Consider the following 57,671-nt stretch of genomic DNA (forward strand, 5'->3'; position numbering starts at 1 on the left):
CACTTATTTGGCTATTTTGACGCAATAAATGCATGATTTTTAATCATTAATGATGTGCGGGAATAAAAATTATATCTCTGGGAGTTTAACTGTGTATCTGTCGGTTTGGCAAAGTTGTTTATATGTATTGCAAGATGAATTGCCTTCGCAGCAGTTCAGTATGTGGGTAAGACCACTTCAAGCAGAAAGTACCGAAGATACCTTGACGATTTATGCACCTAATCGCTTTGTGCTTGATTGGGTGAGAGAAAAGTACCTCAATAGAATTAACGAACTATTAGTAGAAATTTGTGGTGTTGAAGCACCAGAGCTGCGTTTTGATGTAGGAAGTAAACCTTTATTGAACGCTCAAGCTGCACCGGTTGCAGAAACACAATCTGCGCCAAGCGCACACGCTTCAACAAAACAGCAACCTCGTGAGCAAAAGCCGGTGGTTGAGCCTGCACCTAAGTCAGGTTACAAATCTAATATTAAAGAGAACTATACCTTTGATAGCTTTGTTGAAGGTAAATCAAACCAATTAGCAAAAGCTGCGGCCACACAGGTTGCCGACAATCCTGGTTCTGCTTTTAACCCTGTATTTATATACGGTGGTACTGGTTTAGGTAAAACTCACTTATTACATGCAGTAGGCAATGGCATTATGGCAAATAAGCCAGACGCTAAAATTGTTTATATGCATTCAGAACGCTTTGTTCAAGACATGGTAAAAGCACTACAAAATAACGCAATTGAAGAGTTCAAACGTTATTATCGCAGTGTTGATGCATTAATGATTGATGACATTCAATTTTTTGCTAACAAAGAGCGCTCCCAAGAAGAGTTTTTTCATACCTTTAATGCATTACTTGAAGGTAACCAACAAATTATTTTAACCTCTGACCGTTATCCAAAAGAGATTGAAGGGGTCGAAGACCGTCTTAAATCACGCTTTGGTTGGGGATTAACAATCGCGATTGAGCCACCAGAGCTTGAAACTCGCGTTGCTATTTTGATGAAAAAAGCACAGCAAAGTAAAATTAATTTACCACACGAAGTTGCTTTTTTTATTGCTAAAAAGTTACGCTCAAATGTGCGTGAATTAGAAGGTGCACTTAACCGTGTAATCGCCAATGCTAACTTTACCGGTCGTCCAATTTCGATCGATTTTGTAAAAGAAGCACTGCGCGATTTACTTGCTTTGCAAGACAAACTGGTTACGATTGATAATATTCAGCGCACCGTAGCAGAGTACTATCGAATTCGTGTATCAGATCTGTTGTCTAAGCGCCGCAGTCGCTCTATAGCAAGGCCTCGCCAAGTTGCTATGGCATTATCTAAAGAATTAACTAATCACAGCTTACCTGAGATTGGTGACGCATTTGGTGGACGCGATCATACGACCGTATTGCACGCATGTCGTAAGATAAAATCACTACGTGACGAAAGCCACGAAATTAAAGAAGATTATCAAAACTTAATAAGAACATTGTCATCTTAGGGCTGACTTTATTATGCAAATAACAATATCAAGACAACAATTTTTAAAGCCATTGGTGCAAGTGTCAGGTGCAATAGAGCGCAAACACACACTACCAATTTTATCTAACGTTTTGTTAGTGGTAGAAAACGGACAACTTTCAATGACAGGTACAGACCTTGAAATTGAATTAGTTTCTGGCGTATTTGTAGGTGACGATATTGCCGATACAAAACTAACGTTACCCGCTAAAAAGTTACTCGATATTTGTAAAAGTCTACCAGACGGTTCAGACATTACTTTAAGCTTGCAAGAGCATCAATTACTTTTAACCAGTGGTAAAAGCCGTTTTTCATTAACGACATTATCTGCTGATGATTTTCCTAATCTAGAAGAGTGGGACGGAGAGGTTGAATTTCAACTAACTCGTTTAGAGCTTCGTAAGTTACTCGAAAGCACGCATTTCTCGATGGCGAATCAAGACGTACGTTATTATTTAAATGGTATGTCGTTTGAAGTAGACAATACTGATATAAAAACAGTCGCAACAGATGGCCACCGTTTAGCGATTGCGCAAAAACAGCTAACGCAATCGCTTAATACTCAGCGTCAGTTAATTATACCTCGTAAAGGTGTGCAAGAAATAATGCGCCTTATGGTCGCTGATGACGAGTTAGTAACAATTCAGTTTGGCGCTAATCATATCCGTATTATCGATTTAGAGTTTACATTTACAAGTAAGCTAGTTGATGGGCGTTTTCCAGATTACCGTCGTGTATTACCGCGTGGTGGCGACAAAGTTATTACAGCTAACCGTGAATGGCTACGTAATGCATTTCAACGTGTGTCTATTTTATCTAATGAAAAGTTTCGTGGTGTACGCTTAAACTTATCAAACGGTTTATTAAAAATTACGGCTAATAATCCAGAGCAAGAACAAGCGGAAGAGGTTGTTGAAGTAAGTTACCAAGGCGCGGATCTAGAAATAGGCTTTAACGTGTCTTACGTATTAGATGTACTAAACACATTAAAAACAGAAGACGTACTATTTACATTAGCCGACTCAAACAGCAGTGCATTAATTGAAGGTGCAGGCGATGAAGAAGCAATGTACGTTGTTATGCCTATGCGTTTATAAGACTATAAATACACAATGAGCTTAAGTCATTTGAGCCTCAAATATTTTCGTAATATTGAGGCGCTGACGCTAGAACCAGTTAACGGCGTTAATATAATATATGGTGAAAATGGCAGCGGAAAAACCAGCCTTTTAGAGGCTATTTATTACCTTTCTCACGGCAAATCTTTTCGTACTCCAAAACACAAAAGTATTATCGCGCATCAGCAAGATCAGTTTGTAATTCACGGGCGCAAAACAATACACGACTTATCTATTCCAATTGGTATTAGTAAAACCCAAACGGGTGAAACTAATTTAAAAATTCAAGGTAAGGCGAGCCGTAAAATATCAGAACTTGCTCAACTTATGCCGGTACAAATTATTACACCAGAGAGCTATTCTTTATTTTTTGGCGGGCCAAAAGAGCGCAGAAAGTTTTTAGATTTAGGTTTGTTCCACGTGGAACATGAGTTCTTTTTTTTGTGGCAATCGTTTAATAAAGTACTTAAACAGCGTAATGCATTGTTAAAAACTAAGCCAAAGAATTATTTTGACCAAATTAAGTTTTGGGACAAAGAATTTGTTAGACTGGCTGAAGAAATAAATAAATTAAGATTGGCGTATATAAGTAGGTTTAAGCAGCAGTTTTTTGATAAAATGTGTGCAGAATTAACGCTTGTACGCGATTTAGAAATGACCTTTAATGCAGGTTGGAAAGAGACTGAATCTCTTGCAGATGCGTTAGAGCAAAACTTTGAGCGAGATGCTCGCCAAGGGTTTACAAGTAAAGGGCCTCATAAGGCCGACTTTAGTTTTAGTGTCGCTGGCAACAGTGTGGAGAATACATTCTCACGCGGTCAATTGAAGTTATTACTATATGCGTTAAAAGTTACGCAAAATAGCTTAATTGAGTCAGAGACAGATAAGCAATCTATATTGCTAATAGATGATCTACCTTCAGAGTTAGGCGAAGATACAAAAGAGAAAGTGGGACAATTACTTGCTCACTGCAGTTCTCAAATTTTTATCTCTTCAATTTTATCTGAAAGTATTTCTGCTGTGGTGGAACCCATGCAACGAGAACTACAAATGTTCCACGTGAAACATGGCAACCTAATAACAAGATAAGTGGGATTAACCATGTCTGAGAATTATGACTCGTCGAGTATTAAAGTACTTAAAGGATTAGACGCAGTAAGAAAGCGTCCTGGAATGTATATTGGGGACACCGATGATGGCACAGGCTTACACCACATGGTGTTTGAGGTCGTTGATAACTCTATCGATGAAGCCCTAGCAGGTCATTGTGATGATATTTATGTAACTATTCACTTAGACGGTTCTGTCTCAGTACGAGATAACGGCCGTGGTATCCCAACTTCTATCCATGAAGAAGAAGGCGTATCAGCAGCCGAAGTTATTATGACGGTACTTCATGCTGGTGGTAAGTTTGATGATAACTCTTATAAAGTATCGGGTGGCTTACACGGTGTTGGTGTTTCTGTTGTAAATGCACTTTCAGAAAAACTAAAACTTACCGTTCGCCGTGAAGGTAAACTACACGAGCAGTTTTACACTATGGGTGTTCCAGATGCACCTTTAGCTGTTATTGGTGACTCAGAAACGACTGGTACAGAACTGCGTTTTTGGCCAAGTGGTGAAACATTCACAAACTTAGATTTTCATTACGAAATTTTAGCTAAGCGTTTACGCGAGCTTTCATTCCTAAATTCAGGTGTGAGCATCATTTTAAATGATGAACGTGAAGAAAATAAATCTGACCACTTTAAATACGAAGGCGGTATTCAAGCTTTCGTAGAATACTTAAACCGTAATAAAACACCTATACATAAAGGTGTATTCCATTTTACTCATGAACGTGAAGAAGATGGTATTAGCGTTGAAGTATCAATGCAGTGGAATGATGCATACCAAGAAAACATTTACTGTTTTACAAATAATATTCCACAACGTGATGGTGGTACTCATTTAGCCGGTTTTAGATCTGCGCTAACACGTACGCTTAACAACTACATGGAAAAAGAAGGCTTTAACAAAAAAGCTAAAACAACCAGTAATGCGACCGGTGATGATGCCCGCGAAGGTTTAACGGCTGTTGTTAGTGTTAAAGTTCCTGATCCTAAGTTCTCATCGCAAACAAAAGATAAGCTCGTTTCAAGCGAAGTTAAATCTGCGGTTGAGCAAGCAATGGCTGAAAAGTTCACTGAGTTTTTATTAGAAAACCCAGTAGATGCCAAAATTGTTGTTGGTAAAATCATTGATGCATCTCGTGCACGTGAAGCGGCGCGTAAAGCCCGTGAAATGACACGACGTAAAGGTGCAATGGACTTAGCAGGCTTGCCGGGTAAGCTAGCTGATTGCCAAGAAAAAGACCCAGCCCAATCTGAACTATATATAGTGGAAGGGGACTCTGCTGGCGGATCAGCCAAGCAGGGACGTAACCGTAAAAACCAAGCTATTCTTCCGCTTAAGGGTAAAATCTTAAACGTAGAAAAAGCACGTTTTGACAAGATGTTATCTTCGCAAGAAGTAGCAACGCTAATTACTGCATTAGGTTGTGGTATTGGACGTGACGAATATAACCCTGAAAAATTACGTTACCATCGTATCATTATCATGACCGATGCGGACGTGGATGGTTCTCACATTCGTACGTTACTACTAACATTCTTCTATCGTCAAATGCCTGAAATTGTAGAACGCGGCTATATTTATATTGCTCAGCCACCACTTTACAAAGTGAAAAAGGGTAAGCAAGAGCGTTATATTAAAGATGATCCAGCATTAGTTGAATACTTAACATCGCTTGCGCTTAATAATGCGGCTTTATATACAAGTGCAGATGCGTCGGCGCTTGAAGGTGAAGCACTAGAGACAATAGTTCATGATTACCAAAACACAGTTAAAGTAATCGAACGCTTAAAACGTAAATACCCAAGTACGGTAATGGAGCGTTTAATTTATCAAAGCGAACTGAAAAAAGAAGACCTTTCAGATGAAGCTAAAGTAATTGAGTGGACTAAAGAGCTAGTAGACGACCTAATAGCACGAGATGAAGATGCGACTATTTTTGATGCTGCAACAGAGCATGATACAGAGCGTAATTTATATTATCCGGTTGTGAATATTCGTCAGCATGGTGTTGATAAATCGCATGTGTTGAGCTATGACTTTATTACCTCACGCGATTACCAACGTATTGCTGTGACTGGTGTTAACATCGCAAATATCATTACAGAAGGCGCTTATATTCAACGTGGAGAGAAAACACTTCCTGTTGATAACTTTGTGGATGCTTTAGAATGGTTGATCACAGAATCTAAACGTGGTCTATATATTCAGCGTTATAAAGGATTGGGCGAAATGAACCCAAGCCAGCTTTGGGAAACCACAATGGATCCTAGTGCTCGTCGTATGTTACAAGTGACGATCGAAGATGCCGTAGGCGCGGATCAATTATTCGCTACCTTAATGGGTGACCAAGTAGAGCCTCGTCGTGAGTTTATTGAAACTAACGCACTGCGCGTAGTTAACTTAGACGTATAAAAAGAATATTTACACCAAAAAAGGAGCCTGATGGCTCCTTTTTTATTTTCTTCAATTACACAAACTGCTTAAAACCTGAGTGTACACACGGTATACTAAAGGTAATTTTCACGCTACTTCTTAGATAGTAAAAAGCCAAATATGCAAAAATATGACGTAAAAACCTTTCAAGGTTTGATCCTGGCTTTACAGGATTATTGGGCGCAGCAAGGCTGTGTCATTATTCAACCACTTGATATGGAAGTGGGCGCCGGGACATTTCACCCGCAAACATTTTTAAAGTCTATTGGTCCAGAACCAATGTCGAGTGCTTACGTTCAACCGTGTCGTCGTCCTACAGATGGTCGCTACGGTGAAAACCCAAATCGCTTGCAACACTATTACCAATTTCAGGTGGTTTTAAAGCCATCACCAGATAACATCCAAGAGCTTTACTTAGGCTCGTTAGCGGCTATGGGTATCGATACGCTAACTCACGAAGTTCGCTTTGTAGAAGATAACTGGGAATCACCTACGTTAGGTGCGTGGGGCCTAGGTTGGGAAATTTGGTTAAACGGCATGGAAGTAACGCAGTTTACCTACTTTCAACAAGTTGGTGGTATTGAGTGTTCACCTGTAACGGGTGAGATCACTTACGGCCTAGAGCGTTTGGCAATGTACATTCAAGGCGTAGATAGTATTTACGACTTAGTATGGGCAGACGGTCCACTAGGACGCGTAACCTACGGCGACGTGTTCCATCAAAATGAAGTAGAGCAGTCTACTTACAACTTTGAACATGCAAACGTAGAAGACTTATTTGCACAGTTTGATAAATGTGAAGCAGAGAGCCAAAAGTTAATTGAAGCAAACTTACCACTACCTGCTTACGAGCAAGTAATGAAAGCATCGCATGCATTTAACTTACTAGACGCACGCCACGCAATTTCGGTAACCGAACGCCAACGTTATATTTTACGCGTTCGTGCGTTATCAAAAGCGTGTGCACAAAGTTACTATGACAAACGCGAAGCGCTTGGTTTCCCGCTGTGTAAGGATAAGTAGTATGTCAGCACAAAATTTATTAGTAGAAATTGGCACAGAAGAGTTGCCACCAAAAGCACTGCGTAAATTAGCAGAAGCCTTTGCTGCAAACTTAACTGCAGAGCTAGAAACACTAGAATTAGCACACCAAGGCGTAAGCTGGTATGCATCGCCTCGTCGTTTAGGTTTACAAGTAAAAGCGCTTGAAGCTAAGCAACAAGACAAAGAAGTTGAAAAGCGCGGTCCAGCTACTAAAGCTGCATTTGACGGTGACGGTAACCCAACAAAAGCAGCAATGGGTTGGGCACGTGGTTGTGGTATTGAAGTAAAAGACGCACAAACACTCGAAACTGACAAAGGCGCTTGGTTATTGCACATTGCTAAAGTAGCAGGGCAAGAAACTAAAACGCTAATGACAGGTGCAATTACTAAAGCATTGGCTAAACTACCGATTCCTAAACCAATGCGTTGGGGCGCGAATAAAACACAATTTATTCGACCAGTGCACACAGTAACTATCTTGTTTGGTGATGAGTTACTTGAAGGCGAAATTCTTGGTAAGAAAATAACTAACCAGCTTCAGGGTCATCGTTTTCATCACCCAGAAAAAATTAGCATAAACCATGCGGACGACGTTTTTGACGTACTTAAATCTGCTTACGTTATTGCTGATTACGGACAACGTAAAGCGCAAATTCGTGCACAAATAGAAGAGGCTGCAAGCGCAGTTAACGCTGTTGTTGCAATGGATGAAGATTTACTAGAAGAAGTAACATCACTTGTAGAGTGGCCAGTGACTTTAACGGCAACATTTGAAGAAGCATTTTTAGATGTACCGGCCGAAGCGTTAATTTACACCATGAAAGACGATCAAAAATACTTCCCGTTATTAGATCAAAACGGCAAACTTTTAAATAAGTTTTTGTTTGTATCTAACATCGAAAGTAAAGATCCAAGTGTGGTTATATCTGGTAACGAAAAAGTAGTGCGCCCGCGTTTAGCCGATGCACAGTTCTTCTTTGAAACAGATAAAAAGAAAACCCTAGAAAGCCGATTAGAATCGCTTGATAGCGTATTGTTCCAAAAGCAACTTGGTACGCTTAAAGATAAGTCTGAGCGTATTAGTGAGCTTGCAGGTTATATCGCTGAGCAATTAGGTGCTGATAAAGTGTTAGCGCAGCGTGCGGGCTTATTAAGTAAAACAGATCTAATGACTGAAATGGTAATGGAATTTACCGACGTGCAAGGTGTAATGGGAATGCATTACGCTCGCCACGATGGTGAAGCCGAAGATGTAGCCTTAGCGCAAAACGAGCAGTACATGCCACGCTTTGCAGGCGACAACTTACCTACAAATTTAATTAGCTGCGCAGTAGCGATTGCTGATAAGTTTGATACGCTGGTGGGTATTTTTGGTATAGGCCAAGCACCTAAGGGTGACAAAGACCCATTTGCTCTTCGTCGTGCTGCTATTGGTGCACTTCGCATTATGGTAGAAAAAGAACTACCACTTGATATTTTAGACCTAGTAGCTAAATCGCAAACATTGTTTGGCGACAAGTTAACTAACTTAAATGTATCAACTGACGTATTTGAATTTATGCTAGGACGCTTCCGTGCTTGGTATCAAGACGAAGGTATTGAAGTAGACGTAATTCAAGCAGTGCTTGCACGTCGTCCGACTAAACCTGTTGATTTTGATCGCCGTGTTAAAGCCGTAAGCCACTTCCGTACATTAGACGCAGCAGAAGCGCTTGCAGCAGCTAATAAGCGTGTAGGTAACATTCTGGCTAAAAACGACATTACCAGCCAAGGTAGTGTTGATGAGAGCTTATTAAGCGACGACGCTGAAAAAGTATTAGCATCACAAGTAGCAAAATTTGCCACTGACCTTGCACCACTTTACGCAGATGGAAACTACCAAGAAGCATTAAGCCAATTGGCAGGTATTCGCGAAAGTGTTGATAACTTTTTTGACAACGTAATGGTTATGGCCGACGATGAAGCTGTTAAGCAAAATCGTCTTGCGCTGCTAAGCCAGTTAAGCGGATTGTTTTTAGGTATTGCAGATATTTCTGTTTTACAAAAATAACACCGATTAACAATTTTAAAAGCCAGCGTTTTGCTGGCTTTTTAGTTTTCACTGTATGCAAAGGAAACCCCATTGATGATTTCTATGAAACGAATTTTAACCTTAGCAATTGCTGGTTTACTTACTGCCTGTACAAGCCAAATTTCGATTAACGATGTATTACCTCAGCAAGAGCTTGACCGCACAATTTACTTACGTGGCGACTTTACACTATGGGATGCAGAACCCCAGTATCAGTTTGCGCCAGTTGGCCCTGCGCTTTATCAAGCACAAGTGAAATTTTCGACGCCTGGTAAAGTGTACGAATTTAAAATAGCCGATGCCGACTTTAGTGAAGGCTACAACTGTGGTTACAGCGACTCACAACCAGCAGGGCAAAGCCTAACACTCGGCCAACCAGCTATCGCAGACTGTAATACTATTTATAACTACTTTAGTTTCACACCAGCAATAAAAGGCACATACATAGTAAGTATTGATTACAGTGACTACGACAAGCCACAAGTGACGATAACGAAGAAGTGATAGCTGTATTTTTAAAGCTGCCCGAGTGAATTAATGGATTTTTGACAAGGACGTTGTATGAAAACTAAAGAATGGAACGAAGAAATAAAAATTGATGATATTACTTATCCTGCTGATCAACTAAATAGAAAGCAAGATGCAGAACTGCTTACTAAGATCCTTGTTCGTCGCTCAAATTCGAATAGGGAGAAGCCCAATAAATCCTCTTATGTAATTAACGTAAATGCGGAATGGGGGGCAGGTAAAACTTATTTCGTAAAACGTTGGGCTGAAGATTTAAAGCATGAACACCCAGTTATTTATATAGATGCTTGGTCGAATGACTTTATGGATTCCCCCATAATTACTGTACTAGCTGAAATTCAAGAGCAGCTTCTAAAAACAGTTAATCAAAGTTACTTAAGTAAAGAAAAGAAAAAGCGTTTTGAAAATATAGGTATATCTGTATTACCAAAAATTTTAGCAGCATTGGTTAAGCGATATGGTGGCTTTGATATTGAAGACCTATTTGTAGACGAAAACTCTGACACAGATACTTCGTCATCAACACAAAACAATAAACCATTAGATTTGTCAGCTGCTATGGAAGCAATGACTACGCAAGCGTTTAAAGAGCATAGTGACTATAAGAAGGGAGTAAAAGAGCTAAAGGACACTATTAAAGAGTTAGTAAAATACTCGATTGAAAAGCCAAAAGGAGGCTTGCAAGCAATAACTCGAAGTTATCCTGCGTTTATATTTATAGATGAGTTAGATCGATGTCGACCAACTTATGCCGTAGAAATGCTTGAAGCGATAAAACATATTTTCGATATTGAAGGGCTAGTGATTGTAGTATCAACTCATACGGAAGAGTTACAGCATACGATAAAAGCTTTGTATGGAAATGACTTTAATGCTGATAATTATTTAAGGAGGTTCTTCGATACAAAATACCATCTAGATGTTGGGATTTCCGCGAGTTTACTAGAAGCAAACTGCGATTTTACTGTATTAGATAATCAATATCTTGAACAAAAAAGCATTTTACTGTTTCCGCTTTTATCTCAAGGGGATGATATAAAAAAACAACTATCTTCGTTTATCGCTGAAATTTCTAATTGGCAAAATTTAGCACCTAGATCAGCTATACAATTAGCAGATAGATTACTTACAAGTATAGAGTTAATTGGCGAAGAGAAAACAGTAGATATTCTGGTTCTACTAATCTTACTTTGCTTATATATGTTCAATAAACCTCAATATGACTATGTGTGTTTGATCTTCAAAGATAACCCGTTTGTTATTAACAATAAAGTTACTGACTTAAAGCTTTCAGCTAAAGAGTTAAATTTGTCTGGATACTTGAAGGAAATGATCAACTCTGCCAAGCTCTTAGGCAGGAGCAAACAGTCACCTATTTCAGATGGCTATGAGCGACAAACACTTATGAAGCATTTTTCAGAGTTTTCAAAGATGGATCTTTTTACTTATCTTCGTAGCTTTCAAAATGTATTAAAAAGAGGTGACAATATAAAAAAGACTAACTACTTAAATACGTTTGGTTATGATGGGAGAGGCGTTATCAGTGAATCTCAGCTATTAGAAGCTCACATGACATTCTCCGGAGTAAATAGTTTTACTGCAAATGATTACTTGAATCTAATTGGCTTAACAAGTAAATTTGCTGACAATTAATAACTTTAAAGCCCTTTCTTCACCACATACCTATACGGTGCTTCTTCTGCATCTTTAGCCACCAGCGTGTGATCCATAAACGTACAAAAGCTCGGAATGTCGCGAGTGGTTGATGGGTCATCAGCGGTTATTAATAACGTTTCACCGTCATTCATTTTACGAATAGCAGCACGTACCATCATTACTGGCTCTGGGCAGCGAAGGCCTATGGCATCTAATTGGTGATCGGGATTATCAAAGCTCATAATAAATTGGCCTGTTTAATTAAAGTGATTGTTGTGTACGCCAGTGCTTAGGTATAGCAATTAATAAGTTTGGCAGTTTAACGCAATTTTAAGTGTAATTTAACTATTTTACTTAATGCTTTTAGCAGCTTCAAAAGACTTTATCTAATAATACGCCCGATCACATAATTACGTAGTTACATACTTGCTTCATAAAGGGTTGTCTTCACTTAATTGAAGCTAATAAAAAAGGCGAACTGAATAAAATCAGTTCGCCTTTTTAATCACCAAGATGGTTTTACATGTTCAAACTAATTAGTCTTGAACACGTTCAAATACAGTGGCAATGCCTTGGCCTAAACCAATACACATGGTTGCTAAACCGTATCGTACATTTTTGTCTTCCATTAAGTGAATAAGCGATGTGCTAATACGCGAACCCGAACAACCCAGAGGGTGACCAAGTGCGATTGCGCCGCCATTTAAATTCACTTTTTCGTCAACAACATCCATTAACCCTAAATCTTTCATTACAGGTAATGATTGTGCTGCAAAGGCTTCGTTAAGTTCTACTACGCCTAGGTCATCAATTGTAATACCGGCTTGTGCAAGTGCTTTTTTACTTGCTGGTACTGGGCCGTAACCCATAATTGATGGGTCGCAACCAGCGACTGCCATTGCTTTAATGCGCGCACGAATTGGTAAACCAAGTTCTTTTGCTTTTTCTTCGCTCATTACTAACATTGCAGATGCGCCGTCAGAAAGTGCTGAAGAAGTACCGGCTGTTACCGTACCCGATGCAGGATTAAATACAGGGCGAAGCTTTGATAGGCCTTCTACAGTTGTTTCTGGGCGAATTACTTCGTCGTCTTCAACTAAGATAAGCGAACCATCTGCTGCGTGACCTTCCATTGCTAAAATTTCGCGACGGAAACGGCCTTCAACAGTTGCAGCTTGTGCACGTTGATGTGAACGGTAAGCAAATTCATCTTGTTGCTCACGGCTAATGCCATGAAGCGTAGCAAGGTATTCTGCTGTTAAGCCCATAGAGCCAGACGCTTGTGCAATTGATGTTGCAAGGCCTGGGTGAAAGTCGTTGCCGTGAGTCATAGGTACGTGACCCATGTGCTCAACACCACCAATTAGGTAAGTGTCGCCAGCGCCTGTCATTATTGCGCGTGCTGCGTCATGCAATGCTTGCATAGAAGAGCCACATAAACGGTTAACCGTAACAGCAGGAACGCTGTGCGGAATACCGGCAAGCAATGATGCGTTACGTGCTACGTTAAAGCCTTGCTCTAATGTTTGCTGTACACAACCCCAATAAATATCGTCAATTGATGCTGGATCAACTGCTGGGTTGCGATCTAGTAAGCCTTTCATTAAATGTGCGCTTAAATCTTCTGCACGTTTATGTTTGAATACACCACTTTTAGAGCGACCCATTGGTGTGCGGATACAATCTACAATTACTGGATTATTCATGATATTAACCTTCCACCTTATAGAAAACACGACCTTCTTCGGCCCACTTGCGAGTTTGCTCAGATACTTGGTAAATCGCACCTAGGTGAGCGTATTTGTCTGCTGCTGCAACAAAGTTAGCTAAACCAGTTTGATCTAAGTAACGGAACGCGCCGCCTCTAAATGGAGGGAAACCAACACCGTAAACTAATGCCATATCTGCTTCTTGCGGCGAGGCAACAATGCCTTCTTGCAAACACAGTAGCACTTCGTTAATCATTGGAATCATACAACGGTCGATGATTTCTTGTTTATCAAATTCTTTTGGTGCGTCTGTAATTGGGCTTAATAGCTCAATTGCTGTCTCGTCATGAGACTTTTTAAGACGACCGCGACGATCTGTTTCGTATTTGTAAAAACCGGCTTTGTTCTTTTGACCAAAACGTTTTTCGTTGGCAAAAATAGTCACAGGGTCTTTATCAGCACGCGCCATACGCTCAGGGAAACCGTCAGCCATTACGCCAGTACAATGGAACGCTGTATCAATACCTACAACATCAAGTAGGTAAGCCGGACCCATAGGCCAGCCAAATACGTTTTCCATTACTTTATCTACTTTTGCAAAGTTAGCGCCTTCAACCACTAATTTGCTAAAACCTGCAAAGTAAGGGAATAAAACACGGTTTACAAAAAAGCCTGGGCAATCGTTAACAACAATTGGTGATTTACCTAATTTAAGCGCGTAATCAACTACTGCATTAATTGTTTTATCTGAGGTTTTTGCACCACGGATAATTTCTACTAATGGCATTTTTGGCACTGGATTGAAAAAGTGCATACCACAGAAATTTTCTGGCTTATCTAGCGCTTGTGCTAGTAAATCAATACAAATAGTTGATGTGTTTGAAGTAAGTACAGTGCCTTCTGGCATGGTCTTTTCAAGATCAGCGAGTACTGCTTGCTTAACTTTAGGGTTTTCTACAACGGCTTCAACAATAATATTGGCACTTTGTAGGTCTGACGCGTTAAGTGTTGGCTTAATTTTGCTAAGTGTTGCCAACATTTTTTCCATTGGCATGTGGCCACGCTTAACTTTTGCACCTAATAACTTAGACGCTTCACCCATACCTAAATCAAGCGCATCTTGTTGGATGTCTTTCATTATAATAGGTGTGCCTTTATAAGCAGACTGGTATGCAATACCGCCACCCATAATACCAGCCCCTAATACAGCGGCTTGTTTAATTTCTACATCGCTTTGTTTAGCAAATTTACGTGCTTTACCTTTAATGTATTGGTCAGCTAGGAATATACCTGTTTGTGCAGCTGCTTCTGGTGTACGTGCTAATTTAGCAAAGTTGGCATTTTCGATTGCCATTGCTTCATCGCGAGTACAGTTTGCCGCTGCTTTAATAGTACGTACAGCCATAACCGGTGCAGGATAGTGGCCTTTGGTTTTACCCATTACCATACCTTCTGCCATAGCGAAGCTCATGCCTTGCTCAACACGGTTTAATTTAAGTGGCTGTAGTTTTACGTTGCGTTTTGCTTGCCAATCTAGCTTGCCTGCAATCGCCAGTTCAAGTGTTGATACACTTGACTCTAGAAGTTTGTCAGCACTAACTACCGCGTCAAACGCACCTACTTTAAGGGCATCTGCTGCGCGGTTTTCTGCGCCTGAGGTAATCCACATCATCGCGTTATCGGCGCCAATGATACGTGGTAAGCGCACTGTGCCACCAAACCCTGGCATTATGCCAAGTTTAACTTCTGGTAGGCCCATTTTAGCTGTTTCGCTTGCCACACGATAATCGGTAGCAAGTGCCCACTCACAACCACCGCCAAGTGCCATACCGTTTATAGCGCTTAGAGTTGGGAATGGTAAATCTTCAATTGCATCAAAAACGTCGGTTGCGTTTTTGATCCACACTACTAATTCTTCTTCAGGTTTAGTAAATGTAGGTAAAAATTCGAAGATATCGGCACCAATAATAAAGTGCTCTTTATCACTGGTAAAAATCATGCCTTTGATATCAGTATTGGCGGCTAATTCTTTTAATGCTGCTGCGCAATCTGAAAGAGTTTTTTGAGATAATGTGTTTACAGAACCTGCAACACAAAACTTAAACTCGGCGATGTTTTCCTTTAGGAAGCTAACTTCAAAGGAATCGCTTTTATATAACATTATTATTCTCCCTAGTTGACGAACTAAGACTGGTACGATGAGTTTGCATTTCAATCAGTGTGCTTGCTTTAAATTAAAAATGCAACGAAAAATTTAACTCGGTTACAATCGACTGGTTAAAATATAGCTGGTTTGGTGCTAAGGTGGTTGAAAAGTTTTTATTCACTACTTTAATTTTTTATTAAAGGACATTATGAAAAAATATTTATTAAGCATTGCGGCAGCTGCATTCATTTTCCCTCTTCATTCTGCCGAGGCAAGTATTGATAACGATGCATTTTTAGATGCTGAAAAAAAAGTCCGTCATGGAAGTTATCAAGATTTTAAACAAGCGGTTAGTAACCTTAACCATCCGTTAAAGCCGTATGTTGAAAAAACGTATTGGCAACGACATCCTAATATTAAATATCAGTCAGAAATAGAAAACTACTTAACTATTTATCAGCATACGCCCCTTGAATGGCCGGTGCGTAAAGCATGGTTAGCGTATTTAAAAAAGAAAAATAAAAAAGCGGCATATATTAATAATTACCGTGAAACATCAAATACAGAGCTTACGTGCACTTATTTGGATTTTCAGCTTGATTTAGGTGCACCTGAAAAAGCAATACTAAATCAAGTAACCGATCTATGGACTGTTGGAAAGTCGCAACCGCAAGAGTGCGACGGGCTTTTTTCAGTGTGGCGTAAAAAAGGTTACATGGATAAAGAAACTGTTTGGCAGCGAATTACGCTTGCAGCCGAAGGTGGCAAGCAAAGTTTATTACCTTACTTAAAAACGTTATTACCTAAAAATGAGCGCTACTTGGCTGATTTATATCTAAAGGTGCGTCGAGACCCTAGTGCTTCTGCTGGTTTATATCGATACAAAAAAAAATCAGCTAAAGAAGGGCAAATAGCAATTTATGGTGTTAAGCGTTTGGTTTGGCGCGATAAAGCACTCGCTTTAAAAGCATGGGAAAAGATAGAAAAAATATTTAAGTACAGCGACGAAGAAAAAGCGGATGTCTATTACACCTTTGCGTTGTCACTTGCTTCAAGTGGGCATAAACAAGCGAGTTTTTGGCTAAATAAAGTGCCAAAAGAGCGACTAGACAGCAAGCTTATTCAATGGCAATTGGGCAATATGCTCAAAACCCAAGATTGGGAGGGGATTGCTGCATTTTTTACAGGGAAAGAAAATTTAAGCCTCGGCCAGCAATATTGGTTAGCTTATAGCTATGCACAACGTGGCGAGCAGCAAAAAGCAGACGATATTTGGAAAAAAGTAGCGACTAATCGTGATTATTATGGCTTTTTAGCTGCCGCACGCTTGGGGTTGCCAGTTGATTTAAATAATGAGCCTTTAATCGTTGATAAGGTACTGGTAGATAACGTTAGTAATGCCCCCGGCTTTAAACGAGCAAAAGCGCTTTATGATCTTGAGCGCTTCACGTCGGCTCGCCGTGAGTGGAATTACTTAACTGATACCTCTAGTGATGAAGAAAAGCTAGCTGCATCACAACTATCTACAGATTTAGGCTGGCACGACAGTACCATTTTTACTTTAGCAAAAATTAAAGCGTGGGATAACGTAGAGCAACGTTTTCCGTTTGCGTTTCAAGATGTATTTGAACGCTACAGTAAACGCAGCAAAATAGATGTGGCCTGGAGTATTGCTATTGCAAGGCGTGAAAGCTCTTTTGCCCCTGATGCACGCTCTCACGCTAATGCACGTGGTTTAATGCAATTATTGCCAAGTACGGCCAAATATGTAAATAAAGGCAGTGTGTCGAGTAATCGATTATATCAGCCTAAAACAAATATTAGGTTAGGTACCAGTTATCTACAGTATTTAAAAAAGAAGAACCATGGCAACGAAATACTAGCAACGGCTTCATATAATGCAGGGTATCACCGTGTTAAACGCTGGCTACCTGATGAAGCTATTCCGGCTGAATTATGGGTGGAGCTTATTCCGTATCGTGAAACCCGTGATTATGTAAAAAATGTGTTTGCGTATCGTCAGGTTTACCATACTAGAATGGGCCGAGAAGGAAATGTTCTCGCGCCATTGCTTCAAATGAAAATGGGCGGTTAGTAAATATAAGTTTAAAGTGGGGGGGATATTTACATGCTAGATACCCCCTTTTTTGAGCGCTTTGCGGATAATACCAATTTTATTAAAACATGATCATTCTAGCGCATTAAATAACTCAATAACTACGTTAAAAATTATTTATATAGAACAACTATGTATCATAATTTTAGCCTTGTTATTAAGCTATTTTCTTATCGCTATAATAGATCATTAATTTAATGCAATTGGTATAAGTGGTAGACTCAGAGCAAGTTAAATTTAACAGATGGATTAACAATGGATAAATTAGCCGTTTTATACGCCGAACATATTGCAACACTGCAACAGCGTACTCGTACAATTTGTAATAGCGAAGGGTTAGAAGGATTAGTAATTCATTCAGGCCAAGCTAAGCGCCAGTTTTTAGATGATATGTATTATCCATTTAAAGTTAATCCACAGTTTAAAGCATGGTTACCGGTTATTGATAATCCTCATTGCTGGATTGTGGTAAATGGCAGCGACAAGCCAAAACTCATATTTTACCGTCCAGTAGATTTTTGGCATAAAGTGCCAGACGAGCCTCGCGACTTTTGGGCCGAGTACTTTGATATAGAGCTACTACTTCAGCCTGATCAAGTAGAAAAGTTATTACCATACGATAAAGCTAAATATGCTTACATGGGTGAATACATTGAAGTAGCGCAAGCCCTTGGTTTTAGTATTATGAACCCTGAGCCTGTACTTAACTATTTTCATTACCACCGCGCTTATAAAACGCAGTACGAACTTGAATGTTTACGCAACGCTAACCGCATTGCAGTAGATGGGCATAAAGCTGCACGCGATACATTTTTTAATGGTGGTAGCGAGTTCGACATTCAGCAAGCGTATTTAATGGCGACACGCCAAAGCGAAAATGAAATGCCGTACGGCAACATTGTTGCGCTTAACGAAAACTGCGCTATTTTGCATTACACGCACTTTGATCCAAAAGCGCCACACACTCATAACTCATTTTTAATTGATGCCGGTGCAAACTTTAATGGTTATGCCGCTGATATTACTCGTACGTATGATTTCAAAAAGCAAGGTGAGTTTGCTGAGCTTGTACAAGCGATGACAGTTCAACAAATCGAGTTAGGTAAAGGTTTAAAGCCGGGTATGCTTTATGGTGATTTACACGTTGAATGCCATAACCGTATCGCACAAATACTCAGTGACTTTAAAATTGTTAACCTACCCGCGACAGAAATTGTTGAGCGTAAAATTACCTCTACTTTCTTCCCGCATGGACTAGGGCATCACCTTGGTTTACAAGTGCATGATATGGGCGGTTTTATGAGTGACGAAAAGGGCACACATCAACCATCGCCTGAAGGGCATCCGTTCTTGCGTTGTACTCGCCTGATCGAAAAAAACCAAGTGTTTACTATTGAGCCTGGTTTATACTTTATTGATTCACTGCTTGGTGATTTAGCACAAACCGATAATAAGCAGTTTATTAACTGGGAAAAGGTAGAGTCATTTAAACCATTTGGCGGCATTCGTATTGAAGATAACATTATTGTTCACGAAGATAGCCTAGAAAATATGACACGAGATTTAGCGCTCGATTAATTCTAGTTAACACCAATTAGTTTATACACGTTAAAATACGTACATTATTTAAAGGGGCCTTTTGGCCCCCTTTTTACAAGTTTAAAATATGTCTGAATATAAATACCCTGCTGCTGACGTTTTTCATCAAGAAGAAATTAAAAAAAGTACGTTTATAGTTCACATTGCACACACCCCCGATTTAAATTCAGCTAAAGCATTTATTAAAAGCATTGAAGAAAAGTATAGCGATGCGCGTCATAACTGTTGGGCACATGTGGCAGGCAACCCCGGTGGCAGCCATGTTTATGGTTTTTCGGACGATGGTGAACCAAATGGCACTGCAGGAAAGCCTATGTTAAATGTGCTGGTGGGTTCAGGCCTTGGCGAAATCACAGCTGTCGTCACACGTTACTTTGGCGGCATAAAATTAGGCACTGGCGGACTAGTACGTGCTTATGGTGGCTCACTAAACAATGCGTTAGTGAAGTTGCAAACAGTGCTTAAAGTTCCCAGTGTTGAAATTACAGGGAGTAGCGAGTACAGCATGCAAGGCGCGATTGAGCAGTTATTAAAAACAAAGTATCAAGTGCTTAATATTGATAAGCAATTTACTGCTAATATTGAATGGGTGATTACAATAGATAGCCGCGAAGCGCAGCAAGCAATCAAAGATATTTTTGATTTAAGTCACGGCGCAGTTGAGTTAACGATTAAAGAGTAATAACCTACACAAATTGCATGTAATGCATATTCACTCTATTTAATTTGGTTGATACTACTCAACCTGAATTTACTAATAATAAAAGCGATAAGCTAAATGCAATTTCGTACCATCATAAAAATTCTTGGCCAACTCGTTGCGCTGTTTAGTATTACCATGGTGCCCCCAGCACTGGTGTCTTTAATATATAAAGACGGTGGTGGTGTTCCTTTTGTTTTAGCATTTATCTTTAGTGTTGTTATTGGCATGATGGCTTATTACCCAAACCGTCATGAAAATGGTGACTTAAAAGCACGTGAAGGCTTTTTAATTGTTGTTTTGTTTTGGTTGGTACTTGGGGCATTTGCATCGTTACCGCTTATATTTTTACAAGAACCGAATTTATCGCTCGCTGATGCGGTATTTGAAGCATTTTCTGGCTTAACAACCACAGGCGCTACAGTGCTTACCGGTATTGAGTATTTACCCAAATCGGTGTTGTTTTATCGCCAGCAACTCCAGTGGTTTGGCGGTATGGGTATAATCGTACTCGCCGTCGCTATACTGCCTATGTTAGGCGTGGGTGGTATGCAGTTGTACCGCGCTGAAATTCCAGGCCCGGTAAAAGATTCAAAAATGACTCCACGGATTGCTGATACAGCTAAGCATCTTTGGTACATTTATGTGTCGCTTACGCTGACATGTATGCTCGCTTATTGGGCGGCAGGAATGAGCTGGTTTGATGCTATCTGCCATGCATTTTCTACAGTGGCGATAGGCGGCTTTTCTACTTATGACGCATCGATAGGTCACTTTGATAGCCCTGTCATTAACTTTATTTGTGTATTCTTTTTAATTATTGCTGCAATTAATTTTTCGCTACATTATGCCGCTGTATCGAGCCGAAACGTAAGAGTTTATTTACGTGACCCTGAATTTAAAGTTTTCCTATGCATTCAGCTTGCACTTGTAGTTATTTGTTTTACGGTGCTTTCGTCAAATGAAATATATGCTAATGGCGACGAAACCCTCGATCAGGCTTTATTCCAAGCAGTATCAATGAGTACAACGGCAGGCTTTGCTACTGATAACTTTTCAACATGGCCTTTGTTTTTACCTATTTTACTTATATTTTCGAGCTTTATTGGTGGCTGTGCAGGCTCTACCGGTGGTGGTATGAAGGTCGTTCGCGTATTTTTACTTTATTTGCAGGGCGTGCGTGAGCTTAATCGTTTGGTGCATCCTCGTGCTATATATTCAATTAAGTTGGGTCGAAAGGCGTTGCCAGATAAAGTAGTAGAAGCTGTGTGGGGCTTTTTCTCTGCTTATGCGCTGGTGTTTATTATTATTATGCTAGCGCTTATGGGCACGGGTATGGATAACATAACGGCGTTCTCTGCCACTGCTGCTTGTTTAAATAATTTAGGTCCAGGTTTGGGTGATGTAGCATCGCATTATGGCGCGATAACTGATGGCGCTAAATGGTTGCTTACTATTGCGATGGTGTTTGGCCGGTTAGAAATATTTACTTTACTTGTGTTATTTACGCCAACGTTTTGGCGTGGATAAAGCCAACTGTTTTATTTAAAAAATACATTACAAGGGAGAGAATATGCCAATAAGCAATCTTAATAATATAATTATTGGCAGCTTGGTCGACCTAGAAATTTTAACGCCTACCAGTAGTAAACGCATTAAGACTGAGATGGTGGGATTACTTGATGATAAATTTATCATTTTAAATTATCCAAGCTCAAAACGCTTACCTGCGGCAAGTGATTATTTACGTGACGGTATAACCGTTGTCGTGAGGGCTTTAATAGAAGGCAGCGGTGGGAAAGTAATTGCGTTTCGTCAGAAAATTATGTCTATTTCTTCTCATCCGGCTCGGCTTATTTTTATAAACTTTCCTGAACAGGTTCAGTTATTTAGTTTGCGTTCGCAAACGCGTATCCCTACTTTATTACCTGCAAAGCTAAAACTAAGTGACGACAGAGTACTCGAAGGTGTTATTAAAGATATCTCATTAACGGGAGTTATGTTTGATGTTAGAAGTAATAAAGAGCTTGAAAGTATAAAAGATATGCAATGTACTATTATGCTAGATAGCAGTGCGCAAAATTTTGAAGGCGAGGTGTGTAGTGTTAAAGAGCATGATGCGGGGATCAGATGTGGTATTAAACTATTAGCCAGTGAAGATGAAATGAATACCTTTATGAAAGAGCACTTTATTGATCCCTCCATGCTCGAATTCGAAGTCGGTTAAAAGAGATTTCGCTATTTTGCAACAAAATAGCGATTGCCTGCTTTATAGATGAAAATTATTTGGTTATTATTTTTAATAATTAAATAAATAATATAAAACAGTAGCTTAAAATAATAAAAGATTACCATAATCTAATTTCATGTAATAAACCCAACCCAAATAAAGCTGAATTTTTGCTTTAAACCTCATCTAAAATATCTAAATTCATAATTTGTGGTTTTTTAATCTAAATTAACCTCTTGTTTTTATTCTCTATTTTGTTTTTTCATATCGCTGTGTTGCTAAAAAGCAACAGGAAAGCACTTGAAATTTATCCATATCACGATTTTATACTGTTAACCACATGAAAAATAATAACTTTTAAAAGTTGGCACCTAAGTTGTAATAGTCATGGTGTACTGAACTTAAGCGTGATTTAAAGTGAGACACCTTAATCGCACACACATAAATTTGAAGGATACATATTATGAAACGCATTAATAAAACACTAGCACTTATTGCATTAGCATCTTCTTCAGCCGCTTTTGCCGCAACAGATTTTGATACACTTGATGTAGATGGCAGTGGCACAATTAGCCAAGCAGAAGCATCAGTAGATGCAAAGTTAATGAGCATGTTCTCAGAACTTGATACTGACCAAAATGGTGAGTTATCAAAAGAAGAATTTTCAGAAGCTTAATTAACAAGTATTTATCCTGAGTTGCCAAAGACAACCTAAGTAGGCAAGGAGCTTACGAAAGAGGGTAACAAGGAAGTGAAAAATTACGTTTAAGCTAAACGAAGCAATTTTTTTGATAGAACATTGAAGGATTAAACTATGAAACATTTAAATAAAGCACTGGCACTTATAGCTATAGCGTCTTCTTCAGTTGTATTTGCAGCATCAGACTTTAATAGCCTTGATATAGATGGTAGCGGCACAATTAGCCCAAGTGAAGCGGCAGTCGACACCGATTTAATGGCTGAATTTATCGAGCTAGATACCGACGGTAGCGGTGAGCTTTCTAAAGAAGAGTTCGCTAATTACTAGTTAACCAGAGTTCAGGTTAATTAATCTTTTTTCAGATTAAACATTTTTCACAGTCAGGGATCTTTGAAAAGGACTTCCTCTTTATTATTTAGGAAATTATTATGAAAACATTAAACACAACACTGGCCGTCATCATTTTAGCATCGTCGTCAGCTGCGTATGCCGCCGTTGATTTTGCCTCTTTTGATATCGATAGTGACGGGGTTATCACCAAGCAAGAAGCGCAAGTTAACGCGCAGTTAGTGAAATTATTTGATGACTTAGACACTGACGGGAATGGTGAGCTTTCTAAAGAAGAGTTTGCAAAAGTACAGTAACTCTAAAATGATAATTAACACGCGATTATCAGCGATTAAAGCCGCCTTCGCCAGCGGCTTTTTCTACGTCATAAGACTACAAAAATATAGCACTTACCTGAAATAGTTTTTCTACCACATTAATGTGTTTTTTATCGATTAAAAACATAATAACGTGATCGCCTGACATAATAATGGTGTCGTCATGAGCAATGAGTACGTCGTCATTTCGTACAATTGCCCCAATCGTTGTGCCTGCAGGAAGTTTTATATCTGCAATAGCACGGCCAACCACCTTTGATGTATTCTCATCACCATGGGCTACCGCTTCAATCGCCTCTGCTGCACCTTTGCGTAATGAGTAGACGTTAACAATGTCGCCACGACGTACATGTGTTAGTAATGCCGAAATGGTGGCTTGTTGAGGAGATATGGCAATGTCTATTTCTCCCCCTTGTACTAAATCAACATAAGCACCACGCTGAATAAGTACCATTGTTTTTTGTGCGCCCATACGTTTTGCAAGCATGGCTGACATAATATTTGCTTCATCGTCATTGGTTACGGCAATAAATACATCAACTTGATCAATATGCTCTTCTGAGAGTAATTCTTGATCTGATGCGTCACCACAAAATACAACTGTGTTATCTAGCATTTCTGAGAGCTGCTCAGCACGCTCTTTGCTACGCTCAATTAATTTAACTGTGTGGTTTTTTTCAAGTGAGCGGGCAAGGCCCGCGCCAATATTACCGCCACCCGCTATCATGATTTTTTTGTAAGAACGTTCAAGTTTTTGTAGTTCGTTCATTACTGCGCGTATATGTTTTGTAGCGGCAATAAAAAATACTTCGTCATCGGCTTCAATGACCGTTGTACCTAGTGGTTTGATTGCCTTACCTTGGCGGTAAATAGCGGCAACACGGGTTTCTACATTAGGGATGTGTTCTTTAAGTGCAGACAATGCATAACCGACGAGTAAACCGCCATAATAGGCTTTCACTGCAACTAACGAGAGCATGCCATCGGCAAACTGCAATACCTGTAATGCGCCAGGGTAGTCGATTAAGCGACGAATGTACTTGGTTACGAGTGCTTCTGGGGCAATATAATGATCGATTGGCAAGTCGTCGTTCTGAAAAAGTTTCTCGCGGTATTTTAAATATTGCTCTGAGCGAATACGGGCAATTTTAGTGGGCGTTTTAAAAATACTGTACGCCACTTGGCATGCAACCATGTTTACTTCATCTGAACTGGTTACTGCAATAACCATATCGGCGTCTTCAGCTCCAGCTTGACGTAATACATCAGGATGCGCACTGTGTCCTACTACACCTTGTAAGTCGTACTTATCTTGAAGTTCACGTAATCGGTTACCATCTATATCAACGACTGTAATTTCATTCTGTTCGCCTACTAAATTCTCAGCGAGTGTTGCGCCTACTTGGCCAGCACCGAGTATGATTATTTTCATTATTTACCCGTGTTATAAGTAGCAATTAAGAGCCATTTTTAAATTATAAAAATGGCTAATTTACAGTTCATTAATTTTAGATTTTTTTAACTAGCTTAGCGTAATAAAATCCATCGCTTTCGCCTGGTAGTAGCTGTAACCCTGGCATTGTAACGGTGTCTTTGTCATGCAGAGGAATGTGCTCTGCATCGTCATTATTAGCTAAAAACTTAGCTACTTGTTGCTGATTTTCTTGTGGAAGAACCGAACATGTAGCGTATACCAATGTACCACCTGGTTTTAAAAGTGGCCAAATACTATTGAGTATATCACCTTGTAACTTAGCTAAATCTTCGATGTCTGATGCGCGACGTAACCATTTTATGTCAGGGTGGCGGCGAATTACACCAGTGGCCGAACAAGGCACATCAAGCAAAATACGATCAAATAATTTTTCGTCCCACCAAGTATGTGGTTGCGAGGCATCACCACATTGCAAGTCTGCACCTAAGCCAATACGGGTAAGGTTTTGCTTAACACGTTCAAGTCGAGTTGAGTCGCTATCGAGTGCAAGTACGTCTGCGTCAGCAAGTTCTAATATGTGACAGGTTTTTCCGCCAGGTGCTGCACAGGCATCTAAAATAGTGTCATCTGCTTTAGGCTCTAAAAAGCGTGCTGCAAGTTGTGCTGCGGCATCTTGTACTGAACATGCACCTGTATCAAACTCTGGTAAGGAAAATACATCGCGTGGTTTAGCGAGCTTAATTCCGTCTATAAAGTCAGGATTTAAGGTATGTTCAATATCGTTCGCCGTTAGCATATCGCTGTATTCTTGCGTGCTATATTGTGCTTGATTTACACGTAACCACATAGGTGCTTGTTGTTGGTTTTCTGCAAGTATGTCTTCCCAACTATCTGGGTAGGCCTCTTTTACTTGTTTGATAAACCAATTAGGGTGGTTGTATAAACACACAGGGATAAGCTTCGCTTTTTCTTCAAGCTCAATTTGCTGGCGTTGAAAACTACGTAATATAGCGTTAATAAGCCCTTTTAAACCTAAAGCACGTAATTGAGCAAGTGCATTTACAGTTTCAGATATTGCTGCGTGCGGCGGTACACGCATGTGTTGTAGTTGATAAATACCTACATATAATAAAAATTGAAATATTCTGCGTTTACCTTTTAGTGGATCTTCCACTAAATGTTGGCAGTAGTTTTCAAGGCTAGGTAAGTAGCGTAAAACGCCATAACAAATTTGTTGTAGTAGCGCTTTGTCTTTTGGTGGTAAGCCTTGGCTAGCAAATGGCAGTTCTTGATTAAGCGAAGCGCCTTTATCAACTACGTTATATAAAGTTTCAGCGGCAAGCGCTCGTACGTTTTGAACATTACTCATTGTTTTCGCCTAATACTGTGCCAGGTGTAACCCAGTCACTACGACCATTTAAAAAGTCGTTAATTGCCATTGGTTTTTTACCTTGCGGTTGTAATTGCGTAATACATAAAGCATGTTCACCACACGCCACTACTACGCCATTTTTGTCGCTTGATAAAATTTGCCCAGGATTACCTGATTGCGAGGTAACCTGCGCTTGATAAATCTTTACTGTTTGTCCACTCATTTGAGTAAAGCACACAGGCCATGGGTTAAAAGAGCGAATGTTTCGCTCAATTTGCAGCGCACTCATGGACCAGTCTATATTAGCTTCCTCTTTAGAAAGCTTTTTAGCGTAGTTAGCAAGTTCATCGTTTTGAGGTTCAGGCGTGAGCTCACCATTAGCTAATTTATTAATGGTTTCAATTAACGCATCTGGACCTAGTTCAGCAAGCTTGGTATATAAACTAGCGCTAGTTTCTGTCGTGCTAATAGGGCAGCGGCTTATATGTAGCATATCACCGGTATCTAGCCCTTCATCCATTTGCATTATTGTTACGCCGGTTTGTTCATCACCTGCCCAAATTGCGCGTTGAATAGGTGCAGCACCGCGCCAGCGCGGTAATATAGAACCATGCACATTTAAACAACCTAAACGTGGAGCTTCTAAAATAGCTTTAGGTAAAATTAAGCCATACGCTACAACAATCATAATGTCGGCATTTAAGCTTGTTAGCTCTGCTAGTGCTTCATCACTTTTTAATGACTGTGGCTGAAAAACCGGTAAGTTGTGCTCAAGCGCTAGCGCTTTTACTTCACTGGCTTTTAATTTTTTACCACGACCGGCAGGGCGGTCTGGCTGGCTATATACACCTACTATTTGATGTTCGCTTTGTATTAGCGCTTGTAAATGACGTGCGGCAAAATCCGGCGTACCGGCAAATATAATGCGTAATGGTTGAGTCACTGAGTTTTCCTAAGGTGCTTATTACTGTTCTGCAAACTTGGCTTCTTTTTCAAGCTTTTTACGAATACGTTGGCGCTTTAATGGAGATAAGTAATCAATGAATAGCTTACCTTGAAGGTGATCTAGTTCATGTTGAATACAAATGGCCAGCAGTTCGTCTGCATCTAGTACAAACTCTTCACCGTTTTCGTTAAGTGCAGAGACTGTTACTGTTTCTGCGCGGTCAACTTTTGCATACGAGTTAGGTACTGATAAACAGCCTTCTTCGCTAATAGTTGAGCCATCTTTTTTGATGATTTGTGGATTAATTAATACCAGTGGTTCATCACGCTCTTCTGATACGTCAATAACAACAATTCGTTGATGAATATCTACTTGTGTAGCAGCAAGCCCTATACCATTTTCATCATACATAGTTTCCAGCATATCTTTAACAATTTGGCGTACTGTATCGTCAACTTGAGCAACTTCTTTTGCTATTGTACGTAAACGTTCATCTGGAAATCTTAAAACTTCTAACCTAGCCATAGTTACCTTTTTCACTTGTGCTTAATTTAGGGTATTGTATGCTCTTATTTTAGCCATTCACGTTCACCTTTAACAGGTTTTGGGCAATAATAATGAAAAAACAATACAAGGAAGCTCAATGAGATCCCCGTTAGTTGCAATCATGCTTGCATTAAGTGCTGCTTTTCCGGCAGTTGCAGATGTGTTGGAAATAAAAAAAGACGCGCCAAAACAGTATGTTGTAAAAAAAGGAGACACGCTCTGGGATATCTCTGGTATTTATTTAAATAAACCTTGGCTATGGCCAGAATTATGGCAAATGAATCCTCAAATAAACAACCCAAATCTTATTTACCCAGGGGATGCGCTAACATTAGTTTACGATGCAGACGGAAAACCTCGTTTAGTGATAAATAAAGCATACAGAAAGCTTTCTCCGCAGGGGCGTATTACCCCTAAAGGTAAAAATGCAGTTACAACATTGCCACTTGAACTAATTAAACCTTACTTGACGTATGAGCAAGCAATTAATAGCGACGAGATAGATAATAAGCCATATGTTTTGGGCGCAAATCAAAATACTAAAACACAGACACTGGGTCATATTTTATATATAAATGGTGATTTAAAATTAAATCAGGCTTACGCCATTTACCATAAAGGCGAACCTTATGTTGATCCTAAAACAAATACTGCACTAGCTAATAAAGCAAGCTTTGTTGGGGTGGTACGTGTATTTAGGCGAGGGGATATCACCAACGGTGTGCCAGCTTCAGTAAGGGTTGAGTCGGTTAAGCGTGAAATTAAACAAGGCGATTTTTTATTACCTCTAATGCAGGGACAAATGTTGCCAGCATACTTTAATATGCACCGACCTAAACAGCCTGTTGAAGGTGCGGTCATTGCTTCAGCTAATCACAGTCGGGAATTCAGCACGATGGACATTGTGGTGCTAAACTTAGGTTCAGAACAACAAGTAGAACCAGGTCACATATTAGATATTGAACGTCAATCACCAGGTGTAATTGATGGACGGCGAGGGCCTCGTTATCCTGAAGACTCCAGTAGCTTTGAAAAACTGGTATCAGACACCAGTGAGTTTTTAGGCTTAGAAGCAGACGAAAACAGTACCGTTTGGACTATGCCTAAAGAAAAAGTTGGTGAGCTAATTGTCTTTAAAGTGTATGACAAAGTAAGTTATGCATTAATAACTAAAAACCAGCACCCAATTCGCATTGGAGATATTGCAGTTATTCATTAAGAAGTAGCGAGTCGGTGCTCTAGGAGAGAGCATGGATCAGTCATCTGGCAAGCTAGCCCACTGGCTTGCCTTTTATATGTGTAAAGGGTTGGGTATAAAAACCCTTTTAGCACTATCTACAAACTATTCCCTTGGGTCGTTATTTGACTTATCTCATGACAAGCTTTTACAGCTTGGGTTAACCGCTAATCAAGCGAGTAATTTACTCAACACCAATTGGCAACAAGTCAGTCATTATGAGCAATTAATAGCGCTGAACAACATTACTGTTGTCTGTATTTTTGATGCGCTTTACCCAGAAGATCTCCGGCAGATTGCCAGTGCGCCTTTATTACTCTTTTGCAGGGGAGATGTCTCGTTATTATCAACTCCACAAATTGCAATTGTTGGCAGTCGTAATGCTACCCCTACCGGGCTTGAAATAGCATCAGAATTTGCATACGAGTTAACTTTGGCGGGTATTACAGTTACTTCAGGTATGGCGCGGGGAATAGATGGTGCCGCACATAAAGGCTCTCTTGCTGGTACGGGGAAAACCATAGCGGTGCTTGGTACTGGGGTTGATATTTACTATCCCAAACGCCATAAACTATTAACAGACCAAGTTTTAGAAAGCGGTTTGCTGGTGAGTGAGTTTTTACCAGGCACAGCTGCTCATGCGCATAACTTTCCGCGTCGTAATCGTATTATTTCTGGGTTATCGTTAGGAGTGCTTATTGTTGAGGCTGAAATTAAAAGTGGTTCGTTAATTACAGTACGCTATGCGCTTGAACAAAATAAAGAGGTATTTGCAATACCGGGTTCTATTAAAAACCCGTTAGCGCAGGCAAGTCACTTTTTAATAAAGCAAGGTGCTAAGCTGGTAGAAAACGTGGCTGACATTCTTGATGAGGTGAGTTTCACTTACGACAATAATGTATGTAATAAAGAGCAGCCGATTCAAGCCAATTCTCAATGTGAGGTTTTAAATAGTATTGGCTTTGAAGTAACCAGTGTAGATGACATTGTGCGTCGTGCGCAGTGGCCAATAGATAAAGTACTTAGTAGGTTGCTCGATTTAGAGCTAGACGATCAGATTGAGCGAGTGTTAGATGGTTACATCAAGTTAAGCGCAGGAAGGTAATATGTTTGATATTCTTTTGTATCTTTTTGAAAATTACATTCATAGCGAAGCGGATATATTTGCAGAGCAAAATGAGTTAACCGATGAGCTACTGCGTGCGGGCTTTCATAAGCCCGAGATATTTAAAGCACTCGATTGGCTAGAGCAATTAGCCGATTTACAACACAGCGACGAGTCTCCTTATCTTATTACTAACCCTAAAGATGCTGTGCGTATATTTACCGATAGTGAATGCCAAAGGCTCAGTGCTGAATGCCGTGGCTTTTTAATGTTTATTGAGCAAATAGGCGTAATCAATAATGTAACTCGTGAAATGGTAATGGACTGTTTAGCCTCTCTCGATAAAGCAACTATAAGCCTAGAGGATTTAAAATGGATTGTACTTATGATCTTATTTAATGTTCCTGGCTCTGAAGAGGCATATGAGCAAATGGAAGATTTGATTTTTGATGAACCCAGCGAACTTCTTCATTAGAGATAATTATCTTGATTGTACTCAAATTACTTAAACGGATAAGCACGGCATTGCTTGTATCTTTAAGTGGTTTGGGTATATTAGGCGAAAATTCACCAACCTATTAGGATCACCATGAGTAAAATCGACCATTCGCTTTTCTCGGCGAACAAGCACGCCCTCGAAAAAGAATACGAGATATGCCCACAGTGTGGTTCAGAGTTAGTGATCCGCAATAGTAAATCAGGCCCTTTTTTAGGATGCGCAAGTTATCCCAAATGCGACTTTATTAGGCCACTGGCACATCACGACAGCAACGAAATAAAAATATTAGAAGATTCAGCATGTCCTGAGTGTAGCAAACCGCTGGTGGTTAAAAATGGCCGCTATGGTATGTTTATTGGGTGTACGGGTTATCCAGAGTGTCATTACATTGCTAACGAAAATGAAGAAAAGCAAAGCGAAGATACTTTGCCTAGTTGCCCTAAATGCAAAAAAGGTCATTTAGTCGCGCGCAGTAATAAGTTTGGTAAAGTATTTTATTCTTGTGATTGCTACCCGAGTTGTAAATACACGCTTAATAATAAACCGGTTGAACATCCGTGTCCTGAATGTGACTGGCCTATCGTCATAGAAAGAAATATGGCAAACGGCATATTATTGCAATGCCCACAAAAAAGCTGCATGCATAAGCTCACCTCAACTGAATAACGTTTAATTATATCTGGAGACTACTTTGTCAGACCTTTCAAATACGCCCACTGCAATAACATGCTTAACGCAAGGCGAAGTTATTTTATACCCAACAGAAGCTGTATATGGTTTAGGTTGTGATCCAGATAATCAACAAGCCGTTGAGGCACTATTAGCTATTAAGCAGCGCCCGGTTGAAAAAGGGCTTATTTTAATCGCTGATAACTACGGACAATTATTAAAATACGTAGATGATGCAAAAATACCAATGGATAAACGCGCTGATATTTTTTCGAGTTGGCCTGCTGCAATTACATGGGTGATGCCTGCATCTAAAAATACGCCTAAATGGCTCACAGGGCAGTTTGATACCATTGCAGTAAGAGTAACAAACCATCCAACAGTAAAACGCTTGTGCCAAGAGTTTGGTAAGCCACTAGTATCAACCAGTGCAAACTTAACCGGTCAAGAAACGGTAATTAGTATTGAGCAAGCTAAAGCGCAATTTGCAGAACAAGTTGGCTTTTACGTTGATGAGGCGTTAGGTGGCAATACTCAACCAAGCACAATAAAAGACGCCATGACGGGCAAAATATTTAGAGGTTAATATGCAAAGCGAATTATTAGATCAAGTAAAAGCATACTTTATGGCTTTGCAAGACACTATTTGCAAAGGTTTGGAGGCTGCAGATGGCAGTGCTAAATTTATAGAAGATAACTGGCAGCGTGCAGAAGGCGGTGGTGGTCGTACACGTGTAACCACAAATGGCACTGTAATAGAGCAAGGTGGAGTTAATTACTCTCATGTATTTGGCGCTTCAATGCCAGGCTCTGCAACAGCACACAGACCAGAGCTTGCAGGACGCAGCTTTCATGCGTGTGGTGTGTCGTTAGTTATTCATCCTAAAAACCCTCATGTACCAACAAGTCATGCCAATGTGCGCTTTTTTATAGCCGAAAAAGAAGGCGAAGAGCCAATCTGGTGGTTTGGTGGCGGGTTTGATCTCACTCCTTTTTATCCAGTATTAGAAGACGTACAGCATTGGCATCAAGTTGCTCACGACATTTGTGCGCCATTTGGTAGTGAAGTTTATCCAAAATATAAAACATGGTGCGACGAGTATTTTTATTTAAAGCACAGAGACGAGACGCGCGGAGTAGGCGGTTTGTTTTTTGACGATTTAAACGAACTAGGGTTTGAGCAAAGCTTTGCGTTTATGCAATCGGTGGGTAATGGATTTTTAGATGCCTATTTACCTATTATCGAACGTCGTAAAAATGATGAATACACAGAGCAACAACGTGATTTTCAGCTTTATCGTCGCGGGCGTTACGTAGAGTTTAATTTAGTATGGGACAGGGGCACTTTATTTGGATTGCAAAGTGGCGGGCGCACTGAGTCTATATTAATGTCTATGCCACCACTTGCACGCTGGGAATATAATTATAAACCAGAACCAAGTAGCCCAGAAGCTAACCTATATCAGTATTACTTACGCCCGCAAGAGTGGTTAACTAGCCAGTCTAATGAATTAATCGCCAGAGAATGGCAATTATAACAATTACACAGTAATCAAAAAGGCGCTAATTAGCGCCTTTTTGCATTATGCTAAATATAAATTTAATGCTGATTGATCATGTGCGTTGCTAGTTGAGAGAATGATTGTTTTAATCCTTCACGTAACAACGGATTGTCTATTTCTATATCCAACGTCTTATTCATGCAATACATCCATTGATCGCGCAATGCTTTATCTACAGTAAAAGGCATATGGCGTTTACGTAGCATTGGCTGACCATGTTTTTCTGTAAATAGGTTTGGCCCGCCTAACCAACCAGATAAAAATTCAAAAAATACTTGGCGAATTCGATCTAATGGCAGAGGATGCATATCATATAACGGTTTAGCGTATTCATCTGACTCCATTATGTCGTAGAATCGATTAGAAATAGCACGCGCACCTTTCTCTCCACCTATTATTTCATACGGTGTTTTTTCAGGAGTAGGAGCCTGTTGCTCAGGAGCTGGCTTAGATTTAGAAAAAAGTCGTTTAATCATATTACTTATCATCGTTAATAGGCAGTATATAACTGCAAAGAGGTTGCTTTAAAATGGACAAATATGCGGTTTTTGGAAATCCAATTAAACATTCAAAATCCCCCACGATACATAAACAATTTGCTGTATCACTGGGTGAGCAAATCGACTATCGCGCAATATTAGCACCTATCGATAACTTTGAAAAAACAGTATTGTCTTTTTTTGAGCAAGGTGGTGTGGGTGCTAACGTTACAATGCCATTTAAAGAGCAAGCCTATGCAATGGCCGATGAGCTTACGCCATTAGCTAAAATTGTAGGGGCTGTTAATACATTAAAAAAACGAGATGATGGCACATTACTCGGAGATAACACCGATGGTGTGGGCTTTGTAAATGATTTACTTGCTAATAAAGTAGCCATAACTGATAAACGTATTTTAATTATTGGCGCGGGCGGTGCAGCTCGAGGCGTTATTTTACCTTTGCTAGAGCATAACCCTCAGGAAATAATAATCGTTAATCGCACAGCACAAAAAGCCAAAGAACTCGCAAAACTGTTTATTCAATATGGAGCTGTATCTGGTTTTGGTTTTGATGATTTACCAGTAAGCGATTACTCACTAATTATAAACTCTACCTCTAGCAGTATGAATAACGAACTTCCAGCTCTTGATGAAAAACACATAACTAACTGTGAAGTCGCTTATGACATGTTTTATTCACTGCAAAATACCATTTTTATGAATTGGATTGCACAGCATAATATTAACGCTAAGCTTTTAGATGGCAGCGGTATGTTAGTTGGTCAAGCTGCTCAAGCATATTATGTATGGCGTAATAAAATGCCAGAAATACTTCCCGTAGTGGATGCGCTCAAACAAGGAACGCTTAAATGAATCAGGCAATACAGTTTATAGATAGGCTCGAATTTAGAGAGCCCGATCATCAGCTAGTCTTTTTTGCACAAGTTAGTGGCATGCTGGTGGAATGCATAATAGAAGTAAATACACTTAAATTAACAGACGAAAGTCACGCAACAGAATATTTTGAACAGTATCGTTTTGATTATGAAGAACGTGCCGAGGAGCTTATCGAAGAAGAAAGCTATAACTCGGCAGGCCAAATTGAAGTAAGTTTATTAACTTAAGTTAGCTATTTCAGCTAAGTATTCATCTTTAAGTGACACATAGTTATCGGCAGATATTTTTAAAAAGGCAAGTTCTTGCTCTGTAAGAGGGCGGGCTTGCTTAGCCGGACTTCCTACATATAAGTAACCAGACTCTAAACGTTTGTTTGGTGGTACTAAAGAGCCGCCACCTATAATTACATCGTCTTCAACAACCACGTTATCCATAATAATAGCGCCCATACCTACTAGTATACGGTTTCCTAATACACATCCGTGCAGCATTACCTTATGACCAACAGTTACATCGTCACCTATAATAAGTGGATAACCATCAGGGTTGCTTTTAGTTGCACGAGATAAATGCAATACACTGCCATCTTGTATATTGGAGCGCTTACCAATACGTATATAGTTAACATCACCACGTGCAGCTACTAAAGGCCAAACACTACTATTATCACCTAAAGTAATATCACCAACCAAAACTGAAGACTCATCAATATAAACAGACGAATTAAACGAAGGTGTTATACCTTTATAAGAACGGATTGCCATATTTAGTACCTTTTAGATAATAGTTATTAGCTTTGAGTGTATCAGCAAGGTGATTTTTGTACCATACAGTGCACTGTTTGGTTACAAAACTATCAGTTTCAGGGTGTTTAGTTCAGATACTGACCGAACAGCATCTTTTTTTACTTTTTCTTTAAAAAAGTGCTTGCGTAAAAATCTGTTCTCCCTATAATGCGACCCCACTGAGACGGGAAACGCCAACGCATAGCAAGGCACGAACTACTCAAAGAGTTAAATAAAACTTCGGTTTTAAATCTTCCAAAAGAAAATTTAAAACAAAGTATTGACTAGAAAAATAAAGGGTGTATTATTCGCATTCCTTGAGACGCTAAAGCGGCTCAAAACGTTCTTTAACAATATAAAGCAATCATCTGTGTGGGCACTCGTACAGATTGAGTTCTAACAGCCAAACTACTTCGTTCTTTATTGAGCAAGTAACGAGGCAAACAAATTAGAGTCTCAATTGAAAACTGAGTGACCAACAGAATAGTTATTTAGGTAATTATTCGGCACAGTCAATTCAATATCGAAAGATATTAAAAAATTCAGAATTCATTGAGCTGTCGAAAGACATAAAACTTTTTAATTGAAGAGTTTGATCATGGCTCAGATTGAACGCTGGCGGCAGGCCTAACACATGCAAGTCGAGCGGTAACAGAAAGTAGCTTGCTACTTTGCTGACGAGCGGCGGACGGGTGAGTAATGCTTGGGAACATGCCTTGAGGTGGGGGACAACAGTTGGAAACGACTGCTAATACCGCATAATGTCTACGGACCAAAGGGGGCTTCGGCTCTCGCCTTTAGATTGGCCCAAGTGGGATTAGCTAGTTGGTGAGGTAATGGCTCACCAAGGCGACGATCCCTAGCTGGTTTGAGAGGATGATCAGCCACACTGGGACTGAGACACGGCCCAGACTCCTACGGGAGGCAGCAGTGGGGAATATTGCACAATGGGCGCAAGCCTGATGCAGCCATGCCGCGTGTGTGAAGAAGGCCTTCGGGTTGTAAAGCACTTTCAGTCAGGAGGAAAGGTTAACGGTTAATACCCGTTAGCTGTGACGTTACTGACAGAAGAAGCACCGGCTAACTCCGTGCCAGCAGCCGCGGTAATACGGAGGGTGCGAGCGTTAATCGGAATTACTGGGCGTAAAGCGTACGCAGGCGGTTTGTTAAGCGAGATGTGAAAGCCCCGGGCTCAACCTGGGAACTGCATTTCGAACTGGCAAACTAGAGTGTGATAGAGGGTGGTAGAATTTCAGGTGTAGCGGTGAAATGCGTAGAGATCTGAAGGAATACCGATGGCGAAGGCAGCCACCTGGGTCAACACTGACGCTCATGTACGAAAGCGTGGGGAGCAAACGGGATTAGATACCCCGGTAGTCCACGCCGTAAACGATGTCTACTAGAAGCTCGGAGCCTCGGTTCTGTTTTTCAAAGCTAACGCATTAAGTAGACCGCCTGGGGAGTACGGCCGCAAGGTTAAAACTCAAATGAATTGACGGGGGCCCGCACAAGCGGTGGAGCATGTGGTTTAATTCGATGCAACGCGAAGAACCTTACCTACACTTGACATACAGAGAACTTACCAGAGATGGTTTGGTGCCTTCGGGAGCTCTGATACAGGTGCTGCATGGCTGTCGTCAGCTCGTGTTGTGAGATGTTGGGTTAAGTCCCGCAACGAGCGCAACCCCTATCCTTAGTTGCTAGCAGGTAATGCTGAGAACTCTAAGGAGACTGCCGGTGATAAACCGGAGGAAGGTGGGGACGACGTCAAGTCATCATGGCCCTTACGTGTAGGGCTACACACGTGCTACAATGGCGCATACAGAGTGCTGCGAACCTGCGAAGGTAAGCGAATCACTTAAAGTGCGTCGTAGTCCGGATTGGAGTCTGCAACTCGACTCCATGAAGTCGGAATCGCTAGTAATCGCGTATCAGAATGACGCGGTGAATACGTTCCCGGGCCTTGTACACACCGCCCGTCACACCATGGGAGTGGGTTGCTCCAGAAGTAGATAGTCTAACCCTCGGGAGGACGTTTACCACGGAGTGATTCATGACTGGGGTGAAGTCGTAACAAGGTAGCCCTAGGGGAACCTGGGGCTGGATCACCTCCTTATACGATTTAGAACTTATTTGTTCGTAGTGTCCACACAGATGATTGTTATTGTAAAGAGAACAAAACTTATTGTTTTGGGTCTGTAGCTCAGCTGGTTAGAGCGCACCCCTGATAAGGGTGAGGTCGGTAGTTCAAATCTACTCAGACCCACCACTTCTTGTCTAATCAAGAAGATGGTTAAAACAGTAAGTACCAGCATATGTGGGGCTATAGCTCAGCTGGGAGAGCGCCTGCCTTGCACGCAGGAGGTCAGCAGTTCGATCCTGCTTAGCTCCACCACTTTTACTTCTTAAAAATAAATATTCTTTATCGGGCCATTAAAAGCCTGAGAATAGAGTGTGTTTAATTTTGAGAGGTTTTCGTATCTCTTGCTCTTTAAAAATTTGGAAAAGCTGATAATAAAATTCTGATAGATACATTGTATTTATCAAGAGTTTTCAAAAGTAAAAAAACAATGGTAGCAGTACCATTCAGTGCCATTTGATTAACGTTTTACGTTGATTGATTGGTATCTACTTTAGTATTCAATATTGACTTCTGGCGAAGTTAAACTGTCACACAACAAAGACCCGTTTGGGTTGTATGGTTAAGTGACTAAGCGTACACGGTGGATGCCTTGGCAGTTGGAGGCGATGAAGGACGTATTAACTTGCGATAAGCCTAGTCAAGCTAGTAAAAAGCGCTTGAGACTAGGATTTCCGAATGGGGAAACCCACCTGCTTGCAGGTATCGTTAACTGAATACATAGGTTAACGAGGCGAACGCGGAGAACTGAAACATCTAAGTACCCGTAGGAAAAGAAATCAACCGAGATTCCGAAAGTAGCGGCGAGCGAAATCGGAACAGCCCTTAAGCTTATTATGTGTTAATGGAAGGCTGCTGGAAAGCGCCACGATACAGGGTGATAGTCCCGTACATGAAAAGACATTTTAAGTGAAATCGAGTAGGTCGGAGCACGTGAAACTTTGACTGAATATAGGTGGACCATCATCTAAGGCTAAATACTCCCAACTGACCGATAGTGAACCAGTACCGTGAGGGAAAGGCGAAAAGAACCCCTGTGAGGGGAGTGAAATAGAACCTGAAACCGTGTACGTACAAGCAGTAGGAGCCCACTTGTTGGGTGACTGCGTACCTTTTGTATAATGGGTCAGCGACTTATATTTTGTAGCGAGGTTAACCGAATAGGGTAGCCGTAGGGAAACCGAGTCTTAACTGGGCGACTAGTTGCAAGGTATAGACCCGAAACCCGGTGATCTAGCCATGGGCAGGTTGAAGGTTGAGTAACATCAACTGGAGGACCGAACCCACTAACGTTGAAAAGTTAGGGGATGACCTGTGGCTAGGAGTGAAAGGCTAATCAAACCGGGAGATAGCTGGTTCTCCCCGAAATCTATTTAGGTAGAGCCTCGGACGAATACTTACGGGGGTAGAGCACTGTTAAGGCTAGGGGGTCATCCCGACTTACCAACCCTTTGCAAACTCCGAATACCGTAAAGTAATATCCGGGAGACACACGGCGGGTGCTAACGTCCGTCGTGAAGAGGGAAACAACCCAGACCGCCAGCTAAGGTCCCAAAGTCATAGTTAAGTGGGAAACGATGTGGAAAGGCCCAGACAGCCAGGAGGTTGGCTTAGAAGCAGCCATCCTTTAAAGAAAGCGTAATAGCTCACTGGTCGAGTCGGTCTGCGCGGAAGATGTAACGGGGCTAAACTATGCACCGAAGCTGCGGATTCAGAATTTATTCTGAGTGGTAGGGGAGCGTTCTGTAAGCGGTTGAAGGTGTACCGGGAGGTATGCTGGACGTATCAGAAGTGCGAATGCTGACATGAGTAACGATAATGGGAGTGAAAAACTCCCACGCCGGAAGACCAAGGGTTCCTATCCCATGTTAATCAGGGTAGGGTAAGTCGACCCCTAAGGCGAGGCCGAAAGGCGTAGTCGATGGGAAACAGATTAATATTTCTGTACTCGATATAATTGCGATGGGGGGACGGAGCAGGCTAAGCAAGCATAGCGTTGGTAGTCTATGTGAAAGTGAGTAGGGCGTTTGTTTAGGTAAATCCGGACGAACACTAAACCTGAGACACGAGACGAGTCACTACGGTGATGAAGTTGCTGATGCCATACTTCCAGGAAAAGCCTCTAAGCTTCAGATTATATGGAATCGTACCCCAAACCGACACAGGTGGTCAGGTAGAGAATACTAAGGCGCTTGAGAGAACTCGGGTGAAGGAACTAGGCAAAATCGTACCGTAACTTCGGGAGAAGGTACGCTCCTATCTGTGATGAGACTTGCTCTCTAAGCGGACGGGAGCCGCAGTGACCAGGTGGCTGGGACTGTTTATTAAAAACACAGCACTGTGCAAAATCGCAAGATGACGTATACGGTGTGACACCTGCCCGGTGCCGGAAGGTTAATTGATGGGGTTATCCTTAGGGAGAAGCTCTTGATCGAAGCCCCGGTAAACGGCGGCCGTAACTATAACGGTCCTAAGGTAGCGAAATTCCTTGTCGGGTAAGTTCCGACCTGCACGAATGGTGTAACCATGGCCACGCTGTCTCCACCCGAGACTCAGTGAAATTGAAATCGCAGTGAAGATGCTGTGTACCCGCGGCTAGACGGAAAGACCCCGTGAACCTTTACTACAGCTTGGCACTGAACATTGAACCTACATGTGTAGGATAGGTGGGAGACTTTGAAGCAGCGACGCTAGTTGTTGTGGAGTCAACCTTGAAATACCACCCTTGTAGTTTTGATGTTCTAACGTTGGCCCCTGAATCGGGGTTACGGACAGTGCCTGGTGGGTAGTTTGACTGGGGCGGTCTCCTCCTAAAGAGTAACGGAGGAGCACGAAGGTTGGCTAAGTACGGTCGGACATCGTACGGTTAGTGTAATGGTAGAAGCCAGCTTAACTGCGAGACAGACACGTCGAGCAGGTACGAAAGTAGGTCATAGTGATCCGGTGGTTCTGAATGGAAGGGCCATCGCTCAACGGATAAAAGGTACTCCGGGGATAACAGGCTGATACCGCCCAAGAGTTCATATCGACGGCGGTGTTTGGCACCTCGATGTCGGCTCATCACATCCTGGGGCTGAAGTCGGTCCCAAGGGTATGGCTGTTCGCCATTTAAAGTGGTACGCGAGCTGGGTTTAGAACGTCGTGAGACAGTTCGGTCCCTATCTGCCGTGGGCGTTTGAGAATTGAGAGGGGTTGCTCCTAGTACGAGAGGACCGGAGTGAACGAACCGCTGGTGTTCGGGTTGTCATGCCAATGGCATTGCCCGGTAGCTACGTTCGGAACTGATAAGCGCTGAAAGCATCTAAGCGCGAAGCAGGCCTCGAGATGAGTTCTCACTAGACTTTTAAAGTCTCTGAAGGGCCGTTGAAGACTACAACGTTGATAGGCAAGATGTGGAAGTGGTGTGAGCCATTAAGCTAACTTGTACTAATTACCCGTGAGGCTTAACCATACAACGCCAAACGCGTTTTATGTGATAGTGAAACACGCGAAGAAGTTAATATAACTAAAGTAGATATTACTTAAAGAAAGACTTAAAAAATATTATCAGATATTTTCCAAATTCAGTTAGTGCGCAGAAATACGTATTAACGCCCAAATTTGCTTGGTGACAATAGCGTTTTGGACCCACCTGATTCCATGCCGAACTCAGTAGTGAAACGAAACAGCGCCGATGATAGTGTAGCATTTGCTATGTGAAAGTAGGACATTACCAGGCTTCAAATTGTAGAGAGCCCGACTAGAAATAGTCGGGCTTTTTTACGTCTGCAGAAAATTTAAATATAAGGGAGTAGCGAACATTACTCACTCGAGGTCCTGCAGTCACAACTTATGTATTGTGTGGGGCAAGTATGTAGAGCATTAAATGTGTTTTGCTCAAATGTTGCAGTTTTGGATGTATGTATTTTAAAAATGGATAAATCTAATCACTTAATAAATGGTATTGGTATGATTGATAAATAATCAAACCATTTTTTGAAGGGTATATGGGCTGATAAAATCATCAGCCCATATATTTAATAATCAGCCAAGTAGTTAGCTATTAGATAAGAATACAGTAAGTTTTTTACCTATTTTTAAATGGTCACTTGAAAGGTTATTCCATTGTTTTAGTTTATTAATACTGACTTTGTAATACTTAGCTATTTTCCATAAGCTTTCGCCTGATTTAACTTTATGCTCGATTTCTTGATCTGCAAGTATAGGGAGTATCAGCTTTTTCCCTGCGCGAATACGATTGCTTTTTAGATTGTTAAAGGCCTTTAACTGATTAACTGTTATTGCATGGCGTTTAGCTATGACACTGAGGCTGTCGCCAGATTGAATGGTGTAGTGTTGCCATTGACTGTAATCACTACTTTTTTGATTTGCGAGCATTGCTTTAAACTCTATTTTCTCATCGGCAAGAACAACGATATGAGGCGCATCAATAACTGCTGGAAAGCGGATCACACCGTAATTTAATGACTCGAGTTGTTGCCACTTCTCTTTGTTATCTATGATAACGGATCCCGAAACTGGTATTACCGCAATGGTATTTTTGTTTGCTATCGCAGGAAATACCATTTTTTGGCTTTTGAGTAGTTGGGCTGCAGCAAGTAACTTAGGGACATATTGACTTGTTTGTTTAGGTAGTTTCAAGCTGAAGAAATCGGTTGGCTTACCCTGCCTTTTATTGTTTTTAATTGATCTTAAAACGCGGCCTTCACCTAAATTATAAGCCGCAATAGCATGATACCAATCGCCATCGAAACGTTTGTATAAATACTCCATAAAATCCAATGCTGCACGGGTACTGTCGATCACGTCTTGTCTACCGTCATACCAAGGTGAAATTTTTACTTTAAAATACTTAGCAATAGAGGGCGTTAACTGCCATAGACCAGACGCATGTTTATGAGAATAGGCGCTTGCATCAAAATCGCTTTCAATAAGTGGCATTAATGCCAGCTCTATTGGTAAATCTCGTTTTTCTATTTCAGTCACTATATGATAAAGATAGGGTGTCGCGCGGCGGCTAATTTCATCCATATAATTAGGGTGAGATAAGTACCAAGCAATACGCTTGTTCACAGCGGGGTGACTTGAATTAGTAAAACTTAGCTGTGCGCGAATACGTTGCCAAACATCGTCCAGCTCTTTAGGATTTAAAGGCGCGATTTGTTCAATTGCTTTACTTTGTTGATTAATAACAGGCTTAGCTTTAATAATTGTTTTAGGGGCTGGTTGCTCTGGTGTTGTCTCACAGCCAGATAAAATAAAAATCAGTGGCAAAATGCCGATATATCGATTTAAAAACACGTAAAAACTACTCCGTAATATAAATGCAGCTAGCTAAAAGCCGGTTAGCTTAACATAGGGAATGTTAAATGTGAGATGGGCTAAATTTAAGCATGCTTTAAACTGCTCATTATAGCGACGAGTTAAGGTAACGTGATGATTATAAAGTTTTTAATTTAGCTGCTATTTCGTCTGACTGAGCGTGTAGGTGTTTGGCTGAGGTTAAGTTACCTAATTGTTGTTCTATTTCTGCCACCTTATTTAAGGATATAGTGAGATCTCTAAGCACAGTTACAGTATCCCCCAAATTAACCTGAAGTTGCCTGTCGAGTTGTAAGCTTTGCACATACGCGGCTTTGGCGGCGGGTAAATCTCCAAGTTGCTGCTCAATATTACCCACCTTATCAAACGAGACAGACAGGTCCCGTAATACTTGTGGTGAGTCACCTAGGCTTGTTTGCAGTTGTTGGCGAATCGCTAAGCTTTGCATACAGGCTGCTTTGGCGGCGGGTAAATCTCCAAGTTGCTGCTCAATGTTGCCAAGATTATCAAACGAGACAGACAGGTCCCGTAATACTTGTGGTGAGTCACCAAGGCTCGTTTGCAGTTGTTGGCGAATTGCTAAGCTTTGCGCATACGCGGCTTTGGCGGCGGGTACATCCCCGAGTTGCAGCTCAATGTTGCCCACCTTATCAAACGAGACAGAGAGGTCCCGTAATACTTGTGGTGAGTCACCAAGGCTCGTTTGCAGTTGTTGGCGAATTGCTAAGCTTTGCATAGAGGCAGTTTTGGCGGCGGGTACATCCCCGAGTTGCAGCTCAATGTTGCCCACCTTATCAAACGAGACAGAGAGGTCCCGTAATACTTGTGGTGAGTCACCAAGGCTTGTTTGCAGTTGTTGGCGAATTGCTAAGCTTTGCATATACGCTGCTTTGGCGGCGGGTACATCCCCGAGTTGCAGCTCAATGTCGCCCACATTATTAAACGAGACAGACAGGTCTCGTAATACTTGTGGTGAGTCACCAAGGCTTGTTTGCAGTTGTTGGCAAATTGCTAAGCTTTGCATATACGCGGCTTTGGCGGCGGGTACATCCCCGAGTTGCAGCTCAATGTTGCCCACCTTATCAAACGAGACAGAGAGGTCCCGTAATACTTGTGGTGAGTCACCAAGGCTCGTTTGCAGTTGTTGGCGAATTGCTAAGCTTTGCATAGAGGCGGTTTTGGCGGCGGGTACATCCCCGAGTTGCAGCTCAATGTTGCCCACCTTATCAAACGAGACAGAGAGGTCCCGTAATACTTGTGGTGAGTCACCAAGGCTTGTTTGCAGTTGTTGGCGAATCGCTAAGCTTTGCGCATACGCGGCTTTGGCGGCGGGTAAATCCCCGAGTTGTAGCTCAATATTACCCACCTTATTAAACGAGACAGACAGGTCCCGTAATACTTGTGGTGAGTCACCAAGGCTTGTTTGCAGTTGTTGGCAAATTGCTAAGCTTTGCGCATACGCGGCTTTGGCGGCGGGTAAATCCCCGAGTTGCTGCTCAATATTACCCACCTTATCAAACGAGACAGACAGATCCCGTAATACTTGTGGTGAGTCACCAAGGCTTGTTTGCAGTTGTTGGCGAATCGCTAAGCTTTGCATACAGGCTGCTTTGGCGGCGGGTAGATCCCCGAGTTGCAGCTCAATATTACCCACCTTATTAAACGAGACAGACAGGTCCCGTAATACTTGTGGTGAGTCACCAAGGCTTATTTGCAGTTGTTGGCAAATTGCTAAGCTTTGCGCATACGCGGCTTTGGCTTCAGGTAATTGGCCAATATTACTTAGTAAGTCACCTAATCTATCTAAGGCGATACTCAAATGCCTTTTTCCTTGGTTTGTAACCGTACTTTGCAATTGTTCTATCTTGGCCCTAGTTTGGTAGATAGCTTCATCAAGTTGTAAAGATGACAATAGTGGTTCATTTGAAGTTTCTGCTTCAGTTTGTGGCAGCTTGGTATTTAACTTAATATTAGAAGGTAGTTCAATTATTTGTTGGCGAACACTCCAGATATCAGGCGCCCAAGTGACAACACTAGCTGCACACGTATAAGGTAGCTCAATAAAAATGGGGCTTTTTACAATATCTTCCAACTGCGAACGGCGTTTATTTAAAGTGGCTAAGGTTTTGGCTCTTAGCGTATCCCAAATCCCTTCTTGATCTACCTGTGTTAGCGCTAACCAAACGGGAGAGTGGCCTGCGTTAGCGTCAAAAATTTCATCAATAACTTTATTTGGTAAATCTGTTTGAGTTATTGGTTTTATACGGCGTAACGGTTTACTGTGACTGCGCATAAAGTCATCTAGCCGCTGCTTAAGGGCAAAACTCGCTTGAGTATTTTCAACAAATACAAAAAAAAGAGAGAAGTCTTCGTGCCACTCAAGTGTGAGTTTTAATTCTGACCAGATGGCCTCAAAATCATGATTGTGCATCAAAGTAGTCGTTCATAATTGGAGGAACTTGGTACCAAATACTACCATTTTGATAATTTAAAACTAATGAATGATCAAATAAACGAATAATTGGTGGTAAGTCGCTGGCAAGGTCATTTATATATTGTGCTAGGTTACCGCTGTGCTCTCTGCAATGAATTAACCATTTTCTATCTTGTGCATTTAACCATTGAACATTTTTAGTTTCTTCTAAAATTGCCTGCTTAACAGGAGTGCTATTAACTCTATTTACAGGAAAATTGACTTTACCAAGTACTGCTTTTTTAGTGGTATGGCGTATTAAAGCAAACATCCGACGAACGTTACCACCGCATAGCCATGCAAACTCCTCTATCACGGGCTTTGAAATATAGTTTTCCCACTCAGGAAAGCGTTTTTCTACGACACACACCATTTTTGCTATACCTTCTGGGTTTTTCTCAATTGGCTTTTCTTTTTTAGGTGTTTGCATAACTTTAAAATTAGGCAACGAAAAGCTCCCAGAATAAAATTGATCAATGCTAGGAAGTACAGCATGGATATACGGGGGAACAGTATAAATGACGGTAATATTTTCAAAAGATAATCGGGCAGGAGAGTTAAAAAATAAGTCTTTAAGGGATTCAAATAATACGTTTTCTTGACCGTTAGGTGCAGACAGTCTTTCTAATGAATCAACAACAAGAACAACTTTATCTTGATTGGTATATTGTTTAACTGATGCAGCGACATCGTTTGCAAACTTTATGGCCTCTTGAAAAAACTTATTTGAGCTATTAGCAAATTTTATTAATTCTTGTTTAAAAGTTACATTTTCCTCTAGAGAGAACTCAACCTCAGCCCCTGCTGCTTTTAGTTTAGGTTTTAGCTCTACTTTTGAGTCCATTGCTTTTTTTGTGCGCTCCCAAATTGTTTCAGTAAGGAAGTCATCACCATATGCTTTTTTAACGGCGTGAGATAAGCCTGCTAATGCAGTGAAAATTAATTCAGTTTGAGTAATTGCAGGCTCATTTAAATCTAAAAAAGAGTCTGCACTACAGTAAAAAGCCGGTATGTTTTTTACTTTGAGATCAGCTAATAAACGCTGGAGTTCAGTGGTTTTACCTGCACCTCTAAGTCCAGAGAATAAGTAACAGCCAGGTGTATCTTCCCATTCGATAGCCTGTTTCATATCTTCAACACTGTCGTGAGCATCATCAGGAGCACGATTAACATAGTAATTTAATATATCATCGCGTTTAGCTGTATCTAAAAATGAATTATGAAAATCTCTAGGAGTACTCATCAAATGTCTCATTCGTTTGTGTTCGATCTTAATTAAGGTAAAGATAACACGCAAGATAAATTAGTGTCACTAGATTACTACTGTATATTGATGTGTGTTACCCAAACACACACCTAAAACATGCCCCTTGTGGTTTTTGTACATAAACCAAATCACCGCCGTGGTTGAGCATAATTTGCCGCGACAAGCTCAAACCAATACCCGAGCCTTGTTGTTTGGTAGTAAAAAAGGGCACGAATACCATATCGATAACATGTTCAGCAATACCAGGTCCGTTATCGCTGACTTCAATGTAAAGCTGTTGTACGTGATTTTGCGCGAGGGTGAGTTGAATCGTTGGTGCTTTATTAGGATTTTTCGCGTTATGTTGGTGGCTTGTGGCGAGTACTTCAAGTGCATTTTTTACTAAGTTAACCAGTACTTGTTCTATTTGGCTGTTGTCGAGCATCACTAATTGTTGGGTATTAATATTAAGCTCAAAAGTAGTGCCTTGGCTAAATGCTTGCTGCTGATGTAATGCAACTATTTGTGTGAGCACACTAGCTAAATTATAAGGCGCTAATTTAGGTGTAGGTAAGCTACTAACTTGACGAAAGCGTGCTATAAAATCGCCTAAATGCTCAGTGCGAGACGCAAGTGTAGTGAGTGCGAGCTGTAAATCTTGCTTATCTTCAAGCTCATTAAAGCACAGTGTTTGCGGTAATAAAGTGGTGCACGTGTTAGCGAGTGATGAAAGTGGCGTTATAGAATTCGCTATTTCGTGAGTTAGCACTTTAGTTAAGCGCTTATAGGCCTGCTGCTCTTTTAACTGCAATTGGTCGTGAATAGACTGTATGCTGACAACGCGGCGAACTTTACCTTGAATTTCGGCGATACTGAGTGCAATTGACAATGTATCTTGCTGTTCACCTGTTTGCCAATGCAGGGTATTACGTACGTTTCGCTCGGCTTTTAAAAGAAGATCACCCACAGCGCCCAATTCACTCAAGTGCTTAATGTTTTTACCTAAAAGCTTACTTACAGCGGGGTTTGATTCAATCACTTGGCCACTGTTATCAGACACCAATACAGCCAAATCGACATGAATTAGTAATGCTTGTAAAAACTGAGCTTGTTGCTCGGCATTAAAGCGTGCGGTTTGCATTTGTGCTTTTACTTGATCGAACTGCTGGCGCATTGGGTGATACTGGCTAAGGCCTAACGTACTATCGCCATTAGCGAGTGCGCGAATAACTATTTCAGCTTGTTTTTGTTGGCGAGTAAATAGTGTGAAAATATGGGCACTCAACGCAATACTAACCAAGACGATTAACAATAATGTTGCCGAGAAACCTTTATTAATAAGTAAGTAGCACAGTAATGCACTGCAGCTGCTTAATGCGACTAGGTTAAATCCGAGGGAAAAGTAAGGTCGCATGTTTATAATCCATACTTTTCAATGCGACGATACATAGCACCGCGAGTTAAACCAAGCGCTTTGGCAGCGTGGCTTACATTACCTTGATGATGAGTAAGGGCAGCTCGAACTGTGCGTTGTTCAAGAATTTCTAAATCAAAAGTGTCGTATGAATTATTGCTATTAACGGCTGTATTATTCGCATTATTATTGTTGTTAGCGGTAGCGCCAATTACTGAACTCACATCAAGATTTTCGCCTTCACTTAATATTACCGCGCGCTCTATGGCGTGGGCTAGCTCACGCACATTACCCGGCCATGTGTATTGGCAAAGTGAAACCATATCATGATCGCTAATAGCTAAATTACGCTTATATTTTTTTGAAAAGTGTTTGAGATAGTAATCAACTAATAATGGAATATCATCACTGCGTTCACGTAATGCAGGCAGGCGAATTTCAACAGTGTTTATTCTGTATAATAAATCTTGACGAAAACGCCCTTTACTCACCGCGTTATCTAGGTTGTCGTTTGTGGCGCAAATGAGGCGAATATCAATATCAATTGTTTTACTGCCGCCGATCGGAGTTACTTGGCGGTTTTGCAATGCGGCGAGTAACTTAGCTTGATGTTCAAGAGGTAGGTTACCTAGCTCATCTAAAAATAAACTGCCGCCTTGGGCAAGTTCAAATTTACCAATTCGATCAGCTTTAGCGTCAGTAAACGCGCCTTTTTTATGGCCGAATAACTCACTTTCAAACAGGTTTTGCGCTATTGCGCCCATATCTACACTCATAAAGGTTTGTTCGCTGCGCATACTTGCTTGATGAATTGCGTGAGCGGTGAGCTCTTTACCTGTGCCACTTTCGCCAGTGACCAATATATTAGCGTCGGTTTGCGCGGCTTTTTCGATAGTATTAAATACTTGCTGCATTGCTGCGCTTTGCCCTAAAAACTCAAATGATGGCGTGTTTAATGCCTGATTAAGTCCCTGCTTTTGGCGAGTAAGTTTACCAACTTGTTGCTTGTCTTTTGCGTGCGAGAATGCAGCAGCAACCGCGCCAAGTAATTGCTCATTTTGCCAAGGTTTAGCAATGAAATCAGACGCACCTGCTTTAATGGCATCCACCGCAATCTGAATATCACTGTAAGCGGTCATCAGTAGCACCACAATATTAGCGTCTTGCTCAATGATTTTTTTGAGCCAATAAAACCCTTCTTTGCCGCTAATCGAATCTTGGCTAAAGTTCATATCAAGCAATATAACGTCGACGGGTTGCTCAACTTTGCGTTGCTCGTTAATGATACCTTCAATATCAAAGGGGTTGTCGGTGGTTTTAACACTTTGATAATGCTGTTTTAGTAATAACCGTGCAGCAATGAGAATATCGGGATTGTCGTCAACAATTAAAATTGAGCCTGTGTGTTTCATGGTTTTTATTTTTATAGAGTTTTATTTAGCCTAAAACAAAAAAGGAACAGTGTCCATAAATGGACGCTTATTAAAATAAAAAGTGTTCTATAAACGGACATTTAAAGTATCTATCTGTATAAGTAATTATTCAAGTTGTTGTAATTAAAGAATAATTAAAGTTGGCATACGCTTTGTAATAGCAATAGGTAACTAGTTAAATTAAACCTGTATCAAGGCGGCAACATGGATAAGAAAATAGAACGCTCATTTACTCAAAAGTATTTTAAAAAATTCATCTTTGCAACGATGGCCTTTGGTGTTGCGGCGGCTGCGTATGGCTTTACGCAAACTAGCGATACAGGTCGTAGCCAACATGTTGAGCGCAGTAGCCTCACCGTTAGCACAGTTAAACAAGGTGGATTTAAAGATGCGTTGAGCTTACGTGGTCAAGTGGTGCCAAAAACCAGTATTTATCTTGATACTATCGCCGGTGGCCAAGTTGAGGAGCGTTTGGTAGAGCAAGGCGAATTTGTAGAAGCAGGCCAGCCCTTGGTGCGCTTGAGTAATACTAACTTGCAACTTGATGTTATGGGCCGTGAGGCTCAAGTAACAGAGCAGCTAAATTTTTTACGTAATACGCAAATGAATATGGAAACTAGCCGCTTAAATTTACGCCGCGACTTATTAGAAATAGAGTTAAAGATTACGCATTTAACGCGCCGTTTAAAACAAACTAAACCATTAGTTAAAAGTGGGGTGTTGGCGCAAGATAAATTAGCAGAGCTTGAGGAAGATTTAAGTTATTACCATGCTCGCAAGGAGCTAACGCTTGAGCGTCAAAAGCAAGAAAAATCAATACGTGAAGTGCAAGTCGCACAGCTTTCAGATAGCGCTAAAATGCTCGAGAAAAACCTTCAATTTGCTCGTCGAAACCTCGATAACTTATTAGTAAAAGCACCGGTATCCGGTTATTTAAGCGAGCTTGATGTAGAAATTGGTGAATCAAAAAGCAGCGGCGCACGCCTTGGACAAATAGATATTCCTAACGAGTATAAATTAGTGGTGCGTCTTGATGAGTTTTATTTAAATCAAGTTCAGCGCGATATGGCCGTGATGATTGAACTTGATAATGACGCGATTACTGCCAAAGTGAGCAAAATTGATAGCCGCGTACAGCAGTCTCAATTTCAAATTGAAGTGGACTTACCAAGTAACACCAAAAGTATAAAGCGCGGCCAAAGTATTGATATTGAGTTAATGCTAGGAGATGAAAAAAACAATGCCTTACTACTTAAGCGTGGTGCCTTTTTTACCAGCTCTAGCGGTAATTGGGTGTATGTTATTGAGCAAGGTGACAACAAAGCACTGCGCCGTGATATTCGTTTAGGTAAAAAAAATCAACATTATTTTGAAGTGCTCGAAGGGCTAAAAGCAGGGGATCAAGTAATTACCTCTAGCTACAGCAACTTCGATAAAGCACAGCAATTACAATTTTAAGGATAATAACAATGATCAAACTAACTAATTTAAGCCGTGTATTTCGTACTCAAGATGTTGAAACAGCTGCACTAAGCAATATTACTCTAACCGTAAAAGAAGGTGATTTTTTAGCAATTATGGGCCCATCTGGCTGTGGTAAATCAACCTTATTATCTATTTTAGGCATGTTAGATTCGCCAACAAGTGGAAGCTTTGAGTTTGCAGGTACTGACATTGCAGGTTATAGCGAAAAACAATTAGCAGAGTTACGTAAAGCCTCGATTGGTTTTGTATTTCAGAGCTTTAACTTAATTGATGAATTGACAGTTTATCAAAATGTAGAGCTGCCTTTGCAATATCAAAAAATTTCAAAAAGTGAGCGTAAAGAGCGTGTTGAAACCATTTTAAAGCGAGTGGGTATTGATCATCGAGGCGATCATTTACCGCAACAGTTATCGGGTGGTCAGCAGCAGCGAGTGGCAGTAGCGCGAGCTTTGGTGATTAACCCTAAGCTAATTTTAGCTGATGAGCCAACGGGTAATTTAGACTCAAAAAATGGTGATGAAGTAATGGCAATGCTCCGCGAATTAAATAAAGAAGGCACCACGGTAATTATGGTTACGCACTCTGATAAAGAGGGTAATTACGCAGATCGTTTAGTACGCCTACTTGATGGCCAAGTGATGCTTGATAAAGCAAATAACGTACAACAAACGGTGGAGGTTGCATAGTATGTTTGTAAGTTACTTTATTACAGCGCTGCGTTCGTTCAAACAGCAAAAACAACATTTTATTTTAAATGTATTAGGTTTAAGTATTGGCTTAGCTTCAGCTATTTTAGTGGCGTTGTTCGCACAAAATGAGCTGTCTTACGATAGTCAGCAGCCACATGCTGAACGTGTTTACCGCGTAGGCCAAGACTTCTCGAAGTTGGGCTTATTTGTGATCCCAATCTTCAATTATTCACAAGGAGCGAAGGCAGTCGAGTATAGCCAAGTGGAAGAAGTCTTTGGTTTGACTATGGTGTCGATGACTAGAGAGGCGATGGTTGACGTACAGTATCGCGATCAGGGTTTTAAGCTCAGCGATTTATATGGAGCAACTCCAAATATTGAGAATTTTATCAATATGAACACATTGGCTGGCGATTTAAAAAATGCTATGAGTACACCTGGTAGCCTAGCATTGAGTGAGTCTGAAGCACTGCGTATTTTTGGTTCTGTGAATGTTATTGGTAATACGCTACAGCACGAACAAGGGCAATATACTGTACGGGCGGTGTTTGCGGATTTACCAAGCAATACTCACTTTGCATTTAAAAACCTAGTGTATGTAAAACATGACCCGAGCAACCTTATGATGAATAGTAGCTACGTTTATATGCGTTTAGCGCCACAGGCCGATCCAATCGCACTTGCGGATACACTTTCTAAACAATACTTTAATGGGCAAATGGCGGGGCAAATTGCCATTGAATTTCACCCACTATTAGACTTACATTTAATAGCCAAATCACCATTTGAAATGAAAGCGGGTGGCGCAAAGCAAGTCGTGATGATTTGTGCGGGTTTGAGTGTGTTGCTTATTTTAATTGCGGGCTTTAACTTTATCAATATGACGGTGGCGCAGTCCACAAGGCGTGCTAAAGAAGTTGGGGTGCGTAAAGCACTTGGCGCAAGTAAAGGGCAGTTAGTAACGCAATTTTTAGCTGAGTCTATGTTGGTTGCGTTATTGTCGATGATTACTGCATGTGTATTAGTAGAGCTGTTATTACCGAGCTTTAATCAGTTAGTCGATCGTGAGCTAGTCGTAATTTATTTTTCAGCCTTTGGTTTGGGTATTATGAGCGTGGTGATTGCTGTAGGCATACTTGCCGGTTTGTACCCTGCATTGTTTATCTCATCATTTAGCGCTAAACGAGTATTAAGTGGCGATTTACAACGAGGCAGTACAGCTACTTGGGTGCGTAAAAGTTTATTAACCCTACAAGCTTCATTGGCAATAGGCCTGATCATTGCCTCGATTACGTTATTAAACCAATTATCTCACTTACAAAGTCTTCCTTTGGGCTATCAAACACAGCAACGCTTAGTGGTTTCAGAGTTGCCAGTGCAATCGGTATTTACGCAGCAGCCTAGCGCACTCATTAATCGCTTGACGGCTATTGATGGCGTAGAGCAAGCAACGATTATTGATACCCGTTTAACCGTTTCAATTAATAATACATTACAGCCAACTTGGCCCAATGGAGAATCATCAGGTGGAATAACCCCTGTGATAGGTTCTGGTTTTGATGTCGTAAAAGGGCTAGGCCTTACGCTCATTGCTGGTAGAGACTTTAGCCGTGAGTTTTCCTCAGACTGGGCGACGCGAGCAAACGGGGTTACAACGGTGGGTACAATTATTACAGAAACCGTTGCCAAGCAGGCTGGTTATAGCAATGTGGCTGATATTGTTGGACAAACAATTAAAGACACAGGGCGTAATGTGGATATGCGGGTTGTCGGTGTTGTAAAAGATGTAAAAATTGGTAATGCACAAGATGCAAATTCTAACATTATGTTTTTATGTGGCTTTAACTATTTAGCACCGGTATCTGAAGTGATTTTAACAGTTAATCTGCAAAAGCTCCCAGCTATAAAGCAAGAAGTGATCGCAGCCTTGGCTGAGGTGTCTAATATTTATGAGCCAAAAATAAACCTACTAGCTGAAAACTATAAAGCGGTTTTAAAAGCTGATGAGCGTGTTTCTTTTGTAGTACTTATTTTTACGGGCCTTGCGGTATTCTTAACCTGCTTAGGTACATTTGGTTTAGCTTCGTTTGCCACAATTCGTCGCCAAAAAGAAGTGGCGGTACGCAAAGTACTTGGCGCATCACGTATTAGTATTATGAACCTACTGGCAAAAGAGTTTTTAATTTTAGTATTGGTGAGTGTAGCCATTGCATACCCAATAACCTATTGGCTGGTGGGTGATTGGCTCGCTAATTTTAATGAGCGTGTTGATCAAGCGCTGTGGGTTTATTTAATTGCAGCTCTTAGTGTTGCAGTAATTACTTGGCTCACGGTTGCAAGCCTTGCATTTAAGGCTGCAAGCACACGGCCATCGCTTACTTTACGTTATGAGTAAATAAAGCTCAGTGAATTAAAAAAGGGTTAGTGAACACACTAACCCTTTTTTGTATCGTAAATTTTATTGATACGAAATGTAATACCCAGGTACATGCGCTTGGGTATAAAAATGCCCGTCAATGTATGAATCTTGTATTAAAGTTCCAATATTTGCAGCGTTAATACGCATACGAGCCACCATTTCATGGACTGCTTCAGCGGTGAAAACGTCTTCGACTGGAGGGTCGCCAACAAAATTAGTAAACCACGGAAACCAGCTATTATCATTGCCACTTACGCTTTGGTCGGGGTGGTAGATACCGCCCTGCCAGCGATCAAATTTCAGACTTTCTAAACTAAATAGGCCAAAGTTTGCTTGCGTCATACATGCATCAGCGGCTTGGTATTCAGGGTAGCCAGAACTAGCAGCAAACTGATTGCACACATTGTGTGGGAGGTTGCTGGTATTTGCTGCAGAATATTCTACAGCTCTAAACATAACAGGACGAGAAGAGCTACCTGCGGGGAAAATAATATTTGCCGCGACAGGTGAATGCCAACGTTGATGATACATCGCAATTGATAGGCCTAAGTCCTCTTTGTTTATTGCAACGTTATCTGCATGTGTCCATGAGCCGCCAGGGTCAACAGGAGCGCCGCTATTATCGAATATTATTCCATGTTGGTTTGCCTCCAGATGGTTAAGTAGGTTTGGCGTTGTATTGTCGACAACCGTTACTGGGATCATGCTACTAGCTGCACTAGGTGTATAATTTATAGCTGGGTTGTTTAATGCTTTCCAGCATAATAAGCCATAACCATAACCGTTATTTATCATCGGGCAGTTTGCCATATTTGCAGATGACTGGTTGCTTTGATAAGTGTGATTAACCGATGCAGCAGCGGCTTCACCTGTGCCTACCAATACTCCCCACGACTGAAGTGTTATTTGTGCATACGGTAGTTCACTTTCAGGCAAATAGAGTGTGGTGCTAGATATTAAGTTAAGCGCTAAATCGAACTCATAGAGTACTACCGGACGCATTTTACTTTGTTTTTGCTTGGGGTATTGGGCTATCACGGTTTGCTTTGCAGGTGGGGTTTGATATTGCTCATTTACTTGGGCTAACAAATAAACACGATGCTTTGATATATAGCTATTTAGCAATTTTTTTATATGCCAAGTTGATAGTTTGCGAGATTTTAAAATGCTAGCGTGGTTATCGGTTAATTGCAGTGTATTGCCTTGCTGCAAAACCCATGTGTGCCCACTTAAACCAATTACTTTTGTTTGCTCAAAAATATATTGGTTTTGTTGATCATGACTCTGTGTATTTATAAGTGCTTTGCCATTTATTTGATAGCTTGAAAACGACACTTCCTCGTTGTGATACTGATGTAAGGGCGCCGAATATTGACCAAATAAAGCGGTTAATTCAATTCTAATAGTGTTATCTAATTCTTTAACAACCCACTGATCTTGCGCCTGCTGGTGGAAAGTTATTGGAGTGTATTGACCCTCCTTATCTACGCTGAATGCCTGCCATGTTGTTTCACACTTTGATATACATAACTTAGATGAGCGAATAAGCGCTTGTTGATTTTCTGAGGTGAAAGAGTCCTGTTCGTCTTCAAATTTAAATTGAAGTGGAGTGCCTCTTTCAGTGATCTCAAAAGAAAAAAGAATACGCCGCTGGTTACCGCTAACATGCAACGTATTGTGATTACTTTGGCCTAACTTAAGCTTTGAGTAAGTGTTTGAAGTGTGTGTTTTATCGGCGTTACCTAAAAAAGCGGAGCCATTATTATGTTGATGGCTTTGATCGCCTTCTTGGAGTTCTAAAAATTGTAAACGTTGAACACACGCTTCTTCTTTACAAGTTTGTAGTTGTATTTTGCGTTGCTGATACGCAAAATTAAACCAAGGTGTTTGAGCTAAATAGCTCTCTTGGTTTGCATAAAATAGTACGGGTAGTGTGCTTGTATCAAATTGTTTTGCTATAGCAACACAATGCATACTTGCTGTTATTGTAAGTGCAGTGATAAAAAGTGTAAGTAGTTTTTTCATGATGATTCCTTTGCTTTAAACATACAAAAGAGGGTAGGAAACACCTACCCTTTATAAGTTCGATTGCAGTGCTTAATATACAACCCCCTGCTGCTGCGAAGCATTAACACCCTGATTGAGCTGAATAGATAGCCAATTTTCTACATCACTACGAAGAGAAGCGGTGTTATCAGGACCTGACTGGCTGGCATAAAACCATAAACCGGTAGGCATGGGGGCGGTAACATTTGTGCCACAAGTAAAGTGATTAGCGGCATACATTACAGCGCCAGAGCTACCAAACTCAAAATGACTATCAGAATAACCGCCATAACCTCGTGCTTTAACATGGGCTTCTGAGTCGAGCGTGAAGTGGTAAACTTCGTTGGGTTGCAACAAAAATGGACTTACGTCAGATGAATCAAATCGAGCTCGCATTGTCGAATTTACGCTCGCTTCGTTACCTGAACGGGTAATTATGCCTGCAATATTAGTAATTAAATCACTGGCAAGTTGTGCATCGAGTAAGCTACCCGCATTGTCATTCACTATTGCAGCAGTAATACCTAAAGCTGCTTTTATAGTGCCCAGCACCGAGTTAATATCCCATCCAGTGTTAAAGCTCATTGCTGCACCACCGGCTTTATTAAACAATACAATCTCAGGAGCAGAACCAGGTAAATCAACGGCAAACTTTGCGCCATCGGCAGAGTGTGCATTAGTGGCTTTTGACCAAATTTGCTTTGCGGTCCCTTTTACATGGAAGCGCGAGGCATAAGTGCCTCTAACTTCTAAGTTTCCTGAACATGAATTACTTTGATTACAATCAAAACCCGCTTTATCGGCACACAGCATTTTTACCGAAAACTCAGTAGAGTTATGACTTATTGTGTTGTCGTAGCCATACGCTTTATGTTTTGACCAACGCTCACCATCGCCTGAATGAAATGCGCCGTAAGCAGTACTGGTAAAGTTAAGTCCGTGTTTAGACATTCCTTTATTGTCACTAGACGTTTCAGGTGCAGGTGATGATGGGGTTGAAGGGTAATTTGTTACCACAGTACCAGAGCCTGTATTTGGCACTACCATTTGGCAGGCACAGGCTGACTTTGGACCACCCTTTGCATCTTTATTTAATAACTCTTTAATTTCATTATAAGTAGTTGGATCCATTTCCTTGTTATAGCTTAAAACAGAGAGCCCTTTTTTCTTAGGCGCTGCGTAATTTTCAAACCACGCTTCAAATAATCGTGGATTGTTTATTTCGACAAACTCAGCTAACGAAACCATTTTTTGCATTGTTAACCATTGCTTAAAAAGAGCCGGCTTATATTGTATAAGGTAGCGTGCAAGGTAATAGCTGTCCTCTGGTGAGTGATCAGCAAGCACCGTAGACCATAAATCAAGCGCATTTACGTCTATCTCTTTTATTTGGCTTAAGATTTCTTCGGCCTGATAAGTTGCTGTTAGTTTTTCAATATAATGATTGAGTACCGCTTCTTCATCGTTTTCAGCCATAAAATCAAGCAAAGAAAGCGAGTCAGTAGACCACGCAGAAATAGTCTGCCAAGTTTGTTTACTAACTTGAGCAGGTGCCATTGCACCATAATCATTTTCTAAAGCGGTAGTACGGTGGTTGGTATTTTCAACAGTACCTGCAAATGCAGTGGTACTTATGATTGCCATATACACAAGAGAACCTAAAGCAAGTGGTGTCATTAATGTACGTTTCATTTTTATTCCTCCATAAATAATAAATAAGCACAAATAATGTGCCCTTTTATATTGCTTGTTTATTTTCATCACGAAAGGAATTAGCAGGGTCAGCAGGGGGCGAGTTAGGTAAAAGTGAGAAAAGTAAGGGGGTGTAAACATGCTGGGCATTATTTTTTGAATTGAATAAATTTATATATATTTAAATACAATAACTTAAAAATAAATTTACCCGTTTTTACCCAATTGCCCCATGATTTTAAGTGTGATTTACCTCTCTTTGATGCACACTTTTTGAGTTGGTTTTGTATTTAATAGGTATGTAAATACAGCATCAACACTAGGATTAAGTAAATAAATGGAGGTAAATATAATGAAATATACAATTTTAATATCAAGTCTGTTACTAACAACCTTTGCGCATGCTCATAGTGCAAAAATGCTGCAAGAAGAATTTCAAGTTAACGC

Annotated in this window: 44 protein-coding genes, 2 tRNA genes and 3 rRNA genes (1 of these 49 running past the window's edge); 33 read left to right on the plus strand and 16 right to left on the minus strand. The window is 40.8% G+C overall.

What is annotated here, in order from left to right; all coding sequences use genetic code 11:
* Positions 1-91: 91 nt before the first annotated feature.
* From dnaA to LOS73_RS00040, 8 genes are all read left to right on the plus strand, one after another.
* A complete protein-coding gene (gene dnaA, locus LOS73_RS00005; protein WP_007377652.1) occupies positions 92-1,480 on the plus strand; it encodes a chromosomal replication initiator protein DnaA in 1,389 nt (462 codons plus the stop codon).
* A 13-nt stretch (positions 1,481-1,493) separates the two neighbouring features.
* Positions 1,494-2,597, plus strand: coding sequence for a DNA polymerase III subunit beta (gene dnaN / locus LOS73_RS00010; protein ID WP_007377651.1), 1,104 nt, complete (start codon positions 1,494-1,496; stop codon positions 2,595-2,597).
* A 15-nt stretch (positions 2,598-2,612) separates the two neighbouring features.
* The gene (recF, locus tag LOS73_RS00015) at positions 2,613-3,707 is read left to right on the plus strand and encodes a DNA replication/repair protein RecF (RefSeq protein ID WP_033040339.1); all 1,095 of its coding nucleotides are present in this window, start codon (positions 2,613-2,615) and stop codon (positions 3,705-3,707) included.
* A gap of 12 nt (positions 3,708-3,719) precedes the next feature.
* Positions 3,720-6,146, plus strand: a complete 2,427-nt coding sequence (gene gyrB, locus LOS73_RS00020) for a DNA topoisomerase (ATP-hydrolyzing) subunit B (RefSeq protein ID WP_457934280.1) — start codon at positions 3,720-3,722, stop codon at positions 6,144-6,146.
* 141 nt (positions 6,147-6,287) lie between these two features.
* On the plus strand, positions 6,288-7,190 hold the full coding sequence (glyQ, locus tag LOS73_RS00025; RefSeq protein WP_007377648.1) for a glycine--tRNA ligase subunit alpha: 903 nt from the start codon (positions 6,288-6,290) through the stop codon (positions 7,188-7,190).
* A 1-nt stretch (position 7,191) separates the two neighbouring features.
* Complete coding sequence (gene glyS / locus LOS73_RS00030; protein WP_457934281.1) at positions 7,192-9,261, plus strand: glycine--tRNA ligase subunit beta; 2,070 nt, start codon at positions 7,192-7,194, stop codon at positions 9,259-9,261.
* Positions 9,262-9,336: 75 nt separating this feature from the next.
* Positions 9,337-9,786 (plus strand): early set domain-containing protein, encoded by a 450-nt coding sequence (locus LOS73_RS00035; protein ID WP_033040335.1) that lies wholly within the window; start codon positions 9,337-9,339, stop codon positions 9,784-9,786.
* A gap of 57 nt (positions 9,787-9,843) precedes the next feature.
* A complete protein-coding gene (locus LOS73_RS00040) occupies positions 9,844-11,463 on the plus strand; it encodes a KAP family P-loop NTPase fold protein (RefSeq protein ID WP_033040333.1) in 1,620 nt (539 codons plus the stop codon).
* 5 nt (positions 11,464-11,468) lie between these two features.
* On the opposite strand, the gene tusA is transcribed toward LOS73_RS00040, so the two are convergent.
* The 3 genes from tusA to fadB all read right to left on the minus strand — a co-directional run bounded on the left by tusA (position 11,469) and on the right by fadB (position 15,336).
* Positions 11,469-11,708, minus strand: coding sequence for a sulfurtransferase TusA (gene tusA, locus LOS73_RS00045; protein ID WP_004335190.1), 240 nt, complete (start codon positions 11,706-11,708; stop codon positions 11,469-11,471).
* Positions 11,709-12,002: 294 nt separating this feature from the next.
* Positions 12,003-13,172, minus strand: a complete 1,170-nt coding sequence (gene fadA / locus LOS73_RS00050; RefSeq protein WP_004335189.1) for an acetyl-CoA C-acyltransferase FadA — start codon at positions 13,170-13,172, stop codon at positions 12,003-12,005.
* Positions 13,173-13,176: 4 nt separating this feature from the next.
* Positions 13,177-15,336: a fatty acid oxidation complex subunit alpha FadB gene (gene fadB, locus LOS73_RS00055; protein ID WP_457934282.1), complete on the minus strand. Its 2,160-nt coding sequence runs from the start codon at positions 15,334-15,336 to the stop codon at positions 13,177-13,179.
* A gap of 193 nt (positions 15,337-15,529) precedes the next feature.
* Here fadB and LOS73_RS00060 point away from each other — a divergent pair, with 193 nt between their 5' ends.
* The 8 genes from LOS73_RS00060 to LOS73_RS00095 all read left to right on the plus strand — a co-directional run bounded on the left by LOS73_RS00060 (position 15,530) and on the right by LOS73_RS00095 (position 23,310).
* Positions 15,530-17,416: a transglycosylase SLT domain-containing protein gene (locus LOS73_RS00060; protein WP_007377642.1), complete on the plus strand. Its 1,887-nt coding sequence runs from the start codon at positions 15,530-15,532 to the stop codon at positions 17,414-17,416.
* Between the two features lie 276 nt (positions 17,417-17,692).
* The gene (gene pepQ / locus LOS73_RS00065) at positions 17,693-19,015 is read left to right on the plus strand and encodes a Xaa-Pro dipeptidase (RefSeq protein ID WP_007377641.1); all 1,323 of its coding nucleotides are present in this window, start codon (positions 17,693-17,695) and stop codon (positions 19,013-19,015) included.
* A gap of 88 nt (positions 19,016-19,103) precedes the next feature.
* Positions 19,104-19,718: a YigZ family protein gene (locus LOS73_RS00070; RefSeq protein ID WP_007377640.1), complete on the plus strand. Its 615-nt coding sequence runs from the start codon at positions 19,104-19,106 to the stop codon at positions 19,716-19,718.
* 96 nt (positions 19,719-19,814) lie between these two features.
* The gene (locus LOS73_RS00075; protein ID WP_007377639.1) at positions 19,815-21,266 is read left to right on the plus strand and encodes a TrkH family potassium uptake protein; all 1,452 of its coding nucleotides are present in this window, start codon (positions 19,815-19,817) and stop codon (positions 21,264-21,266) included.
* Positions 21,267-21,309: 43 nt separating this feature from the next.
* The gene (locus LOS73_RS00080; protein ID WP_033031142.1) at positions 21,310-21,963 is read left to right on the plus strand and encodes a flagellar brake domain-containing protein; all 654 of its coding nucleotides are present in this window, start codon (positions 21,310-21,312) and stop codon (positions 21,961-21,963) included.
* Between the two features lie 466 nt (positions 21,964-22,429).
* Positions 22,430-22,642, plus strand: a complete 213-nt coding sequence (locus LOS73_RS00085; RefSeq protein WP_096792171.1) for an EF-hand domain-containing protein — start codon at positions 22,430-22,432, stop codon at positions 22,640-22,642.
* 138 nt (positions 22,643-22,780) lie between these two features.
* A complete protein-coding gene (locus LOS73_RS00090; protein WP_007377636.1) occupies positions 22,781-22,993 on the plus strand; it encodes an EF-hand domain-containing protein in 213 nt (70 codons plus the stop codon).
* 101 nt (positions 22,994-23,094) lie between these two features.
* Positions 23,095-23,310, plus strand: coding sequence for an EF-hand domain-containing protein (locus LOS73_RS00095; protein ID WP_007377635.1), 216 nt, complete (start codon positions 23,095-23,097; stop codon positions 23,308-23,310).
* Between the two features lie 76 nt (positions 23,311-23,386).
* Here the strand turns inward: LOS73_RS00095 and trkA are convergent, their stop codons facing one another.
* From trkA to def, 4 genes are all read right to left on the minus strand, one after another.
* Positions 23,387-24,763, minus strand: a complete 1,377-nt coding sequence (gene trkA / locus LOS73_RS00100; protein ID WP_007377634.1) for a Trk system potassium transporter TrkA — start codon at positions 24,761-24,763, stop codon at positions 23,387-23,389.
* A gap of 76 nt (positions 24,764-24,839) precedes the next feature.
* Positions 24,840-26,135, minus strand: a complete 1,296-nt coding sequence (gene rsmB, locus LOS73_RS00105) for a 16S rRNA (cytosine(967)-C(5))-methyltransferase RsmB (RefSeq protein WP_033040320.1) — start codon at positions 26,133-26,135, stop codon at positions 24,840-24,842.
* Complete coding sequence (fmt, locus tag LOS73_RS00110) at positions 26,128-27,081, minus strand: methionyl-tRNA formyltransferase (protein ID WP_457934283.1); 954 nt, start codon at positions 27,079-27,081, stop codon at positions 26,128-26,130. The genes rsmB and fmt overlap by 8 nt, the downstream gene beginning before the upstream one ends.
* 21 nt (positions 27,082-27,102) lie before the next feature.
* Positions 27,103-27,609: a peptide deformylase gene (def, locus tag LOS73_RS00115; protein WP_007377631.1), complete on the minus strand. Its 507-nt coding sequence runs from the start codon at positions 27,607-27,609 to the stop codon at positions 27,103-27,105.
* Positions 27,610-27,727: 118 nt separating this feature from the next.
* Here def and LOS73_RS00120 point away from each other — a divergent pair, with 118 nt between their 5' ends.
* From LOS73_RS00120 to hemF, 6 genes are all read left to right on the plus strand, one after another.
* Positions 27,728-28,849: a LysM peptidoglycan-binding domain-containing protein gene (locus LOS73_RS00120; protein WP_033031144.1), complete on the plus strand. Its 1,122-nt coding sequence runs from the start codon at positions 27,728-27,730 to the stop codon at positions 28,847-28,849.
* Positions 28,850-28,880: 31 nt separating this feature from the next.
* Positions 28,881-29,972 (plus strand): DNA-processing protein DprA, encoded by a 1,092-nt coding sequence (gene dprA, locus LOS73_RS00125; RefSeq protein ID WP_457934284.1) that lies wholly within the window; start codon positions 28,881-28,883, stop codon positions 29,970-29,972.
* Position 29,973: 1 nt separating this feature from the next.
* On the plus strand, positions 29,974-30,447 hold the full coding sequence (locus tag LOS73_RS00130) for a DUF494 family protein (RefSeq protein WP_007377627.1): 474 nt from the start codon (positions 29,974-29,976) through the stop codon (positions 30,445-30,447).
* 114 nt (positions 30,448-30,561) lie between these two features.
* Entirely contained in the window at positions 30,562-31,137 is a 576-nt protein-coding gene (locus tag LOS73_RS00135; RefSeq protein WP_007377626.1) for a DNA topoisomerase family protein, read from the plus strand.
* Positions 31,138-31,162: 25 nt separating this feature from the next.
* Entirely contained in the window at positions 31,163-31,726 is a 564-nt protein-coding gene (locus LOS73_RS00140) for an L-threonylcarbamoyladenylate synthase (protein WP_010555163.1), read from the plus strand.
* 1 nt (position 31,727) lies between these two features.
* Positions 31,728-32,678, plus strand: coding sequence for an oxygen-dependent coproporphyrinogen oxidase (gene hemF, locus LOS73_RS00145; RefSeq protein WP_457934285.1), 951 nt, complete (start codon positions 31,728-31,730; stop codon positions 32,676-32,678).
* A 62-nt stretch (positions 32,679-32,740) separates the two neighbouring features.
* Here the strand turns inward: hemF and LOS73_RS00150 are convergent, their stop codons facing one another.
* Positions 32,741-33,178 (minus strand): group II truncated hemoglobin, encoded by a 438-nt coding sequence (locus LOS73_RS00150; protein ID WP_004335148.1) that lies wholly within the window; start codon positions 33,176-33,178, stop codon positions 32,741-32,743.
* A gap of 53 nt (positions 33,179-33,231) precedes the next feature.
* Here LOS73_RS00150 and aroE point away from each other — a divergent pair, with 53 nt between their 5' ends.
* Together aroE and LOS73_RS00160 are read left to right on the plus strand one after the other, a co-directional pair.
* Complete coding sequence (gene aroE / locus LOS73_RS00155) at positions 33,232-34,056, plus strand: shikimate dehydrogenase (RefSeq protein WP_457934286.1); 825 nt, start codon at positions 33,232-33,234, stop codon at positions 34,054-34,056.
* Entirely contained in the window at positions 34,053-34,307 is a 255-nt protein-coding gene (locus LOS73_RS00160) for a DUF1488 family protein (RefSeq protein WP_007377622.1), read from the plus strand. Before aroE ends, LOS73_RS00160 begins: the two co-directional genes overlap by 4 nt.
* On the opposite strand, the gene LOS73_RS00165 is transcribed toward LOS73_RS00160, so the two are convergent.
* Positions 34,299-34,844: a gamma carbonic anhydrase family protein gene (locus LOS73_RS00165; RefSeq protein ID WP_007377621.1), complete on the minus strand. Its 546-nt coding sequence runs from the start codon at positions 34,842-34,844 to the stop codon at positions 34,299-34,301. The genes LOS73_RS00160 and LOS73_RS00165 overlap by 9 nt on opposite strands.
* A gap of 601 nt (positions 34,845-35,445) precedes the next feature.
* Here LOS73_RS00165 and LOS73_RS00170 point away from each other — a divergent pair.
* The 5 genes from LOS73_RS00170 (at position 35,446) to rrf (ending at position 40,723) form a co-directional block, all read left to right on the plus strand.
* A 16S ribosomal RNA gene (locus LOS73_RS00170) occupies positions 35,446-36,981 on the plus strand.
* Positions 36,982-37,057: 76 nt separating this feature from the next.
* Positions 37,058-37,134, plus strand: a tRNA-Ile gene (locus tag LOS73_RS00175).
* A gap of 50 nt (positions 37,135-37,184) precedes the next feature.
* Positions 37,185-37,260 (plus strand) — tRNA-Ala (locus LOS73_RS00180).
* 305 nt (positions 37,261-37,565) lie between these two features.
* Positions 37,566-40,456: ribosomal RNA gene (locus LOS73_RS00185) — 23S ribosomal RNA — on the plus strand.
* A gap of 152 nt (positions 40,457-40,608) precedes the next feature.
* Positions 40,609-40,723, plus strand: a 5S ribosomal RNA gene (gene rrf / locus LOS73_RS00190).
* The 16S, 23S and 5S rRNA genes sit together here with 2 tRNA genes alongside, the layout of an rRNA operon.
* 317 nt (positions 40,724-41,040) lie before the next feature.
* On the opposite strand, the gene LOS73_RS00195 is transcribed toward rrf, so the two are convergent.
* The 5 genes from LOS73_RS00195 to LOS73_RS00215 all read right to left on the minus strand — a co-directional run bounded on the left by LOS73_RS00195 (position 41,041) and on the right by LOS73_RS00215 (position 48,872).
* Positions 41,041-42,306, minus strand: a complete 1,266-nt coding sequence (locus LOS73_RS00195) for a LysM peptidoglycan-binding domain-containing protein (protein ID WP_033030505.1) — start codon at positions 42,304-42,306, stop codon at positions 41,041-41,043.
* Between the two features lie 139 nt (positions 42,307-42,445).
* On the minus strand, positions 42,446-44,758 hold the full coding sequence (locus tag LOS73_RS00200) for a tetratricopeptide repeat protein (RefSeq protein ID WP_457934287.1): 2,313 nt from the start codon (positions 44,756-44,758) through the stop codon (positions 42,446-42,448).
* Entirely contained in the window at positions 44,745-46,043 is a 1,299-nt protein-coding gene (locus LOS73_RS00205) for an NTPase (RefSeq protein ID WP_033030507.1), read from the minus strand. Before LOS73_RS00205 ends, LOS73_RS00200 begins: the two co-directional genes overlap by 14 nt.
* Positions 46,044-46,140: 97 nt before the next feature.
* The gene (locus LOS73_RS00210; RefSeq protein ID WP_033030510.1) at positions 46,141-47,460 is read right to left on the minus strand and encodes a sensor histidine kinase; all 1,320 of its coding nucleotides are present in this window, start codon (positions 47,458-47,460) and stop codon (positions 46,141-46,143) included.
* A 2-nt stretch (positions 47,461-47,462) separates the two neighbouring features.
* Positions 47,463-48,872, minus strand: a complete 1,410-nt coding sequence (locus LOS73_RS00215) for a sigma-54-dependent transcriptional regulator (RefSeq protein WP_033030512.1) — start codon at positions 48,870-48,872, stop codon at positions 47,463-47,465.
* Between the two features lie 225 nt (positions 48,873-49,097).
* Here LOS73_RS00215 and LOS73_RS00220 point away from each other — a divergent pair, with 225 nt between their 5' ends.
* From LOS73_RS00220 to LOS73_RS00230, 3 genes are read left to right on the plus strand one after another with little or no spacing between them, the layout of a single operon-like run.
* A complete protein-coding gene (locus tag LOS73_RS00220; protein ID WP_457934288.1) occupies positions 49,098-50,351 on the plus strand; it encodes an efflux RND transporter periplasmic adaptor subunit in 1,254 nt (417 codons plus the stop codon).
* An 11-nt stretch (positions 50,352-50,362) separates the two neighbouring features.
* Positions 50,363-51,064 (plus strand): ABC transporter ATP-binding protein, encoded by a 702-nt coding sequence (locus LOS73_RS00225; RefSeq protein WP_007377361.1) that lies wholly within the window; start codon positions 50,363-50,365, stop codon positions 51,062-51,064.
* Between the two features lies 1 nt (position 51,065).
* Positions 51,066-53,462: an ABC transporter permease gene (locus tag LOS73_RS00230; protein ID WP_033030516.1), complete on the plus strand. Its 2,397-nt coding sequence runs from the start codon at positions 51,066-51,068 to the stop codon at positions 53,460-53,462.
* 63 nt (positions 53,463-53,525) lie between these two features.
* Here LOS73_RS00230 and LOS73_RS00235 read toward each other — a convergent pair whose 3' ends face one another.
* Together LOS73_RS00235 and LOS73_RS00240 are read right to left on the minus strand one after the other, a co-directional pair.
* Positions 53,526-55,511: a hypothetical protein gene (locus LOS73_RS00235; protein WP_033030522.1), complete on the minus strand. Its 1,986-nt coding sequence runs from the start codon at positions 55,509-55,511 to the stop codon at positions 53,526-53,528.
* A 72-nt stretch (positions 55,512-55,583) separates the two neighbouring features.
* Positions 55,584-57,224, minus strand: coding sequence for a hypothetical protein (locus LOS73_RS00240; protein ID WP_033030524.1), 1,641 nt, complete (start codon positions 57,222-57,224; stop codon positions 55,584-55,586).
* A gap of 352 nt (positions 57,225-57,576) precedes the next feature.
* Between LOS73_RS00240 and LOS73_RS00245 the strand changes: the two genes are divergently transcribed.
* Positions 57,577-57,671: the 5' portion of a hypothetical protein gene (locus LOS73_RS00245; RefSeq protein WP_033030526.1), read on the plus strand. It continues 370 nt past the right edge of the window; the window shows 95 of its 465 coding nt (coding positions 1-95); its start codon is at positions 57,577-57,579; the stop codon falls past the right edge of the window.

It is taken from the genome of Pseudoalteromonas sp. SCSIO 43210, from assembly GCF_054133285.1.

What these genes read in the sequence shown, in the direction of transcription:
- dnaN (WP_007377651.1), top strand. Translation starts at nt 1,494, where the DNA reads ATGCAAATAACAATATCAAGACAACAATTTTTAAAGCCATTGGTGCAA.
- recF (WP_033040339.1), top strand. Translation starts at nt 2,613, where the DNA reads ATGAGCTTAAGTCATTTGAGCCTCAAATATTTTCGTAATATTGAGGCG.
- gyrB (WP_457934280.1), top strand. Translation starts at nt 3,720, where the DNA reads ATGTCTGAGAATTATGACTCGTCGAGTATTAAAGTACTTAAAGGATTA.
- glyQ (WP_007377648.1), top strand. Translation starts at nt 6,288, where the DNA reads ATGCAAAAATATGACGTAAAAACCTTTCAAGGTTTGATCCTGGCTTTA.
- glyS (WP_457934281.1), top strand. Translation starts at nt 7,192, where the DNA reads ATGTCAGCACAAAATTTATTAGTAGAAATTGGCACAGAAGAGTTGCCA.
- LOS73_RS00035 (WP_033040335.1), top strand. Translation starts at nt 9,337, where the DNA reads ATGATTTCTATGAAACGAATTTTAACCTTAGCAATTGCTGGTTTACTT.
- LOS73_RS00040 (WP_033040333.1), top strand. Translation starts at nt 9,844, where the DNA reads ATGAAAACTAAAGAATGGAACGAAGAAATAAAAATTGATGATATTACT.
- tusA (WP_004335190.1), bottom strand. Translation starts at nt 11,708, where the DNA reads ATGAGCTTTGATAATCCCGATCACCAATTAGATGCCATAGGCCTTCGC.
- fadA (WP_004335189.1), bottom strand. Translation starts at nt 13,172, where the DNA reads ATGAATAATCCAGTAATTGTAGATTGTATCCGCACACCAATGGGTCGC.
- fadB (WP_457934282.1), bottom strand. Translation starts at nt 15,336, where the DNA reads ATGTTATATAAAAGCGATTCCTTTGAAGTTAGCTTCCTAAAGGAAAAC.
- LOS73_RS00060 (WP_007377642.1), top strand. Translation starts at nt 15,530, where the DNA reads ATGAAAAAATATTTATTAAGCATTGCGGCAGCTGCATTCATTTTCCCT.
- pepQ (WP_007377641.1), top strand. Translation starts at nt 17,693, where the DNA reads ATGGATAAATTAGCCGTTTTATACGCCGAACATATTGCAACACTGCAA.
- LOS73_RS00070 (WP_007377640.1), top strand. Translation starts at nt 19,104, where the DNA reads ATGTCTGAATATAAATACCCTGCTGCTGACGTTTTTCATCAAGAAGAA.
- LOS73_RS00075 (WP_007377639.1), top strand. Translation starts at nt 19,815, where the DNA reads ATGCAATTTCGTACCATCATAAAAATTCTTGGCCAACTCGTTGCGCTG.
- LOS73_RS00080 (WP_033031142.1), top strand. Translation starts at nt 21,310, where the DNA reads ATGCCAATAAGCAATCTTAATAATATAATTATTGGCAGCTTGGTCGAC.
- LOS73_RS00085 (WP_096792171.1), top strand. Translation starts at nt 22,430, where the DNA reads ATGAAACGCATTAATAAAACACTAGCACTTATTGCATTAGCATCTTCT.
- LOS73_RS00090 (WP_007377636.1), top strand. Translation starts at nt 22,781, where the DNA reads ATGAAACATTTAAATAAAGCACTGGCACTTATAGCTATAGCGTCTTCT.
- LOS73_RS00095 (WP_007377635.1), top strand. Translation starts at nt 23,095, where the DNA reads ATGAAAACATTAAACACAACACTGGCCGTCATCATTTTAGCATCGTCG.
- trkA (WP_007377634.1), bottom strand. Translation starts at nt 24,763, where the DNA reads ATGAAAATAATCATACTCGGTGCTGGCCAAGTAGGCGCAACACTCGCT.
- rsmB (WP_033040320.1), bottom strand. Translation starts at nt 26,135, where the DNA reads ATGAGTAATGTTCAAAACGTACGAGCGCTTGCCGCTGAAACTTTATAT.
- def (WP_007377631.1), bottom strand. Translation starts at nt 27,609, where the DNA reads ATGGCTAGGTTAGAAGTTTTAAGATTTCCAGATGAACGTTTACGTACA.
- LOS73_RS00120 (WP_033031144.1), top strand. Translation starts at nt 27,728, where the DNA reads ATGAGATCCCCGTTAGTTGCAATCATGCTTGCATTAAGTGCTGCTTTT.
- dprA (WP_457934284.1), top strand. Translation starts at nt 28,881, where the DNA reads ATGGATCAGTCATCTGGCAAGCTAGCCCACTGGCTTGCCTTTTATATG.
- LOS73_RS00130 (WP_007377627.1), top strand. Translation starts at nt 29,974, where the DNA reads ATGTTTGATATTCTTTTGTATCTTTTTGAAAATTACATTCATAGCGAA.
- LOS73_RS00135 (WP_007377626.1), top strand. Translation starts at nt 30,562, where the DNA reads ATGAGTAAAATCGACCATTCGCTTTTCTCGGCGAACAAGCACGCCCTC.
- hemF (WP_457934285.1), top strand. Translation starts at nt 31,728, where the DNA reads ATGCAAAGCGAATTATTAGATCAAGTAAAAGCATACTTTATGGCTTTG.
- LOS73_RS00150 (WP_004335148.1), bottom strand. Translation starts at nt 33,178, where the DNA reads ATGATTAAACGACTTTTTTCTAAATCTAAGCCAGCTCCTGAGCAACAG.
- aroE (WP_457934286.1), top strand. Translation starts at nt 33,232, where the DNA reads ATGGACAAATATGCGGTTTTTGGAAATCCAATTAAACATTCAAAATCC.
- LOS73_RS00160 (WP_007377622.1), top strand. Translation starts at nt 34,053, where the DNA reads ATGAATCAGGCAATACAGTTTATAGATAGGCTCGAATTTAGAGAGCCC.
- LOS73_RS00165 (WP_007377621.1), bottom strand. Translation starts at nt 34,844, where the DNA reads ATGGCAATCCGTTCTTATAAAGGTATAACACCTTCGTTTAATTCGTCT.
- LOS73_RS00200 (WP_457934287.1), bottom strand. Translation starts at nt 44,758, where the DNA reads ATGCACAATCATGATTTTGAGGCCATCTGGTCAGAATTAAAACTCACA.
- LOS73_RS00205 (WP_033030507.1), bottom strand. Translation starts at nt 46,043, where the DNA reads ATGAGTACTCCTAGAGATTTTCATAATTCATTTTTAGATACAGCTAAA.
- LOS73_RS00210 (WP_033030510.1), bottom strand. Translation starts at nt 47,460, where the DNA reads ATGCGACCTTACTTTTCCCTCGGATTTAACCTAGTCGCATTAAGCAGC.
- LOS73_RS00215 (WP_033030512.1), bottom strand. Translation starts at nt 48,872, where the DNA reads ATGAAACACACAGGCTCAATTTTAATTGTTGACGACAATCCCGATATT.
- LOS73_RS00220 (WP_457934288.1), top strand. Translation starts at nt 49,098, where the DNA reads ATGGATAAGAAAATAGAACGCTCATTTACTCAAAAGTATTTTAAAAAA.
- LOS73_RS00225 (WP_007377361.1), top strand. Translation starts at nt 50,363, where the DNA reads ATGATCAAACTAACTAATTTAAGCCGTGTATTTCGTACTCAAGATGTT.
- LOS73_RS00230 (WP_033030516.1), top strand. Translation starts at nt 51,066, where the DNA reads ATGTTTGTAAGTTACTTTATTACAGCGCTGCGTTCGTTCAAACAGCAA.
- LOS73_RS00235 (WP_033030522.1), bottom strand. Translation starts at nt 55,511, where the DNA reads ATGAAAAAACTACTTACACTTTTTATCACTGCACTTACAATAACAGCA.
- LOS73_RS00240 (WP_033030524.1), bottom strand. Translation starts at nt 57,224, where the DNA reads ATGAAACGTACATTAATGACACCACTTGCTTTAGGTTCTCTTGTGTAT.